Raw genomic sequence first — 55,524 nt, forward strand, 5'->3', positions numbered from 1 at the left:
TGGTCCAGGGAGGGAAAGGGCGAAAAGAAGAACCGGGGGGGGGGGGGGGGGGGTTAAGAACGAAAAAAAAAAAAAAGGGGGTGGTGTCGGGCGTCTCCCCCCCCCCCCGCTTCCGTTCTCCGATGAGTTCCGGCGCCCGCCCGGGTCTTCCCCCTGTGGATGCCACGATGCCGACCGTTCTCGTCGTCGCCGGCCGGGTGACCCCTGCCGACGTCCCCCTGCTGTGCTCCCGGCTGGACGACCTGCTGTGCGATGCGGTCGCCACCGAGGTGTTCTGCGACGTCGCCCGGCTGACGGAGCCGGACCTCACCGCCGTCGAGGCGCTGGCCCGCCTCCGGCTCACCGCCCGCCGGGCCGGCTGCCGCCTGCGGCTGCGGGGCGCCCGCCCGGACCTGCTGGCGCTGCTGCGCCTGGCCGGGCTCGGCGAGCCCGAGGAGCCCCACGCGCCTACCGGGCAGTAGTCCTTTTCGACGCGATCACCCGATGGGTGGTTTCCCTCGCGCTTCACAACGGCCTTTCGCAGCATGTGAAGGCTGCCGGAACGCCTTTCCCCCGCACGGCTCCAAATGGCCGAACAGGCGCGTTCATGCGTGATTTTCCCACTGTCTTTCTGACAAAGTTCACTTCTGCTTTTGACGCCTTGTTGGAAAGCCGAAATCCGCGGTTGCTTTCTCGGTCAGTTCTACGGTCCACGTATGAAGAGAGCCGCCCGTGCCGCAACAAAGTTGGATTGAGCACAACCAACTGACGGTATTTCATCTCGTTCAGCCGGTGGAAGGGGGAGTCGCGCGCGTTGTCACCGATCTCGTCAGAGCGCAGACGGCCGAAGGGCTGCGCGCCGTCGTGGCCTGTCCGCCGGACGGCGCCCTGGCCTCCGAGGCCGCCGCGGCAGGGGCGCGCGTACACGCCTGGCCCGCCGAACGCGCTCCCGGCGCACACCTGGCCGGCGAGGTCATGACCGCCGCCCGGCTCATCCGCCAGAGCCGCCCCCACGTGGTGCACGCCCACAGCGCCAAGGCCGGGCTCGCCGGCCGGCTGGCTCTGCGCGGCCGGGTGCCGACCGTCTTCCAGCCGCACGCCTGGTCCTTCGAGGCGGTACAGGGCCGGCAGGCCGCCCTCGCCCGCACATGGGAGCGGTACGGGGCCCGCTGGGCCGCGAGGACCCTGTGCGTGAGCGAGACCGAGCGCAGAACGGGCGAGGAGGCCGGCATCGCCGCCCGCTGGTCGGTGATCCGCAACGGCGTCGACCTGCGGCACTTCCGCCCCGACGAGGGGGCGAGCCGGGCTCCCGCCCGCGCCGCGCTGCCCCTCCTCTCCGGCCTCCCCGCCGGAGCCCCCCTGGCGGTCTGCGTCGGCCGCCTGTGCCGCCAGAAGGGCCAGGACATCCTGCTGGCGGCCTGGCGGCAGGTGACGGTGGCCGGCGCCCGGCTGGTCCTGGTGGGCGACGGGCCCGACCGCGAGCGGCTGGAGGCGGACGCCCCGCCGGGCGTGATCTTCGCGGGCGCATGCCGCGACACCCGGCCGTGGTTCCACGCCGCCGACGTCGTCGTCCTGCCGTCCCGCTGGGAAGGCATGGCGCTGGCCCCGCTCGAAGCCATGGCCTGCGGCAGGCCCGTCGTACTCACCGACGTGAGCGGCGCCCGGGAGAGCCTGCCGCCCGGCCAGGAGGCCCACTGCCTCGTGCCGCCCGAGGACCCGGCGGCCCTCGCGGCCGCCCTCAGCGCACTGCTCACCGACCCCGGGCTCCGCGCGTCCCTCGGCCGCGAGGCCCACACCCACACGCGGTCGGCCCGCGACGTGCGCACAACCGCCGCGGCCGTCTCCGACCTCTATCGGGAACTTCTCAGCCTGCACCGACCCATGACGAGGAAGCGCACCGAGCGATGACGACGGAGAGTGCATTCGCCCAGACCACGGCCGTGGCACCGGCCGCCCCGACGGTCCGACCGCCGCGGAGCGCCACCCGCCGGCGCCCCGTGCCCCTCGCCCCCCGGAGCATCCGCCGCAGCGGCCCCGTCGCGGGACCGCTCACGGCCGACGCGCTGGCGGTCGCCCTCACGCTGGCGCTGACGCCGTGGCCGGCGCCGGTGCTCGTCCCCCTCGCGGCGCTCATGCTGGCGCTGCACACCTACCGCGGCCTCTACCGCCCCCGCCTGTCCCCGTCGGCGCTCGCCGACCTCCCCCCGCTGCTCCTCGTCGCGCTGATCCAGTGGTACGCCACCGCCGAAGCCCTCGCGGCGTACGCCCCGCGGCACGCCCTGCCCTGGAGCACCCTCGCCCTCGCCGTCGCCGCCCAGACGCTGCTGAGCTGCACCGGCCGCGCCGCCGTCTACCGCATCCGCCGCCGGACGGCGGCCCGGCGCCCGCAGTCGGCCCTGATCGTGGGCCGTGGCCCGGTCGCGCAGCAGGTCGCGGCGGCCCTGCACACGAGAGCCGAGTACGGCCTGCGCCCGGTGGGCCGGGTCGACGAGACGCACACGGAAGCGACCACGGACCCGCTGCCGGTACTGACGACGCCGGAGGACGTGACCCGCGCGGTCATCCAGAACTCCGTACGCCACGCCGTCTTCACCCACGCGCCCGACCAGCTCCCCGACGCCCGGCTCGTCGCCCTCCTCGCCGAACACGACTGCCGCCTGTGGCAGGTGGAGGGCCGTACGCCCGTCAAGAACCCGGACCACCTGTGGGGCTTCGCCGTACGGCCCCTGCTCACCGGCAGACCCCTGTCCCGGGCGGCCAAACGGGCCATGGACGCCCTCGTGGCCGCGATGGCGCTGGTGGCCGCCGCGCCGGTGATGGCCGTGTGCGCCCTCGCCGTACGCCTCTCCGACGGCCCCGGCGTCATCTTCCGCCAGGAGCGCATCGGCCGCGACGGCCGCCCCTTCACGCTCCTGAAGTTCCGTACGCTCCGCCCGGCCGACGAGCACGAGTCCGCCACGCGCTGGAGCGTCGCCACGGACCACCGCATGAGCCCCACCGGCAACATCCTGCGGCGCACGTCCCTCGACGAGCTGCCCCAGCTGTGGAACGTCCTGCGCGGCGACATGAGCCTGGTGGGCCCCCGCCCCGAACGCCCGTACTTCGTCACGAAGTTCAGCCGCGCCTACCCCGGCTACCAGGCCCGCCACCGGATGCCCGTGGGCATCACCGGCCTGGCCCAGGTCAACGGTCTGCGCGGCGACACCTCGATCGAGGACCGCGCCCGATTCGACAACCACTACATCGAGACCTGGTCGCTCTGGCAGGACGTGTGCATCCTCACGCGCACCGCCGCTTCCCTGTTCCGGCTCGGAGGCAGCTGAGCATGACCCTCCTGTGGGCGACGGCGGCACCCCGCGTCCGCCTCCCCCTCCTCCCGCTGATCGCCACGGTGCTGCTGCTGGCGATGCCCGTGCAGGCAGCGGCAGCCGGCCCGTCGGCCAACATCACGCCGGCCGACATCGCGTCCTGCGCCCTGGTGGCCGCCGCCCTGGTCACGGCGCTCCGCCGCCGCCCCCTCACCCCCGCCGCTGCCCTCATCCTCGGCCTGCCCGCCGTCGGCATCGCCGTGGCCACGGCGACCGCCACGGACCCGACCGCCGCCCTCACCGGCTTCGTCCGCTACCTCCAGGTCTTCGTCCTGGTCCCAGCGGCGGTGGTCCTCCTCCTGCGCACCCCCCACCACTTCCGCGTCGTCACCGGCGCTCTGATCGTCCTGGCGCTCGCCCAGGGCGCGACCGGGGTCTACCAGTACGCGACCGGCACCGGCGCGTCGTACCGGGGCGAGGACATCAGAGCGGTGGGCACGTTCGGCCCCACCGACGTCATGGGCATGGCCACGGTCGTCTCGTACGGCCTGCTGGCGACCCTGGCCCTGGCGCTCCGCACGCCGAAGACCGCGCCGCCCTGGGTGCGCCCCTGCGCGATCGCGGCCTCGGCGGCACTGACCGTCCCGCTGGCCGTGTCCTTCAGCCGTGGGGCGTGGATCGCCACGGCGATCGCCGCCGTGGCCATGATCCTCCTCACCGGCCCGCGCCAGGCGGCCAAGGCCCTGGCCGCCGTGACGGCGGCCGGTGTCGTGCTGGTGGGCGGTTTCGGCGTCGGCTCACAGATGATCTCCGAACGCCTCACCAGCATCACCGAGGTGACGAAGGCCCCCGACCGCTCGGTCAACGACCGGTACACGATGTGGGCCGCCGCCGCGAGCATGTGGCAGGACAACCCCGCCACCGGAGTGGGCCTCAAGGGCTTCCCCGTCCACCGCGACGGCCACGCGTCGATCGGCCTCTCCTCGGGCAGCGACACGGCGGGAGCGGGCCAGACGTTCCACAAGCAGCCCCTCCTCTCGCCGCACAACATGTACCTCCTGGTCCTCAGCGAGCAGGGCCTGATCGGCCTCACGGCCTTCGTGGGCACCTGGGCGGCGGTCCTGACGGCATCCCTGCGCCGACTGCGGAAGGCCCACCCCGCGGCGGACTGCGGCCTGGCGGCCGTGGGCCTGGCGGTCTACCAGACGGTCGACTTCCTGTACGCCGACATCGGCGGCCCCTCGACGGTCCTCACCGGCATCGTCCTGGGCCTCGCGGCCTGGTGGGCCCTGGCCTCCGAGGCACCGCGATGACAGACACCCCCGTACAAAACGGCCCCCACCCAACCCCCACACAAGCACCCCCCGAGCCCCCCTCCCCGGCCCCTGGCGCTCCGACCTCCCCACCACCGAGGGTTTCGACGGCTCCCGCACCCCTGGCACCGAAGGCTTCCACCACTCCCGCACCCCCGGCGTCGCCCTCCACGGTGCCAGGAGGGGACGTGCCGGGGCGCTCCCCGCAGGGTGTCGAACGCAACCACCCCGAAGACCACACCTCCCCGAACGTTCGGCGCCCGAGGAGACGCCCCGGCGCGGCACCGACCCCGAAGCCCCCGAGCCGCAACCTCCCGCAACCGACCCCCCCGATCCCGAACCCCCCGGAGGGACCGAGCACCGCACCCCCCCGGCTGGGCCGCTTCCTGGCCAGAGCCGCCGCCGTCACCGCCGCCCTGACCGCAGCCGGGGCACTGCTGGGCCTCCTGAGGGACCAGACCATCGCCCACCTCTTCGGTGCGAGCGTGGAGAGCGACGCCTTCCTGATCGCGTGGACCGTGCCGGAAATGGCGTCCACCCTCCTGATCGAGGACGCCATGGCGCTCCTCCTGGTCCCTGCCTTCAGCCACGCCCTGGCCCGACGGGCCGCCCAGCGCACCCAGGACCCGACCCTCTCGCACGACGCCGTGCGCGCACTGGTCCTGGCCACGCTTCCCCGGCTCTGCGCAGGGCTGGCCTGCACGGCCGTGCTGCTGATCCTGGGCGCGCCCTGGCTGGTGGGACTGCTGGCGCCAGGTTTCAGCGACCCGGCGCTGGCGATCGAGTGCACCCGCCTGACGGCCGTCACCGTGCTCACCTTCGGCATCACCGGATACTTCAGCGCCGCCCTGCGCGCGCACGGACGGTTCCTGCTGCCGGCCGGCGTCTACGCGGCGTACAACGTGGGGATCATCGCCACGACGCTGACCCTGCACTCCCTCTGGGGCGTGAGGGCAGCCGCGGCCGGTGTAGCCGCAGGCAGCGTCCTGATGATCCTGACCCAGCTCCCCACCTTCCTGCACCTGACAAAAGCAACGCACTCACCCCCTCCCACCAGCACCAGCACCAACAGCACCACCTCCACCACCCGCACACTCCCCCCCACCAGCACACCCACAGCCCTGGCCCACCTCCTCCCCCCAGCGGTCCTGGCCCCCGTAGTGCTGTTCGCGGTGGGCCGCCAGGCCCAGGTCCTGGTCGAGCGCTTCCTTGCGTCACCGCTCCCCGGCGGAGCCATCTCGCACCTGAACTACGCGCAGAAGGTCGCGCAGATGCCGATGGTGCTGTCGCTCATGATCTGCACGGTGACGTACCCGGTCGTCGCCCGCGCGATGGCGGAGGGGGACGAGGAGGGAGCCCGCCGCAGGGTCGAAAGGGACCTGGCCCTGGCCGCGATGGTCGTCCTGCTCGGTACCGCGATGGTGCTCGGCTACGCGCCGCAGATCATCGAAGTCCTCTTCGAGCGCGGCGCGTTCGACGCGCGGGACACCGCCACCACGTCGACCGTCATGCGCGTGTACGCGGTCGGGCTCCTGGGCCACTGCCTGGTGGGCGCCCTGAGCCGCCCGTTCTTCTCCGCGGGCCGCCCCACCTGGTACCCGGCCGCCGCGATGGCCGCCGGACTGGTGGTCACCACCGCCGCCGGCGCCGCGGCGGTGGAGAGCTTCGGCGTGCACGGCATCGCGGCGGCGAACGCCGTCGGCATCAGTACGACGGCCCTGCTCCTCCTCGGCGGCCTCGGCTCGCGCGTGGTCCCCATCCGCGTACGGACGGTCGCCGCCGCCCTGGCCCGCCTGACGACCGCCGCCGCCGCGGCCGCCGCCGCGGGCTGGGCGGCGGCGCCGGTGACGCCGGGCGGCCCCCTGCTGAGCGTGGCCGCCGGCTGCGTCCTCGTGCCCGCCGTCTTCGTTCTCTCCGGGCTCGCGGTACGGGCCCCGGAGGTCGTTCACCTGCTGGCCCTCACCCGACAGAGGTTCCGTCATGGCCGCTGAAACGGCGACCCGCAACGCCGCACGCTCCAAGCACCCCTGCTCCGAGCAATCGAAGCACTGCGAGCACTCCGAGCACCCCCGCCCCGAGCACCTGCCCGGACGCCCCCCGTCCGGCCCGCACGCCCCGCCGTGGATCCTGATGTACCACTCGGTGGCCGACCCGGCGGACGACCCGTACGGCATCACCGTCGCCCCCGGCCGACTCGACCGGCACCTGACCTGGCTGAGCCGCCGGGGACTCAAAGGTGTGGACGCGGGCACGCTGCTGCGCGCCCACGCGGCGGGCCGCGCCGCCGGCCTGGTCGGCCTGACCTTCGACGACGGTTACGCCGACTTCCTGCACGAGGCCCTGCCGGTACTGCGCCGGCACGCCTGCACGGCCACCGTGTTCGTCCTGCCCGGCCGGTGCGGCGGCTCCAACGCGTGGGACCCGCTCGGCCCCCGCAAGCCCCTGCTCACCCGGGACGAGATCGCCGAAGTCGCACGGGCGGGCATGCACGTCGGCTCGCACGGCCTGTACCACCGGCGCCTGACGGACCTCTCCGACGCCGAGCTGCGCCGGGAGACGGCGGAGAGCCGGGAACTTATCCGCGAGATCACCGGAACCGCCCCGGACAGCTTCTGCTACCCGTACGGGAACGCCGACCCCAGAGCGGTCCGGTCGGTGCGGGACGCCGGCTACGCCCACGGCTTCGCCATCACCCCGGGCCCCCTGCTCGGCCCGTACGCCCTGCCGCGCACCCACGTCAGCCACGCCGACCGGGAGCTGCGCCTGTGGGCGAAGCGCGCACGGCACCGGTTCGCCCGTCACGGCGCCGCCCGATGAAGGCGCTGCACGTCATCACCGGCCTCGGCGTCGGGGGAGCCGAGCAGCAACTGCGCCTGTTGCTGCGGCACCTGCCGGTGTCCTGCGACGTGGTCACGCTGACGAACCCCGGTCCGGTGGCCCAGGGGCTGCGCGCGGACGGCGTCCGCGTCACCCACTTGGAGATGGGCGGCAACCGGGACCTCAGGGCGCTGCCCGCCCTGACCCGGCTCGTGCGCCGCGGCGGGTACGACCTCGTCCACACGCACCTGTACCGCGCCTGCGTCTACGGGCGGATCGCCGCCCGGCTGGCGGGAGTCGGGGCCACGGTCGCCACGGAGCACTCGCTGGGGAAGACGGAGATCGAAGGCCGCCCGCTGACCCGGGGGGCCCGCGCGCTGTACCTGGCGACCGAACGCCTCGGTTCGGCGACCGTGGCCGTCTCCACGACCGTGGCGGGGCGCCTGCGCGACTGGGGCGTACCGGCCGCGCGCATCCACGTCGTCCCCAACGGCATCGACGCCGCGCGGTTCCGCTTCGACGCCGTACTGCGCGCCGCCACCCGCGCGCGGCTCGGCGTCCCCGCCGACGCGTTCGTGGTCGGCGGCGTGGGCCGGATCGTGCCGGGCAAGCGGTTCGACGTCCTGGTCCGCGCGGTGGCGGCGCTGCCCGGCGCGTGGCTCCTGCTGGCGGGCGACGGCCCCGAGACGGACGCGCTGCGCACGCTGACGGCGCGTCTGGGCGCCACGGACCGCATCCGCTTCCTGGGCGAATGCGGCCCCGACACACCCGGCACACAGCTCACGCCGGGCACTGGGCCCACCCGGGGCACCGAGCCCACGCCGGGCACTGGGCCCACCCGGGGCACCGAGCCCACGCCGGGCACGGAGCCCACCCGGGGCGCCCAGCCCACTCGTCACACCCAGCCCACACCCGCCACTCTGACCACACTCGCCACTCCCACCACACCCCCCACCTTCGCCACCTCCGTCCCCGCCCTCCTCTCCGCCATGGACGTCTTCGTGTCGACGTCACGGGAGGAGGCCTTCGGCCTGGCCGTGGTCGAGGCGCTGGCCGCGGGGCTGCCCGTACTCCACCGCACCTGCCCCGCCGTCGACGACCTGCCCCCGGCCCACGCACCCGGCGCCCGCCGCATCAGCGGCAGCGTCGGTGAACTGACGGCGGCCCTGCGGCAGCGAATGGAGGGCGGAGCGCGCCGCCTGCCGCCCCCGCCCGCCGTCGGCCACTACGACATCGCACGCAGCAGCGCCCGCCTCATGGACGTGTACGAACGCGTCCTCGCCTCCGCTCCCCCGACCAGGAGAGAAGCCCACCGATGACCGATTCCCCCGACCAGCGGCAGGAACAGCAGACCCCCGCCGCCCCCGGCCGCCTCGCCCGACTCCTCGCGCAGACCGCGGAAAGGGCGAGGGCCACCCGCGTACCGGCCTGGTGGCCGGTGCCGGTGTGCGCCCTCCTCGGCACGCTGTGCGGAGTGTCGTACGGGGTCCTCAAGACGCCCGAGTACACCGCCACCAGTTACGTCGTGGCCGTCCCCGCCAAGGGCTCCGAGCCGAACGCGGCGCTCGGCTACGCCCAGGCGTACGGCCGGATCACCACCAGCGACTCCACCCTCGCGTACGCCCGCGTGGCCGCGGGGGTCTCGCCGAAGGCGCTCCGTACCCAGGTCAGCACCGAGACGTCGCCCGACTCGCCGATGATCGCGATCACCGGCACCGCCACGAAGCCGGCCGTCGCCGCGGACATCGCCAACGCGGTCGCCGAAGCGGTGTTCGTCAGCAGCAACCACGTCTCGAAGAACACCGGCGTCAAGCTGATCGTCTTCTCCCAGGCGATCGCCCCGGCCGAGCCGGCGTCCCCCTCCGCCGGCATCAGCGCCGCCGTGGGCGGCTGCACCGGTGGCCTCCTCGGCGGTCTGGCGCTTCTCGTACGCCCCAAGCGCCCCCGCCGGACCGCGTCGGCTCCGGTGCCCGCCCCGTCGACCGCACCCACCCAGGCGAACGCCGACGCGAAAACGAACGGCAGGACGGCCGCCGGCGGCGCCGCGAAGGCGACCACCAAGGCGAAGGCGAACGCCAAGACCAAGGCGAACGCCGGCGCCGCCAACGCCGAGCGGGAGCTGGTGTGATGGCCGGCCGGGGCCTCACCGTCACCCTGTGCCGGGACCCCGCCCGGTTCGCGCAGCTCCAGCCCGAGTGGGACGCGCTGCACCGCCGCTGCGCCGCGTCCACACCGTTCCAGAGCCACGCCTGGCTCCACTCCTGGTGGCTGTCGTACGGCCCGCGAGGCCGCCTGCGCGTCGTTCTGGCCCGACGCGACGGCCGGCTGATCGGCGCCGCGCCGCTGATGCTCGTCCACCGCCCGATGCCGCTGCTCGTGCCCCTCGGCGGCGCGATCTCCGACTTCGCCGACGTACTGGTCGACGACGACGACACGCAGGGCGCCCTCACCGCGCTCGAACGCGGCCTCGACCGTGCCGCCCGGCAGGCGGTGATCGACCTGCGCGAGGTGCGGCCCGGCGGGGCGGCCGAGCTGCTGTACGAGAGATGGACCGGCGCCCGGGGCCGCCTCGCGGACTCGACGTGCATGGAACTCCCGGCCGAGCCGATCGACGACCTGATCGGGCGGATGCCGAGCAGCCGGGCCCAGCGGGTGCGGGCCAAGCTGCGCAAGATCGACGCGCTGGGCGTCGAGGGACGCGTGGTGAGCGAGCACGAGGTGCCCGCGGCCGTCGGCCGCCTGCTGCGCCTGCACGAACTGCAGTGGCGCGGCCGGGGCGTCAACGTCGAGCACCTCAGACCGCGCTTCGCCGCACACCTGGTGCGAGCCGGGCGGCGGATGCTGCGGGACGGCGACGCCGCGCTCACCGAGTTCCGGCTGGGCGGCGAGGTGGTGGCGGTCAGCATGACGCTCCAGTCCGGCCTCCTGTCGGGCGGCTACCTGTACGGAGCCGACCCGGCGCTGCGGGACAGGAAGGTGGACGTGACGACGATGCTGCTGCGCCACGAGGCGCAGCTGGCGGCGAGCTCGGGCCGCGCCGTGCTGAGCCTGCTGCGCGGCTCGGAGGCGTACAAGAACCACTGGCGCCCGGCGGCGGTCACCAACCAGCGCCTGCTGCTGGCCCGGTCCGCGCTGGAGCCCCTGCTGCGCGTGCGCGAGTCGCAGGTGACCATGCGGGACCGGGCCGCCGGGACCGTCACCGCGCGCTTCCCGGCGGCGCGCGACTGGCGCGACCGGGTGAACAGCTGGCGCGCGGAGGGCGCGGTCAGGACGTCCGGTGCTTCGGGGGGCGGGGCTTCACGCAGACCCTGAAGTCGCGCAGCCACTGGTTGAGCCATTCGCCCATCTCCATCGGCACGCACCATGCGCCGGAGTTCGTCTCCTCCGGGTCGCCGGGCTTCTCCGGCGGCTCGGTCGGCGTCGGTCTGGCCGGCTTGCCCTCCCCGGGCTTCGTCGTCGACGGCGACGGCGCGGGCGCCTGGGGCGGGGCGGACGGGGGAGCGGAGGGCGGCGTCTGCGTGCCCGGCGGCGACTGCCACCCGGACAGCCGGGAGCGGAAGACCTCCGACGACTCGGGGTTCTCGTCGCACTGCCACACGCCGTGCGGGCAGTAGTCGGTGATGGTCTGGTACAGCGGCTTGTGCCGGGCCATCCAGTCGAGCATCCCCTCCATGTACGCGGGGTTGTCACCGTTGCGGAACAGGCCCCACTCCGGGTACGAGATCGCCTTTCCGTGCTCGGCGGCGAAGTCGACCTGCGCCTGGAGTCCGTACGGGTCCGACACCTGCTGCTCGAACGTGTCGCCGGGAGGCTGGTCGTACGAGTCCATGCCGATGATGTCGACGACGTCGTCGCCCGGGTAGCACTCGGTCCAGGGAATGGCGTCGATGCCGCGGTTGGGGGCGAAGTCGAAGCGCAGCCGCTGGCCGGGGACGGAGCGCATCGCCGCGACGACGCGGTTCCAGTACGCCTTCCAGGCATCGGGGTCGGGAGCGCAGCGGTGCGAGTACGTCGTCCCGTTCATCTCCCAGCCGAGGACGATCACGGTGTCCGGCACGCCCAGCTTCACCAGGTTGGCGGCCAGCTTCCGGTAATGGCGGTCGAAGCGCCCCCGCGCACCGTCCCGCAGCAGGTCGCGGACCTCGTCGTCGTCGAGGCGCTCCTCGTTCCGCTCCATCATGGGCACGTTGAGGACGAACATCCGGTCCCGCCCGCCGCGCCGCCAGTCGGCCCAGGGGCGCAGGAACTCGGGGCGGCCCTCGATGTTTCTCCACATGTCACCCGGCAGGTACGTGTGGCCGACCGAGATCTCCGCGCCGCCCAGCCACTCCGAAAGGCCGGCCATCCGCTTCACGCCGTCGGGCCCGTAGTCGAGGTAGGCGCCGATGGCGGGAGACGACCCCTCGGGCGGGTCCTCGGGCGGCCCCTCGGGGGGCCCTTCGTCGATGGCCGGAAGAGGCGACGGCTCCCCGTCCGCGGCAGGGGAAGGGCTGGCGACCGGGGGCGGATCCACGGCGGCCGACGCTCCCGCCGCACCTCCCGTGAGAGCACCACCGGCGACGACGAGACCCATGGCAACCGTCCCGACGCAGGTGCCTGTGAGACGGCGCCTCTTGGACATGACTCCTCCTACGATCGGTCGTACGTGCCGACGCGTCCGACAGTAGGCAGAAAGTCGTACTAATGGGCTGTCCGCATGCTCGTCATTGGGCCATTGGCGAAATGCCGCCGCGCGAAAACGGCCACGCGGGTGAATTAGCCGAGCGCGATACGGGAGTAACGCGCACCGCCCCCGCTCGTTGAGCGGGGGTCGCACGGGAGTGAGCCTTCCCGGCCGTGCAGCCCAAGGTCAGCCAGACCTTGGGCTGCGCGGTTTTCCCCGGCCCGTCCGGTCAGGACGGCTCGAAAGCGAAACGCAGCGCGCGGACCCGGTTGTCGAAGTTCGAGTCGACGAGTTCGGGAATTCCCACCGCCCGCAGATCCCGCGGCCTGGTGAGCAATTCGTGGAACAGTGCTTTCATCTCCTGCCGGGCCAGATGCGACCCCAGGCAGTAATGCGGACCGCCGCCGCCGTACCCCAGATGCGGATTCGGGTCCCGGGTGATGTCGAAGGCGTCGGGATTCTCGAACACCGCCTCGTCGCGATTGGCCGACGCGTAGAAGAGCACCACCTTCTCGCCGGGCCGGAACTCCCGTCCGCCCAGGGAGCATTCGGCCGTCACCGTCCGGCGGAACTGGATGATCGGCGTCGAGTGCCGGACGATCTCGTCCACGGCCCCGTCGGCGTACCGGTCGAAGTCGGCCACCAGCAGCTCCCGCTGCTCCGGGTGTTCGGTCAGCAGCGCCAGTCCGTGAGCGATGGCGTTGCGCGTCGTCTCCACCCCCGCCACCAGCAGCAGGGAGAAGAAGGCGCCGAGCTGCCGGGACGACAGCGACTGCCCGTCGATGTCCGCGCGCACCAGCGCCGAGATCAGGTCGTCGGTGGGACGGCGGCGCCGCTCACGCGCCAGCTTCGCCATGACCAACTGCATGTGCGCCAGGGCCCGCAGGCCGCGCCCCGGCACCCGCAGCCTGGCCCGCACGCCGCGTTTCACGCCGACGTTCTCCGACGCGTGGTTCACGCGGTCGGCGATCTCCGGCCGGTAGCGCTCCGGGATGCCCATCAGGTTGCAGATGATCTCGAACGGCATCCGGGAGGCGACCGACGGCACGAAGTCGTGCGGGCGCCCGGCGATCATCTCGTCGACCACGCGCCCGGCGACGTCGCGGATGTCCTCCTCGGCGGCGGCCAGCAGGCGCGGGGTGAAGGCCCGCGACACGATCCGGCGCATCGTGGCGTGCTCGGCGCCGTCCATGTTGACCATGGAGTTCCCGAACACGGCCTTCGCCCAGGCGGCCGGTTCCGGCGTGGTGACGCCCGGAGCGCTCGCGAACCGCCGCGGCTGCCGGCTCGCCTCCACCACGTCCGCGTGCTTCACCAGCGCGTAGAACCCCTTGCCCGGACGGCCGCGCCGCCCCGCCGCGCCGTCCCCGAACAGCACCGGGGCGTCGAGCCCGCGCAGCAGCGCGAACGCGTTCAGCCGCTCGGAGCGCGGCAGTTGCCAGAAGTCAGGATCGGCGAGATCGGCGTTGTGCGCCCGCAGCATCTGTTGCGTGGACGCCTGCGTCGGGATCTTCATACCCACACCTTCCAGGAGCTCGTACGACCGTTTTGTCCGAAGCCGGTTGCTGCGGACGGGGGAACTATGCACTGGTTCGGGCGTTTGGCTCGTTCTTGCAGAGCGACAGCGTGTCTGCGATTCAGAGGGGACGTACGTATCAATGAAGCTGACCACCCGAGGTTCTGTCGCGGCGGCACTCATGGCATGCATGGCGACCGCCGCGGCGGCGTCACCGGCCGCCGCCGGTACGTCGGCGCCGGTCGACCTGCCGCTGGAGAACCTGGAGAGGGTCTTGCCGGTCCAGGCCCCCGAGCTGCGCACCGGCGTCCCGATTCCCGTGGCCGGCGTGCCCGACGGACCGCGTTACGTCACCGGCCGGCTCCTGCCGGACCGGGCGCTGCCCGCCGTCCCGTTCACCGCCGAGCTCCCCGAGACGACGCTCGAACTCCCCGTCGACGAGCCGCTGAGCCAGACCGACCTCGGCGCGCTGCGCGCCGTCTCGGAGGCATCCAGCGTGGCGCTCTCGATGCCGGGGGCCTCCGCGGGCGCGCCGTTGTCCGCGCCGCGCGCCGACCGCGGAGGGCGGCCCGAGGCGGTCCTGCCCCAGCTCGCGCTGGTCACGCCGGTGCTGCAGGGCACGCCCGCCGCCGCCCTGCTCATGGACTGAGGTCCCGCACCGGTGGCCGGCGTCCCGGCACGGACGCCGGCCGATCCCGTACGAGAACTGTTTCGCCGACGGGTCGTTGGCAACAGCGAGGCACGCGCACATCGCGGAAGCGGACCGGAGCGAGGGGCAAAGGGGTGTTCGGCATGGGCCTGATCACGTGCAGGAGCGCAGCGACCGTGCGAGGAGGTTTCCTGACGCGCCGCATTCTGTTGCGCGGCGCCTTCGCGATGGGCGTGATCGCGGGCACCGCGGGGGCGCTCGCCCCGATCCTGGGCAAGCGGCCCGGAACCGGAACCCCGGCGGCCGACGGCCCGCGCGTGGCCGCGGCGCGGCAGGCCGGGACGGAGCCGGAGCGGTACGCCGAGCGGTTCGCCGAGACGTACCGGGGCCGGCACATCCAGGGCACCGCCAGGGGAGCCCGGCCCGCGAGGGCGCCCGGCGCCCGCCGCCCGGCGGCGCCGGGCGACGCCATGACCGTCGCCGCCGTACGGGACGTCGAGGTCCGCATCGACGGCCGCCCGCTGCATGTGATGCGGCGCGCCGACGGCAGTTACCTGAGCGTGGTGAACCACTATGAGTCGTTCCCGACGCTGCTCGACGCCGCGCGCGCCGCCGTCGACGAACTGGGCGACGCCCAGCTGTCGCCGTCCCCCCTGCACCGCCTCTGACAACGGGAGGGCCGACCGTGGTGTACACCCGAAAGAACCAGCGAGACCTCACCCGTACGGAGAAGAAGCGCCTCGTCGGCGCGCTCCTCCAGCTCAAGCGCTCGGGGCGCTACGACGAGTTCGTCACCCTGCACGGCGAGCTCTACGTCACGGACGACGAAGAGGAGCCGCGCGCCAGCCACATGACGCCCTCCTTCTTCCCGTGGCACCGCCGCTTCCTCCTGGAGTTCGAACGGGCCCTGCGGTCCGTCGACCCGGGGGTGTCGGTTCCGTACTGGGACTGGACGCGGGACAACTCCCCGGCCTCCTCGCTGTGGGCGGAGGACTTCCTCGGGGGCACCGGCCGGGCCGGTGACCGGAAGGTCATGACGGGCGCGTTCGCCCACGCCAACGGGAACTGGAACATCCGTGCCCGGGTCGGGGACGGCTCCTTCCTCACCCGTGACCTCGGCAGACCCTCCGACCCCGTCTCGCTGCCGACCCGGCAGGACGTGGCCAAGGCGCTGAGCGATCCGGTGTACGACACCGCGCCGTGGAACTCCACCGTCACCAAGGGGTTCCGGAACCGGATGGAGGGGTGGGGGCCCGCCAGGACTGTCACGACGTTCAACCACAACCGGGTCCACCGCTGGGTCGGCGGGGTGATGCTGGGCGCCACCTCACCCAACGACCCGGTGTTCTGGCTCCACCACGCCTTCATGGACCTGCTCTGGGACCGCTGGCAGAAGGCGCACCCGGACTCCGGCTACCTGCCGCGCCGCAAACTGCCCGCGTCCGACGCGCAGAGCGGGCGGGTCTTCAGCCTCCACGAGCCGATGCCGCCGTGGAACGTGACGCCCGCGCAGCTCCTCGACCACAGCCGGATCTACCGCTACGCCTAGCTCCGGCCGCTCGGCCGGCGGCCCGCCGGACCCGGCGGACACAACGACTGCGGCCTCCCCGAACGCGAAGGGGAGGCCGCAGCGGCGTGTGAAGCAGGGGGATCAGTGGCCGTAGGCGCCGTGCTCCGAGATGTTCGCGCACACGTTCCCGAAGGCCGGGTTGAGCAGGCCGACGATGTTCACGGTGTTGCCGCAGAGGTTGATCGGGATGTGGATCGGCACCTGAACCGCGTTGCCCGAGATGACGCCGGGGTTCTTGACGGTCTCACCGTGCGCTCCGGCATCGGCGGCGGCCAGACCGGCACCGCCGGCCACCATGGCACCGGCGCCGGCGATGACGGCAGCTGCCTTCGCGATATGCGACATCAGGTCTCCTTGCGAGATGAAGAGGTCGACCGCAGGGCTTGCGGCCTTCACGCACCTTCAACGCGACAATCGGAGGGCAGTAACGGATAGAAGGAAAAGTCCGTCGTATCGCCGGAATCCGGTCACGGGAGCGCGGACACGGCGAAACGGTCTCCTCCCGCTTCTCCTACTCCTTTTCGAGCCGCTCGGGCAGGTCGAAGAGCGGGAACCAGCGCTTCGTGTCCAGGAAGGACGTGATCCCGCTGACCTTCCCGTGCACGATCTCGACGACCATGAGCGCCCACGGCTCGAAGCCCCCGCCGCCCGACCGGCTCGGGTGGTAGTGGGCGAAGGCCGGCGTGCCGTTGGCCACGACCGGGACCAGCTTCGACCCCCGGCACACCTCGCCGACGCCCAGCATCCAGCCGACGATGTCGTCGTGGCCCCGGAGCCACAGGTCGTACGGCGGCATGGACAGCGTGGCGTCCTCGTGGAGCAGCGCGGTCAGCGCGGCCATGTCGTACCCCTCGAAGGCCGCGACGTACCGCTCCAGCAGTTTGCGCTGCTCCTCGTCCAGGGGGTCGGCGGTGTCCGTCTCCTTCGAGCCGTGCTCGGCGATCGTGGCGCGGGCCCGCTGGAGGGCGCTGTTCACCGAAGCGACCGTCGTCTCCAGGAGCTCCGCGACCTCGCTCGCCTTCCAGGCCAGTACCTCGCGCAGGATCAGCACCGCCCGCTGCTTGGGCGGCAGGTGCTGGAGCGCGGCGACGAACGCGAGGCGCACGCTCTCGCGGGAGACGGCGGTCTCCGCCGGGTCGGCCACCGAGGGGAGCACCCGCCCGTCCGGCACCGGCTCCAGCCAGGTGGCCTCGGGGCGCGAGTTGAGCGCCGCCTGTGCCACCGGGGTCGCGGCCGTCAGGTCCATCGGGCGGGCCCTGCGGTTGCCCGCGTTGAGCATGTCGAGACACACGTTGGTCGCGATGCGGTACAGCCAGGAGCGCAGCGACGACCGCCCCTCGAACTTGTCGAAGTTCCGCCAGGCCCGGACCATCGTGTCCTGCACGGCGTCCTCGGCCTCGAAGGCGGACCCCAGCATCCGGTAGCAGTACCCGGTCAGCTCGGTCCGGTGCTTCTCCAGCCGGGAATCCAGATCCTGCGTCGTCACGACATCACTCATCGGTCCACCCCACTCGCCGCCTTTGGCACCAGCTCTTGGGAAGCTACCGGACCCCACTGACAAGCATGACGCAGCTGTGAAAACCCGGCACGGGAGCCGGGCCGCGACGCTCCGGCCCCGCTTCCGCGGCGGCCGGCGGGGCTTTTCGACGCCCGCGCGCGCTCAGGCCCGCGCGGCGCCAGGCGCCCACGGCGCTCAGGCCCGCGCGGCGCTCCGCGTCCGCAGCGCCACCAGCTGGCGCTGCTCGACCCGGGCGACCCGGGTCCCGTACAGCGTGATCGACACGACGCCGAGCACCGCGACCAGCCCGAGGAGCACGGTCCCCGCCCAGCCCCCGGCGTGGAAGGCCACCGCGCCGAGCGTGCCGCCGACGCTGCTGCCCAGGTAGTACGCCGACTGGTAGAGCGCGGAAGCCTGCGCCCGCCCCGTCTTCGCCGTACGGCTGACCGAGGACGACGCCACCGCGTGCCCCGCGAAGAACCCGGCGGTGATCAGCACCAGACCGGCCAGCACCGCGGCGAGCGCGTCGGCCACCGAGAGCAGCAGGCCGGCCGCCGTGGTCGAGACCGCCAGGTACAGCGCGCCCCGGCGGCCCATGCGGGCGACCAGCTTGCCGGCCGCCGCGGAGGAGACCGTACCGACGAGGTAGACCAGGAAGACGGAGCCGACGACGCCCTGCGGGAGGCTGAAGGGGGCTTCCACGAGCCGGTAGCCGATCACCGTGTAGACCGCGCCGAACACGGTCATGAAGAGCGCCCCGATCGCGTACAGCCGCAGCAGCAGCGGATCGGCCAGGTGGTCGCGGACCGTCTTCGCCAGCGCCCCCGGGTTCAGCGAACCGGGCGTGAAGTGGCGGGCCTTCGGCAGCATCAGCCGGAACACCACCACGCACGCCACCGACATCACGCCGACGGCGGCGAGCGCCGCGCGCCAGTCCCACAGCTGGGCCGCCCAGCCGGTCACGATGCGCCCGCTCATCCCGCCGATGGAGTTGCCCGCCACGAACAGCCCGATCGCCGCGACCAGCGCCTTCGGCCGTACCTCCTCCGCGAGGAAGGCCATCGCCGAGGCCGGCACACCGGCCAGCGCGGCGCCCTGCACCGCGCGCAGGGCCACCAGCCACTCCAGCGAGGGCGCGAACGGAACCAGCAGGCCGACCGCGACGGCGACGATGAGCGAGACCGTCATCGTGCGGCTGCGTCCGAAGCGCTCCGAGAGGGCGCTCATCGGCAGGACGAACAGGGCCAGCGCGCCGGTGGCGGCCGAGACGGTCCAGCTGGCGGCGCTCGCGCTCGCGCCGAAGTCGGCGGAGATCAGCGGCAGCAGCGCCTGCGTGGAGTAGAGGAGGGCGAACGTCGCCACCCCGGCGGCGAAGAGCGCGAAGCTCATACGGCGGTAGCCGGGAGCGGAGGGAGCGAGACGGGAGTCGGCGTCGGGAACAACGGCGTCGGCGTCCACATGGGTGGTGGACGCCTTGGTACTGGCAGAAGGCATGCATCGAACGTAGACACGGCAGGTTCATGCGTCCAATGCACAAACCCGCGATAATCAATCCCATGGTGCATAACCCCAGCTCACGGCTTCGGCTGTCACCCAGCAGTTACGAAGAAGACATTCAGCAAGTCCTCGCGCCGCGCCTCGCGTACTTCGCGGCGGTCGCCCGTCACGAGCACGTCACCCGCGCCGCGCACGAGTTGGCCGTCCCGCAGTCGACGCTCTCGCGCGCCATGGTCAGGCTGGAGGAGGACCTGGGCGTCGCCCTCTTCGCCCGCAGGGGCCGTACCGTCGCCCTCACCCCGGCCGGCCGGACCTTCCTCACGACGGTCGACCGCGCCCTGGCCGAGGTCGAGCGGGCGGCGGACTCGGTACGTGCCGACGCCGACCCGGCCACCGGCAAGGTCGCCTTCGGGTTCCTGCACACGATGGGTTCGGAGACCGTCCCGGGCCTGCTCCGGGCCTTCCGCGCCGACCATCCGCGCGTACGCTTCCAGCTCGTCCAGAACTACGGCGAAGCCATGATCGAGCGGCTGCGCGCCGGCGACCTCGACCTGTGCCTGACCTCGCCCGTCCCCGACGCCCCCGACCTGGTCGCCCGCCGCCTCGACGAGCAGCGGCTGCGCCTGGTCGTCCCCGACGACCACCGCCTCGCCACCCGCAAGCGGGTGCGGCTCGCGGAGGCCGCCGACGAGGCGTTCGTGACCCTCGAACCGGGCTACGGGCTGCGGCGCATCACCGACGACCTGTGCGCCGAGGCGGGCTTCAAGCCGCGGGTCGCGTTCGAGGGCGAGGAGGCGGAGACCCTGCGCGGCCTGGTGGCCGCCGGCCTCGGCGTGGCTCTGCTGCCGCCCCCGGCGGTGGCCCGGCCCGGCGTGCGGGAGCTGACGGTGACGGCCCCCCGCGCCGTACGGGAGATCGGACTGGCGTGGCTCGACGGCCACCCCGACACCCCGCCGGTGGCGGCCTTCAAGCGCTTCCTGCTGTCGCGCCGGGGCCACCTCCTGCCGGAGTGAGGCGTCACGGACTGACGGCGAGCACCAGATACGCCGCGAGGAGTGCCAGGTGCACGCCACCCTGGAGGGGGGTCGCGCGTCCCGGCACGAAGGTCAGCGTCCCGACGGCCACGGTGAGCGCGAGCAGGACCATGTGCGAGGCGCCGAGCCCCAGCAGCAGCGGCCCGTCCATCCAGACGGAGGCGACGGCGACCGCCGGGATGGTGAGCCCGATGCTCGCCATGGCCGAGCCGAGGGCCAGGTTCAGGCTGGTCTGCACCCGGTCGCGCCGGGCGGCCCGTACGGCGGCGATCGACTCCGGCAGCAGGACGAGCAGCGCGATCACGACGCCCACCACCGACGCGGGCAGCCCGGCCGCCGCCACCCCCGACTCGATCGTCGGGGACACGCCCTTCGCCAGCCCGACGACCGCGATCAGCGAGACGGCGAGCAGGCCGAGACTGACCCGGGCGGTGCGCCGCGACGGCGGATCGGCGTGCTCCTCCCCGTCGACGACCTCGCCCCGCGTGGTGAGCGGAAGGAAGTAGTCCCGGTGCCGCCAGGTCTGCGTCATCACGAACAGCCCGTAGAGCACCAGGGCCGCGAACGCCGCGAAGACGAGCTGGGCGGGGCTGAACTCCGGCCCCGGAGCGCTGGTGGTGAACGTCGGCAGCGCCAGGCTCAGGCCCGCGAGCGTCGCGACCGTGGCGAACGCCGCGCCGGTGCCCTCGGCGTTGAAGACCGCCACTTTCCGCTTCAGCGAGCCGATGAGGAGGCAGAGCCCGACGATGCCGTTGCAGGTGATCATGACGGCGGCGAAGACGGTGTCCCTGGCCAGCGAGCTGTTCTTGTCGCCCGCGCCGGCCATGAGCGTGACGATCAGCGCCACCTCGATGACGGTGACCGCGACGGCGAGCACGAGTGAGCCGAACGGCTCGCCCACCCGGTGGGCGACCACCTCGGCGTGATGCACGGCGGCGAGCACCGCCCCGGCCAGGAAGCAGGCCAGCAGCGCGACCACCGCTCCCGGCAGGTCGCGTCCCCACGCGAGGACCAGCAGGACGACGGCCAGCACGGGCACGGTGGTCGGCCAGTGCGCGGCGGGGGCGCGGACCAGACGGATCACGCCCCCGACCCTGACAGAGGGCCGCACGGGGCGCGCGTCGTGCGGCGCGTACGGCGGCGGCGGCGCTAGCGTCGAAGCCATGCCTACGCCCACCACCCCGCCGCCCGCCCACTACACGGTGGAGATCAAGCCCCGGGCGGCCGACGCCGCCGGACACCCCGACCACGGGTCCACGCTGCGGACGGCCCTCGTGGAGGCCACCGGGGGAACGGGAGCCTCCGGCTACCCGCGCTACGAGGGCGACGGCGTGGCGGCCGACATCGATCCCCGCAGTGGCGCGGTGGAGGCGATCACCCTGGACGGCGCCGAACTCCCCATCGGCTGGATGGCCGAAGTCACCGCCCCACCACAGTGACCACGCCGGCCACCGGTCCGCGTGCGGGCGGGGTCGTCGCGCTGCCCCGCGCCTTCCGCGGCTAGCGGCCCGGGTGCCGCCCGAAGCCGGAGGCCAATGGCATGCGCAGCCCCAGGGGCGGCGGCGCCGCCAGCGCGTCGGCCACCGGACGGGCGTACCCGGTCCCGAAGAGCGCCCCCCGTACGAAATCGGCCGCCAGCGCCAGCACCTCCGGCCGGTGCTGCCGCATGGAGTGGCCGTCCGAGTGCACCTCGAAGCGGCACGTGTCGCGGTTGACCTTCTTGGCCCGCTCGGCCAGCCGGTACGACAGCTCGGGATCGGTGCGCTCGTCGTTCGTGCCGTGCACGATCAGCACGTGCCGCCCGGCGAGCTGCTTCACCGGCTCCTCCGCCGCCGCGACGTCGTCGTCCGGCAGCCACGGCGCGAGCGCGAGCACCGACGTGACGGCCGGGTGGTCCGCCGCGTGCAGCGCCGCCCGCCCGCCCATGTCGATCCCCGCCAGGCATATCGGTACGTCGCCGTAGCGCCGTACGGCCTCGTCCGCCGCCCACGTCGCGTCCGCCGCGAGCCGGGCGTCCGCACCGTTCCAGCCGCGGCCGCGGTAGCGCACGACGTGGGCGACGAGCCCCTCGTCGCGCCCCGCCGCCGCCAGCCGCCGCGCCAGCGGCCGTACGCCGGCGTGCGCCAGCGGCGACGGTCCGCGCGCCGACAGCGGTTCACCGGCGGGAAGCAGCAGGACCACGCCGCACACCGTGCGGTCACCGCCCCCGGCCGCCCCGACCGCCCGCCCCAACCGGGCCCCGGAAACCGGGGTCGCTTGCTGTGCCATGACAGAACAGTCTCAGAAGCGCAGGTGTACTCCACCCGTCCGCACGGTCACTGTTACGTATCGACAGAGGCGATCTACGCGCGTAGGCGCTAGAGTGCGCAGATGACGAGCGAGACCCCCAACACGCCCACCGCGGACCAGATCCGCCGCGCCCCGAAGGTGCTGCTCCACGACCACCTCGACGGTGGCCTGCGGCCCGGCACGATCATCGATCTCGCCCGCGAGGCGGGTTACGAGTCACTCCCCGAGACCGACGCCGACAAGCTCGGCATCTGGTTCCGCGAGGCCGCCGACTCCGGTTCGCTGGAGCGCTACCTGGAGACCTTCGCGCACACCTGCGCCGTCATGCAGACGCGTGACGCGCTGTTCCGCGTCGCCGCCGAGTGCGCCGAGGACCTCGCCGAGGACGGCGTCGTCTACGCCGAGATCCGGTACGCCCCCGAGCAGCACCTCGAGAACGGCCTGACCCTCGAAGAGGTCGTCGAGGCCGTCACCGACGGCTTCCGCGAGGGCGAGCGCCGCGCGAAGGCGAACGGGCACCGCATCCGCGTCGGCGCCCTGCTGACCGCGATGCGCCACGCCGCCCGCGCCCTGGAGATCGCCGAGCTGGCCAACCGCTACCGCGGGAACGGCGTCGTCGGCTTCGACATCGCCGGCGCCGAGGCGGGCTTCCCGCCCACCCGCCACCTCGACGCCTTCGAGTACCTCAAGCGCGAGAACAACCACTTCACGATCCACGCCGGTGAAGCCTTCGGGCTCCCCTCCATCTGGCAGGCGCTCCAGTGGTGCGGCGCCGACCGGCTCGGTCACGGCGTGCGCATCATCGACGACATCGAGGTCGCGGAGGACGGCAGCGTCACGCTGGGCCGCCTCGCCGCGTACGTGCGCGACAAGCGCATCCCGCTGGAGATGTGCCCGACGTCCAACCTGCAGACGGGCGCGGCCGACTCGTACGCCGCACACCCCATCGGGCTGCTGCGCAAGCTGCACTTCCGCACCACGGTCAACACCGACAACCGGCTGATGAGCGGTACCAGCATGAGCCGCGAGTTCGAGCACCTGGTCGAGGCATTCGGCTACACGCTCGACGACATGCAGTGGTTCACAGTCAATGCGATGAAATCAGCATTCATTCCTTTCGACGAACGCCTCGCCATGATCAATGACGTGATCAAGCCCGGTTACGCCGAGCTGAAATCCGAATGGCTGTTCCGTCAGACCGCCGTGACCAGCGGCTCTTCCTCCAGCTGAGGTCGAACACACCGCTGTGAAGGCGGCCGGGAACGTCAATTCCCGGCCGCCTTCGCGTGTTTGCGGCGGAGTCCGGGCGTGGCTAGCTTGCAGAGCCGCTCCCCATTCCCCGTTTGCGAGGACGTTCTCTTCATGAAGCAGTCTGCTGCCAAGACTCTCGGTGCCGCCGCGCTCGGCGCCGCCTTCGCCGCTGCCGCCGCGGGCAGCGCCTCCGCTGCGCCGGCCGCTCCGGCCGTGCCCGACCTGACGGGCGCGCTGAGCTCCGCCACCACGATCCTGCCGCTGCAGGACGTCGTCGGCAAGCTCCCCGGCGGCGCCCCCGAGGCTCTGAGCGGCGGCGTGAGCACCCTCACGGGCAGCGCCTCCACCCTCCCCGCGACCACGACCGACGCCCTCTCCAAGGCCCAGACGCCCGAAGGCAAGGGCGGGGCCCGCAGTGCCGACCCGCTGAAGGGCCTGCTCGGCGGCCTGCCGGCCGGCGGCGGCGCGCTGCCCGGCCTCGGCGGCTGACGCTCCGCACGGCGCGGCACACGCGCACGGGGCGCGCACCGGAACATCGGTTCCGGCGCGCGCCCCTTCGCGCGTCGTCCCGCGCGACTACCAGGCGGTCTTCGCGTTCTGCTCGCTGGGCAGGAAGACCCACAGCGCCAGGTACAGCAGGAACTGAGGCCCGGGCAGCAGACACGAGACCAGGAAGATCACTCGCATCGTGTTCGCCGAGGTGCCGAAGCGCCGTGCCAGCGCAGCGCAGACTCCGCCGATCACTCGGCCGTTACGGGGGCGGACAAGGGCGGTCATGGCGGGCTCCTCGTAGCTGGGCCGGGGGTCACTTCCGGTGTGCCTCCCGATGTCTCCATGCTGCGCGCCGAGAACGGTCAAAGCGTCGCTCTACGGGGCGATCCCGACCCTGGGAATCGTCGGGGTAGCGCCCTGAGGCATCTCGTCCCGGCGCGCCACCCGGGACCGCCCCGACTCCGTGCGGTGCCTGCGGCGCAGCCGCGCCCGCCCCATCGGTACGACCGCCAGGTGCGTCAGGGCCACCCCCGCCGTGTTCAGCAGCAGCGAGTCCACGTCGACGACACGCCCGGGCACCCCGGTCTGGAGCAGTTCGATGCCCAGCGAGAACAGGGCCCCCGCCAGGGCCGTACGCGCCAGCGAGGCGACCGGCGACACGTGGAGGCGGCCCCCCGCCATCGGCAGCAGCACGCCCAGCGGCGCCAGCAGCAGCAGCCCCTCGCCGATGCGCCGCGCGGCTCGCGCGGGACCGAGCGCCAGGTCGGCCTCGATGCCGGCCAGCGGCTGGAAGTTCGGCGCGGTCACCCACGGGACGTCCAGGGGGCGCAGCGTCAGCGACGCGACGACCAGCAGGTGCGCGACGAGGAGTAAGCCTCCCGCCGCGCGGAGGCGGTTGATGACGGCGCTGCCGTCCGAGCCATGACGCACGCCCCCCAAGACGCGGCCACCGGCAGGATCGGTTCCGCCCGTGACGACAGTGTGACGAGCCGGGCCTCCGGGCCCGGATCAGCGCGTGGGACGGATCTCGCCCAGCGTCGGCAGCACCGACTCGGGCCGGGCCCGGAGCGCCGCCGTGCACTGGTACCCGCGTACCGGGTCGTCGGAAGGACCGCCGAGCACCACCGACCGGTCGGGCCCGGCCGCCGCGCTGTCCGCGTACGTACAGACGATCTGGGCCAGCGCGTGCGTGGGAAGGTCCTCGGGCTGGCTGCTCAGCCGCAGCGCGTCCCGGGGGTCTCCCTTGCGTCCCCCGGAGACGGACAGCGACTCCCGCACGTCGGTGCTGAAACCCGCCTGCTTCTCCTCCGCCGACGGCTCCTTCTTGAGCTCGTCGAGCAGCGTCTGCGCGACGCGAACCCGGTCGGACAGCCGCTCCTCGGGAATCCGCACCGTCCGGTCCACCGAGACCAGCTGGGCCCCGCAGACCAGATGCACCTGGAGCGGTACGCCGGACCCCGCCTCTGCGGCCGGCTCCTGAGCCGACAGCTCGCAGGGCACCCGGGACGGCGCGGCGCCCGCGTCGACCGGCACCGAGGTGGTCCGGATCCCGCACCCGGCGAGCGCGGCACAGAGCGCGGCGAGGGCGGTGAGACGGGTCAGCCTGCGTTTCACTGGTCCTCGCACTCCTGTCCCTCCCTCACGCCGACGCCGCCGTCGTCGTCTCCGTCAGCCGTCCGCGACACGTCGAGCGGCAGCCGCAGGACGAAGACCGCGCCGCCCTCCGGCGAGTTGGAGGCGGTGATGTCCCCGCCGTGGATGTGCGCGTTCTCCATGGCGATGGACAGGCCGAGGCCGCTGCCCTCGGAGCGCGGGCGCGACGCGCTCGCCTTGTAGAAGCGGTCGAAGACGTGCGGCAGCACGGCCTCGGGGATGCCCGGGCCGTGGTCCCGTACCTCGATGAGCAGCTCGTGGTCGATGGGCCGCACCGACACCCGCACCGGCGAACCGCCGTGCTTGAGCGCGTTCCCGATCAGGTTCGCCAGGATCACGTCGAGCCGGCGCGGGTCGAGGCGCGCCATGATGCCGCGCTCGGCATCGAGATCGACCGCGTCGAGCCACGCGCGGGCGTCGATGCAGGCCGTCACCTGGTCGGCCACGTCGACGTCGTCGAGGACCAGACGGGCCGTGCCCGCGTCGAAGCGGGTCACCTCCATGAGGTTCTCCACCAGGTCGTTCAGCCGCCTCGTCTCGCTCACCACCAGGTGCACGGCGGGCGCGATCATCGGGTCGAGGTTGTCCGCCTCGTCCTCCAGGACCTCCGCCACCGCCGTGATCGCGGTCAGCGGGGTCCGCAGCTCGTGCGACATGTCGGCGACGAAGCGGCGGCTGGACTCCTCCCGCGCGCTCATGTCCGCGACCTTCTTCTCCAGCGACTCGGCGGTCCGGTTGAAGGTCCGTGACAGCTCTGCCAGTTCGTCCGTACCCGATACCCGCAGCCGGGTGTCGAGCTTGCCCTCGCCGAGCCGCCGGGCCGCGTCGCCGAGCCGCTGCACGGGCTTGAGCACGGTCGTCGCCGCCGCCTGCGCGAGCAGCGCGGAGCCCAGCAGGGCCAGCGCGGTGGCGATGGCCAGGGACCAGGCCAGCGAGTTGAGGTCGTCGCGCTCCTGCTCCAGCGAGGTCAGCATGTAGCCGGTCGGTCCGCCGCCGATGACCTTCGTGCCCGCCACCAGGGACGGCTTGTCCCTCGGGATTATGCGCACCCAGTACAGGTGGTACGGGAACTCGTTGGCCTCGGTGACCTTCTGCCGCCGGTTCACCGCGTCCTGGAGCTCCTTCGGCACGTCCTCGAGCGTCAGGGTGTCGACGTCCGAGGTGGCGGCTATCGGCTTGCCCGGCTCCCGCTCGTCCACCAGCAGCACGCTGTAGCCGGGGTTGCCGCCCGCCGCCATCTGCGTCGCCGCGGCCTGGAGTTCCGCCTGCGTCGGCCGCAGCGGCAGCGTGGCCGCGCGGTTCTGCATCTCCTGGCGGAAGCTGTTGAGCGCGGCGTCCTGCGTACGGGTCAGCACCGCCTCGCGGTTGAGCCAGTACGCGATGCCCGACGCGGACACGGCGGCGGTCAGCGCCACCAGCGCGAACACGACGACGAGCCGCAGCCGCAGACTGGTCCAGCGCGGTCCCGCCTGCGGGGACTTCTCCCGGGCAGCGCTCACGAAGGCGAGTCCAGCCGGTAGCCGACCCCGCGGACCGTACGGATGAGCGTGGGGGACGACGGTACGTCCTCGACCTTGGCCCGCAGCCGCTGCACGCACGCGTCGACGAGCCGCGAGTCGCCGAGGTAGTCGTGCTCCCACACCAGCCGCAGCAACTGCTGCCGCGACAGGGCCTGCCCGGGGCGGCGGCTCAGTTCCAGGAGCAGCCGCAGCTCGGTCGGCGTGAGCTGCAGGTCCTCGCCGTTCTTGGTGACCGTCATCGCGGACCGGTCGATGGTCACGTTGCCGAACACGGCGGCGTCATTGGCCTCCCGCTCGCCCCGGCGCAGCACCGCGCGGATACGGGCGTCGAGCACCCGGCCCTGCACCGGCTTGACAACGTAGTCGTCGGCTCCGGATTCGAGACCCACCACCACGTCGATGTCGTCGCTGCGCGCGGTCAGCAGGATGATCGGCAGCTGGTCGGTGCGCCTGATGCGCCGGCACACCTCGAATCCGTCGATGCCGGGCAGCATCACGTCCAGCACGATCAGGTCCGGCCGCTGCTCACGCAGCAGTTTCAGGCCGTCCTCTCCCGTCGCCGCGGTGGCCACACGGTGGCCCTGGCGTGACAGGGAGAGCTCGAGGGCCGTGCGGATGGCGTGGTCGTCCTCGATCAGCAACAGGAAAGGCACAGAGGTCATTCTGGCCCATGGGGGAGGGACGGATCGACAGTTGGAGCACCACCGGTCGCTGTGACACGGCTGTGACAGTCGGCGGACACCCCGATGAAACTGCCCCGGCAAGCTTTTGGGCACACGGACAGCACCGGACTCCATTGACGGGGGGCGCGAGATGAACGCACTGCACAGCACCACCTCCAGCGCAGTTGTCACGCGGCTCCACGACGTCACGCGGAGCACCGAGAAGTCCGGTGCCGAAGGGGGCACCTCCCTGCTCGAACGGAGCCGGGAGACCGGGGGAGTGCGGGGATGCGCTCGGGGGATCGTGCGTCAGCGCACCCAGTCCCTGCACGTGGCCTCGGTGCCGGGCGCTTCCGCTGGGGGCGACGGGGGGCACGGGGGAGCGGCGTACCGGGAGGCGACGGGGGAAGGCGCTTCGGTGTCGGAGGTGGAGTTCACCACCTACGTCCAGGAGCGCCGCGCCTCCCTGTACGCGACCGCCTACCACCTGACCGGCGACCGGTACGAGGCCGAGGACCTGCTGCAGAGCGCCCTCTTCTCCACGTACCGCGCCTGGGACAGGATCAGCGACAAGGCGGCGGTCGGCGGCTACCTGCGCCGCACGATGACGAACCTGCACATCAGCGCCTGGCGCAGGCGCAAGCTGAACGAGTACCCGACCGAGGAGCTGCCGGAGACGGCGACCGACACGGACGCGATGCGCGGCACCGAGCTGCGCGCCGTCCTGTGGCAGGCGCTGGCCCGGCTGCCCGAACTCCAGCGCACCATGCTGGTCCTGCGGTACTACGAGGGCCGCACGGACCCGGAGATCGCGGAAATCCTCGACATCAGTGTCGGCACGGTCAAGAGCAGCATCTGGCGCTCCCTGCGCCGGCTGCGCGAGGACGACGTCCTCAGCTTCGGCCGTGACGAGGAGGAGTCCTTCGGCGAGCTGGTGGCCTGAGGGGTACGGGGGGTACGGGGGCCGCCGTTTCGGGGGAGACGGCGGGAGTACCGGGGGGAACGCGGCGGGGTCGTACAGGCGGGGGAGCCTGTACGGCCCCGCCGCGCTGTGTCCCGCTGTGTCCCGCCGCCCCGCGCGGGGCTAGCGCGCGGCCGGAGTGCGGTGGCGGCCCGCCGCGGCGGCCGCGAGCCTGCCCAGTGCCTCGTCCTTCGCGCAGGGGTGCGCCCCCAGAGCGGTCTGACGCTCCACGATCGCCCGCTCCGCCCGCATCAACCGCCATCCCCTGCGCAGCAGGAACGGCACCGACTTCCGCCCCTCCCGCAGGTCCCGGAGCAGCCGCCGGCGGAAGGTCGTCCCCGGACGCCCGCGCAGGCACAGGGCGTCGGCGAGCACGCCCAGCTCCGCGCAGCGCGCCACGATGTCCGCCGCGAAGATGCCCTCCGCCACGAACAGCGGGGTGCGCTCGATGTCCAGCGCCTCCCGGTCCTCGATGGAGCTGGTGGCGATGGAGTACACGGGCACGGTCGTACGCCCCGTACGGCACAGCTCCTCGATCGCCGCGACGGCGGCGTCCGCGTCCCACGACAGCGGTGAGTCCCAGTCGATGTCCGTGCTCCCCACGACCAGCGGGAGGGTGGGGTCGTCGCCCTCCTTGTAGAAGTCGTCGAGGCGCAGCACGGGCAGGCCCGTACGGGCGGCGAGCGACGATTTGCCGGAACCGGAGGGGCCCGTCAGCAGGACGACGCGCGTGGCTATGGGAGATGAACTCACGGGGAACCATTGTGCGGCATTGACCCGGTCGGGGGATCCCACCGGGAAGGCGTTGGTATCGGGCATCACATCTCAACTACGCTGCGTGCGCTCATGATTACTCACGCAGGCGGGAATTCCATGGCACGTCACGCAGGTCCCAAGTCCCAGCTGAGCGCTCTCCTGCGCGCAGGTCTGGCCGTCACCGCCGCCGGTGCGGCCCTCGCCGCGGGCGGTGGTGCGGCGCAGGCGGCGCCGGTGCCGAAGGAGGCCGGGATCGACGTGCCGCTGGAGAGCCTCGACCCGGCGGCGACGGGCCTCGCCCTGACCGGCGGGCTCGGCGCCGCGACCGCCCCGGTCAAGGACTTCCGCCTGAACCCCCTGGCCGGGACGGGCGTCGACCCTCTGGACAACGGACTGGGCACTCAGGTCGCCGACTTCCAGCCGCTGAGCACGGCGGCGGTCACCGCCCCGCTCACCCAGGGCGACGCGCTGCGGGAACTGCCGCTGGTCGGCCCGGCGACGGGGCTGCTGCCGGGCTGACCCGGCGCGTCGCGCCCGTACGGGAACGGCGGAACGGACGCGGACGGGCCCCGTACCGGGTGAGTGGTACGGGGCCCGTCCGCGTGGGCCGGCCGGCGTGTCAGTACGCCGAGCCGGACGCGCCCAGCGTGCCCGTCGGGTGCCAGACCGTCTTCGTTTCGAGGAAGGCCGTCAGACGGCGGGTGCCGGGGTCGGCCGACCAGTCGCCGTCCACAGCCTGTGGACGCAGAACCCGCTTGAGGTTGTCGGCGGCGGCGATCTCCAGATCACGCGCCAGGCCGGCGTCCGCGCCCGTGAGGTCGATCGCGTTGACGTCCTGGTGGGAGGCGAGCGGGAGGGCGATCTCGCGGGTGCGCCCCGACAGGACGTTGACCACGCCGCCCGGCAGGTCGGACGTGGCCAGCACCTCACCGAGGGCCAGCGCGGGCAGCGGCGACTTCTCCGAGGCGACGACGACGGCCGTGTTGCCCGTCGCGATCACCGGGGCGATCACCGAGACCAGGCCCAGGAAGGACGACTCCTGGGGCGCCACCACCGTGACGACGCCGGTGGGCTCGGGGGTGGAGAGGTTGAAGAACGGGCCCGCGACCGGGTTCGCCCCGCCCACGATCTGCGCGATCTTGTCGGTCCAGCCCGCGTACCAGACCCAGCGGTCGACGGCCGCCTCGACGACCTCCGCCGCCTTGGACTTGGACAGGCCCTCCGCGTGCGCCACCTCGTGCACGAACTGGCTCCTGCGGCCTTCCAGCATCTCCGCGACGCGGTAGAGCACCTGGCCCCGGTTGTACGCCGTCGCGCCCGACCAGGCGCCGAACGCCTTGCGCGCTGCGACGACCGCGTCACGGGCGTCCTTGCGGGACGACAGGGGGGCGTTGGCCAGCCACTTGTCCTTCGAGTCGGTCACTTCGTACACCCGGCCGCTCTCGGAACGGGGGAACTTGCCCCCGACGTACAGCTTGTAGGTCTTGAGGACAGTCAAGCGGTCAGACATCGAGGTAGGCCTCCAGACCGTGGCGGCCGCCTTCGCGGCCGAAGCCCGACTCCTTGTAACCGCCGAAGGGCGAGGTCGGGTCGAACTTGTTGAACGTGTTGGCCCAGACGACGCCGGCGCGCAGCTTGTTCGCGACGGCGAGGATCCGCGAGCCCTTCTCGGTCCAGATGCCGGCGGACAGGCCGTACTGGCTGTTGTTGGCCTTGGCGACGGCCTCGTCGGGCGTACGGAACGACAGCACCGAGAGCACCGGGCCGAAGATCTCGTCGCGGGCGACGGTGTGCGCCTGCGTCACGCCGGTGAAGAGCGTCGGCGCGAACCAGTACCCGGAGGAGGGCAGGTCGCACGGCGCGGACCAGCGCTCGGCGCCCTCCGCCTCGCCGGTCTCGGCGAGCGCGGTGATACGGGCGAGCTGCTCGGCGGAGTTGATCGCGCCGATGTCGGTGTTCTTGTCCAGGGGATCGCCCAGGCGCAGCGTGGAGAGCCTGCGCTTGAGGGAGTCGAGCAGCTCGTCCTGGATCGACTCCTGGACCAGCAGGCGCGAGCCCGCGCAGCAGACCTGGCCCTGGTTGAAGAAGATGCCGGTGACGATGCCCTCGACGGCCTGGTCGATGGGGGCGTCGTCGAAGACGATGTTCGCGCCCTTGCCGCCCAGCTCCAGGGTGACCTTCTTGTCCGTACCCGCGACCTGGCGGGCGATGGCCTTGCCGACGGCCGTGGAGCCGGTGAAGGCGACCTTGTTCACGTCCGGGTGCTCGACGAGCGCGGCGCCGGCGTCCCCGTAACCGGGAAGGATGTTGACGACGCCCCTGGGCAGACCCGCCTGGCGGCAGATGTCGGCGAAGAAGAGCGCGGAGAGCGGCGTCGTCTCGGCCGGCTTCAGGACGACGGTGTTGCCCGTCGCGAGCGCCGGGGCGATCTTCCACGCCAGCATCAGGAGCGGGAAGTTCCACGGGATGACCTGACCGGCCACGCCCAGCGGGCGCGGGTCGGCGCCGTACCCGGCGTGGTCGAGCTTGTCGGCCCAGCCCGCGTAGTAGAAGAAGTGCGCGGCGACCAGGGGGAGGTCCGCGTCGCGGGTCTCCTTGATCGGCTTGCCGTTGTCGAGCGTCTCCAGGACGGCCAGCTCGCGCGAGCGCTCCTGGATGATCCGCGCGATGCGGAAGAGGTACTTGGCACGCTCGGCGCCGGGCAGCGCGGACCACTTCTCGAACGCCTTGCGGGCCGCCTTCACGGCGCGGTCGACGTCCTCGGCGCCCGCGCGGGCGACCTCGGAGAGGACTTCCTCGGTCGACGGCGAGACGGTCTTGAAGACCTTGCCGTCGGCCGCGTCGGTGAACTCGCCGTCGATGAACAGGCCGTACGACGGAGCGATGTCGACCACCGAGCGGGACTCGGGGGCGGGTGCGTATTCGAATGCGGATGCCATGGTGATCAGTCCACCGTCACGTAGTCGGGACCGGAGTAACGGCCGGTGCTCAGCTTCTGCCGCTGCATCAGCAGGTCATTCAGCAGCGAGGAGGCGCCGAAGCGGAACCATTCGTTGGTGAGCCAGTCCTCGCCGACCGTCTCGTTGACCAGGACCAGGAACTTGATCGCGTCCTTGGTCGTGCGGATGCCGCCGGCCGGCTTCACGCCGATCTGGATTCCAGTCTGCGCCTTGAAGTCGCGTACGGCCTCGAGCATGAGCAGGGTGTTCGGCGGGGTGGCGTTCACGCCGACCTTGCCGGTGGAGGTCTTGATGAAGTCGGCGCCCGCGAGCATCCCGAGCCAGGACGCGCGGCGGATGTTGTCGTACGTCGACAGCTCGCCGGTCTCGAAGATGACCTTGAGGCGGGCCGTGTCGCCGCACTCGGCCTTCACGGCCGCGATCTCCTCGTAGACCTTCAGGTAGTGGCCGGACAGGAACGCGCCCCGGTCGATCACCATGTCGATCTCGTCGGCGCCCGCGGATACGGCGTCGCGCACGTCCGCCAGCTTCACGGGCAGGGCGGCGCGGCCGGCCGGGAAGGCGGTGGCGACCGAGGCGACCTTGATGCCCGTTCCGGCCAGGGCCTCCTTGGCGGTCTGCGCCATGTCCGGATAGACGCAGATCGCGGCGACGCGCGGCGTCGTGCGGTCGGTCGGATCGGGGTTGGCGCCCTTGGCGCAGAGCGCCCGGACCTTGCCCGGGGTGTCCGCGCCTTCGAGCGTGGTCAGGTCGATCATCGAGATGGCCAGGTCGATGGCGTACGCCTTCGACGTGGTCTTGACCGAACGGGTGCCGAGGGACGCGGCGCGCGCTTCGAGGCCGACGGTGTCTACGCCGGGGAGCCCGTGCAGGAAGCGGCGCAGCGCACCGTCGGACGCGGTCACGTCGGCGAATGCGGGTGCAGTGGTGGGCATGGTCACCAGATGAGCATATCTACGCGCGTAGCTGCCTGTACACCCCCGTACCCGCCGAGCCGGTGTGACGTGAGGCAGAATCGGCCGCATGACCACCAACCCCGGCGGACCGAACGAGCCGCCCGCCGAGCCGACGTACGCCGACCGGGTCTTCCGGTCCTCCTCCGCCCTCGCGGGAGGGGTCCTGGTGCTCGCGCTGGCCGCGTGGGTCGGCGGCGACGCGCTGGTGCGCGGCGAGGGCCGTACGCCGTGGGCCGCCGTGGCGGGCCTGCTGTTCGCGGTGCCGCTGGTGGTCGCCTTCACCCTGCGGCCCGCCGTCTTCGCCAATGACGACCGGCTGCGGATCCGCAATCCCTTCCGTACGATCACGCTGCCCTGGGCGTCGGTCGAGGGCGTACGGGCCGGGTACTCCAGCGAGGTGTTCGCGGGCGGCGGGAAGTACCAGCTGTGGGCGATCCCCGTGTCGCTGCGCCAGCGCAAGCAGGTCGCCCGCCGGCAGGCCAAGCAGGCGTCGGACGACCCGTACGGCAGGACCTCGGCGACCGCCGACGTCACCGACGCGCGGGCGCGCCGGGCGCCGGCCGACCAGCACATCGACGACCTGCGCGAGCAGGCCGAGCGCTGCGCGTCGCGCCCGACCGCGCAGGGCAGCCCCTCGGTCCGCTGGGCGTACGAGATCATCGCGCCCTGCGTGGCGGGCGCGATCGCGCTCGCCGTCCTGTTCGCCACCCGCTGAGCTACGGCGGGCCCGCCCAGACCAGCTGCATGTACGCCCCGAACCACAGCGAGGCCAGCGCCGTCCCGCCCAGCACCAGCGCCCCGGTGACCCGCCGCGCCCGCGCCACCGCCAGCGCGACCGGCAGCAGCAGCGGGAAGCCGGGGACCAGGAAGCGGGCGCGCGGGAAGTAGACGCCGCCGCTGCCCAGGACGACCAGGAGCAGTACGCCGGTGAACACCAGCAGCGGCAGCGGCTGGCGGTCGGCGGCGCAGAGCACGAACAGGGCCGCCGACAGGATGAGCACCAGCGTCACCACCACGAGGTAGAGCTGCGGCTTCGACTGGTACACCAGCCACCGCCGCATCTCGCGCAGCGTGTCGGCGCCGCCGTCCCACTCGTTCAGCCACAGCTTCTGCACGGCGAGGTAGCCGTCCCAGCGGCCCAGCCGCAGCCCCACCCAGGCGACGTAACCCGACCACCCCAGCGGCGCGATCAGCCCGGCGGCGAGCACGGCCGGGCGCAGCGCCCGGCCCCCGCGCCACGCCTGCCACAGGGCCACCGCCGCCGCCGCCGAAACGGCCGCGGCGACCGCGACGCCGGTCGGACGGGTGAGGCCGGCGAGCGCCGCGAGCGAGCCGGCCCACAGCCACCGGCCGGTGAGGACGGCGTACAGGGACCAGGCGGTGAGCGCGGTGAACAGCGACTCCGTGTAGCCCATCCACTGCACGACCGCGACGGGCACGCAGCCCCACAGGACGGCCAGCAGGGTGCCGGCACGGCGCCCGTGCAGCCGCTCGCCGACGGCGAAGATCCCCCAGGCCGCGACGAGCGAGCAGGCCACCGCGAGCAGCACGCCCACGCTCGCGCGCGAGCCCGGCGTGACGGCCGCGATCGCCTTGACGAGCATCGGGTAGAGCGGGAAGAAGGCCAGGTTGTTGCTGTTGCGGGCGGTGCCGAGGGCGGAGTCGTACCCGCTGTCGGCGATCTCCAGATACCAGCGGGAGTCCCACGAGGTGGCGAGGGCGGGCCACAGGCCGTGCCCCTTGAGATGGGCCCAGTGCGCCAGCACCAGCACCCCCAGGACGCGTACGGCGACGTAACCGGCCAGGGCCGGGGCGGCCCGCCGCAGGGACCGGGCGAGCCGGCCCCCCGCCGCCCCGTACGGACGCCTGGCGGCGGGGACGGCCGTGCGGGACGGGGCGGTCGCCGGGGGTGCGGTCGGGGGCACGCGGCAGCTCCTGGGACTCGGCGGCGGATACCGGGTCACCCTTCCTCGCACGCGCGGCCGGGGGCACGGACCGCTGCGTCACCTGCCGTACCCAAACCACTCGTCCGGGCGGTCGGTCCCGGGCGGGGGACCGGCCGCCCGGACGCGGCGGTCAGATGCCGGCGGCCGCCGACAGGTCGCGCTTGATCGCGGCGAGGATGCCCTCGGCCCGCTCCTTCGCCGCCGTCAGCCCGTCCGCGGCCGAGACGGGGACGACGGCCTCCAGATAGCACTTCAGCTTGGGCTCCGTGCCGCTCGGCCGGACGATCACGCGCGCCTTCACCTCACCGTCGAGGTAGTAGCGCAGCCCGTCGGTCGGCGGCAGCGCGTCCGTGCCGCGCGTCAGGTCCTCGGCGGAGGTGACGGTCAGACCGGCCAGCGCGGTGGGCGGCTGCGCGCGCAGCCGGCTCATCGCGTCGGCGATCACCGTGAGGTCCTCGACGCGGACCGACAGCTGGTCGGTGGCGTGCAGGCCGTGCTCCACGGCGAGGTCGTCGAGGAGGTCCAGGAGGGTGCGGCCCTCGGACTTCAGCACGGACGCCAGCTCGGTGACGAGCAGGGCCGCCGTGATGCCGTCCTTGTCGCGCACGCCCTCGGGGTCGACGCAGTAGCCGAGCGCCTCCTCGTAGCCGTAGCGCAGACCGTCGACGCGCGCGATCCACTTGAAGCCCGTCAGGGTCTCCTCGTACGGCAGACCCGCGGCGGCGGCGATCCGGCCGAGGAGGGACGACGAGACGATCGACTCGGCGAAGGTCCCGGTCGCGCCCTTGCGCACCAGGTGCGCCGCGAGCAGCGCGCCGACCTCGTCGCCGCGCAGCATCCGCCACTCGTCCGTGCCGGGCAGGGGCACGGCGACGGCGCAGCGGTCGGCGTCCGGGTCGTTCGCGACGATCAGGTCGGGCTTCGCGCGCCGGGCGGTGGCGAAGGCCAAGTCCATGGCCCCCGGCTCCTCCGGGTTGGGGAAGGCGACCGTGGGGAAGTCGGGGTCCGGCTCGGCCTGCTCGGCCACGAGCACGGGCTCGGGGAACCCGGCGCGGGCGAAGGCGGCCGTCAGGACGTCCTTGCCGACGCCGTGCATGGCCGTGTAGACGACGCGGGCCGTACGCGGCGAGTCCGGGTCGAGGACCGCGTCCGTACGGGCGAGATACGCCTCCAGGACCTCTTCGTCGAGCGTGAACCAGCCGCTCTCGGGACGCGGTACGCCGGCGAGGGACGCCACGGCGGCGATCTCGGCGGCGATCTCCGCGTCGGCGGGCGGCACGATCTGCGAGCCGTCGCCGAGGTAGACCTTGTAGCCGTTGTCCCGGGGCGGGTTGTGGCTGGCGGTGACCTCGACGCCGGCCACGGCGCCCAGGTGCCGTATGGCGAAGGCCAGGACCGGGGTGGGCAGCGGGCGCGGCAGGAGGGCTGCGCGCAGGCCGGCGCCGGTCATCACGGCGGCGGTGTCGCGGGCGAAGTCGGCGCTCTTGTAACGGGCGTCGTAACCGATGACGACGAGGCCGTCGGTCTGCCCCTTCGCCTTCAGGTACGCGGCGAGGCCGGCGGCGGCGCGGACGACCACGGCCCGGTTCATGCGCATCGGGCCCGCGCCCAGCTCGCCGCGGAGGCCCGCCGTTCCGAACTGGAGCGTGCCGGCGAAGCGGGCGGAGATCTCGTTCAGATCCCCGGCGTCGATGAGCTTGGCCAGCTCGTCGCGGGTCTCGCTGTCCGGGTCCTCGGCCAGCCAGGTCCGTGCCCGCGCGATGAGCTCCTGCTCCTGCTGCACGATGTGGTCCACCTCTCGTGTGTGGTGCGTGGTCGTTGAGCCGCGAACGCCGGACGGCCGGATCCGCCCGCGGGGCGGGCGCATGCGGTCCGTCCGGCGAGGAGGATCAGATGCGTTCGAGGACCTGCGCCAGGAGCGCGCCCATGCGGGTGGCCGAGTCGCGGCCGGCCTGGAGGACTTCCTCGTGGTTCAGCGGTTCGCCCGTCAGGCCCGCGGCCAGATTGGTGACCAGCGAGATGCCGAGCACCTCGGCGCCGGCCTCCCGGGCGGCGATGGCCTCCAGGACCGTGGACATGCCGACCAGGTCGCCGCCCATGACGCGGACCATGTTGATCTCGGCGGGCGTCTCGTAGTGCGGGCCGGGGAACTGGACGTACACGCCCTCCTCCAGGGTGGCGTCCACCTCCTTGCACAGCGCGCGCAGGCGCGGCGAGTACAGGTCCGTCAGGTCCACGAAGTTCGCCCCGATGATCGGCGAGGTGGCCGTCAGGTTGATGTGGTCGCTGATGAGGACCGGCTGGCCGGGGCGCATGCCCGGGCGCAGGCCGCCGCAGCCGTTGGTGAGGACGATGGTCTTGCAGCCGGCGGCGACGGCGGTGCGGACGCCGTGCGAGACGGCGGCGACACCGCGGCCCTCGTAGTAGTGCGTACGGCCGAGGAAGACCAGCGCCCGCTTGTCCCCGATCTTGTACGAGCGGACCGTGCCCGCGTGTCCGGCGACGGCCGGCGGCGGGAAGCCGGGCAGCTCGGTGACCGGGAACTCGTGCTCGGGCGCGCCCAGCGCCTCGGCGGCGGGCACCCAGCCCGACCCCATCACGAGGGCGACGTCGTGGGTCTCGGCGCCGGTCAGCTCGCGCAGGCGGGCGGCGGCGGCGTCGGCGGCCGCGTGGGGGTCGGCGAAGCCGTCGGCGGGGGCAGGGGTTACAGATGCGTTCACGCCGACGAGGGTAACCGGTGAATCCCTACGCGCGTAGATGTCACTGCCGACGGTGTTGCGATCGTTGCCTTGTCGGATCGGACAAGGGGGAGGCCGGCACCCTCAGCAGGGGCGCTTGCGCAGCTCCATGACGTAGTCGTGCGGCGCGCCGGCCGACTCCGCCGCGTCGGCGAGTTCTCCCAGGTAGCGGGCGGAGGGGAGTCCGCCCTCGTACCCGTTCAGGACGTACACCCAGGCGGGTTCCTCGCCGTCCAGCGTGTGCACGCGCACCCGCATCCGGCGGTAGATGTCGAGTCCGACACCCTCCCAGCGGTCCATGGAGTCCTCGTCCATGGGGGCGATGTCGTAGAGCGCGACGAAGACCTGCGAACGGGGGGCCTCCACGATGGTGGCGAGCGCGCCCTCCCAGCCCATCGCCTCCCCGCCGAAGGTCAGCCGCCAGCCGTTGAGCCAGCCGGTTCCGCGCAGCGGTGAGTGCGGTGCGCGGCGCGTCATCAGCCGCGCGTCGAGGTTGCCGGCGTACGCGGCGTAGAGCGACATGTGGTCGAGGGTACGGGAGGGGGTGGCGCGGCGGGGGCCGTGCGGCGGTGCGGCCGGACGGGAGGGGGTGGCGGCGGGGCCGTGAAGCGGTGCGGCCGGATGGAGGCCCCGGGGCGAAGCACCTTGAAGCGTGCGGGACAATGGAGTACGTACTGCATTCCCCCCGGGCGATCCCCGGATCCCCGGCCGAGCGGGCAGGCGGGCCGGGATTGACAATGCGAGGCGGACTTTTTCGTGACCCGGATCGTGATCATCGGTGGCGGACCCGGCGGATACGAGGCGGCCCTGGTGGGCGCCCAGCTCGGCGCGGAGGTGACGGTCGTCGACAGCGACGGTCTCGGCGGGGCGTCGGTGCTGACCGACTGCGTACCGTCCAAGACTCTGATCGCGACGGCCGAGGTGATGACGACCTTCGACTCTTCGTACGAGGAGTTGGGCATCATCGTCGCCGACGACACGCCGCACATCGAGCAGGCGGCCCGCGTGGTCGGCGTGGACCTGGGCAAGGTCAACCGCCGCGTGAAGCGCCTCGCGCTCGCGCAGTCCCACGACATCACCGCGTCCGTCACGCGGGCCGGCGCGCGCGTGCTGCGCGGCCGGGGCCGCCTGGAGGGCCAGCAGGACGCCGACGGCTCGCGCACGGTCGTCGTCACGTACGGCGACGGCAACGAGGAGCGCCTCACCGCCGACGCGGTGCTGATCGCCACCGGCGGCCACCCGCGCGAGATCCCCGACGCGCTGCCGGACGGCGAGCGGATCCTGAACTGGACGCAGGTGTACGACCTGGACGAGCTCCCCGAGGAGCTCATCGTGGTCGGCTCCGGTGTCACCGGCGCCGAGTTCGCCGGCGCGTACCAGGCGCTCGGCTCGCGCGTCACCCTCGTCTCCTCGCGCGACCGCGTGCTGCCGGGCGAGGACCCGGACGCCGCGGCGGTCCTGGAGGACGTCTTCCGGCGGCGGGGCATGAACGTCATGGCGCGCTCGCGCGCCGAGTCCGCCAAGCGGGTCGGCGACCGGGTGGAGGTCACCCTCTCCGACGGGCGCGTCATCAGCGGCACGCACTGCCTGATGGCCGTCGGCGCCATCCCGAACACCGCGGACATGGGCCTGGAGGAGTCCGGGGTCCGGCTGAAGGACTCGGGCCACATCTGGACCGACAAGGTCTCCCGTACGACCGCTCCCGGCGTGTACGCGGCGGGCGACGTGACCGGCGTCTTCGCGCTGGCGTCGGTCGCGGCCATGCAGGGCCGGATCGCCATGTACCACTTCCTCGGCGACGCGGTGACACCGCTCAACCTCAAGACCGTCTCGTCGAACGTCTTCACCGACCCCGAGATCGCGACGGTCGGCTACACCCAGGCGGACGTGGACGCCGGGAAGATCGACGCGCGCTCGGTGAAGCTGCCGCTCTTGCGCAACCCGCGCGCGAAGATGCAGGGCATCCGCGACGGCTTCGTCAAGATCTTCTGCCGCCCGGGTACGGGCATTGTGGTCGGCGGCTGCGTCGTCGCGCCGCGCGCGAGCGAGCTCATCCACCCGATTTCGATCGCGGTCGACAACAACCTGACCGTGGAACAGATCGCGAACGCCTTCACGGTCTACCCGTCCCTGTCGGGATCGATCGCCGAGGTCGCGCGGCAGCTGCACACCCGCAAGACGTCCGCCGAGGCGTAGTCCACCAGGTCACCGGCGTGGTCACGCGGCATACGCCACCGGCGTACGCCGCGTATACCACTCCGCGCCCCAGTTTGGGCACAACTTCTGTTATTCGGTGCAAACTGCTGAAAACTATCGGCTGCCCAGGTTACTGTCAGTTTCGTGTTCGCTGCAGAACGTCGCCAATTGATCCTCGAAATGGTGCGCGCCAACGGGGCTGTATCGCTCCGTGAGCTCGCCCGCGTCGTCCAGACCTCCGAAGTGACCGTACGGCGGGACGTGCGGGCACTGGAGGCAGAAGGACTCCTCGACCGCCGGCACGGCGGTGCGGTACTGCCGGGCGGTTTCACGCGGGAGTCCGGCTTTCCGCAGAAATCCCATCTCGCGACCGCGGAGAAGACGGCCATCGCCGACCTCGCCGCGGGACTCGTCGAAGAGGGCGAAGCCATCGTCGTCGGCGCCGGGACGACCACACAGGAGCTGGCCAGACGGCTCGCCCGGGTGCCCGGGCTCACCGTCGTCACCAACTCCCTGCTGGTGGCCCAGGCGTTGGCGCACGCCAACCGCGTCGAGGTCGTCATGACCGGCGGGACGCTGCGCGGGTCGAATTACGCGCTGGTCGGCAGCGGGGCCGAGCAGTCCCTCCAGGGGCTGCGCGTCTCCCGGGCCTTCCTCTCCGGCAGCGGACTGACCGCCGAGCGCGGTCTGTCCACGTCCAACATGCTCTCGGCCAGCGTCGACAGGGCGCTGGTGCAGGCCGCCGCGGAGGTGGTGGTCCTCGCGGACCACACCAAGCTCGGCACCGACACGATGTTCCAGACGGTGCCGACGGACGTGATCACGCGCCTGGTCACCGACGAGCCGCCGCAGCACGACGACCGCGCCGCGACCGAGTTGCAGGCCCTGGCGGACCAGGGCGTGCAGATCGCCGTCGCGGGGCAGGGAACGGCGGGCTCAGGGGCAGAGGGCGTCCAGACCGGACGCCAGCCCCGCCGGGACATGCCCCTGCCCGGTCAGCGGCGTACGCACCCGGGCGGCCCCGGGGCGCTGCGCGGCGCCGGAGCGCTGGCGGACCAGCAGTCCGGGCCCGCCGAGCGGGAGCGGGCCCGCGTCGCGGACATGCGCCGCCGCTGAACCGGAGGTCCGGTCACCCCGGACCCGGCTCGGCCCGCAGTCCCTTCAGCGTCAGTGTCAGCAGCCGGTCGGCCAACTCCGGATCGTCCGGCGCCTGTTCGGCGGCCAGCGCGATGGCGTTCGTCAGCTGCATCAGGTCGCCGATCGACACGTCGGGCCGCACGGCGCCGCTCTCCTGAGCCCGTACGAGCAGCCGCTCGCCCGCCGCGTTCATCGGCGTACTGCACCGCGCGAGGGCCGAACTCTTGTCGCGGGAAGCCGACATGAGCGCCCGGGCGAGCCCTCGGTACTCACCGGCGTGCCTGACGATGTCGCGCAGCCAGGCGACGAGCGCGGAGCAGGGGGCGTCACTGCCGGCGAGTTCCCGCGACCGTGCGAGGAGTTCGTCCACGGCGCCCTGGAAGACCGCGCTCATCAGGGCGTGCCGGGTGGGGAAGTGCCGGTAGAGCGTGCCGATGCCCACCCCGGCGCGGCGCGCGACGTCTTCGAGTGAGGCGTCGGTGCCGTGCTCGGCGAAGGCGGTACGGGCCTCGGCCAGCACGCGTTCGTAGTTCCGCCGGGCATCGGCGCGCATGGGCCGCACCGCCCCCGTGGCCGAGGCCGGGGCGCGCCCGTGCCCGGGGACCGGCTGCGTCCGGGACTCCGACGGGGGCCGCGACACCGGCTGGGTCGGCGCTCCCGGCGGCCGTGGTCTGCTCGTCGCCATGGCGTTGCCCTTCTCCTGCTCCGGTCTCCAGGATGCCATTGCGAGCCGAGGGCCCCGCCGGTGTCGGCGGGGCCCTCGGCTCACTCACGGCTCATGGCCGCCGGACGTCAGTCCTTGATCTCGCAGATGACGGCGCCGGAGGTGACCGACGCGCCGACCTCGGCGGCCAGGCCCTTGACGGTGCCGGAACGGTGCGCGTTCAGCGGCTGCTCCATCTTCATGGCCTCCAGGACGACGACGAGGTCGCCCTCCTTGACCTCCTGGCCCTCCTCGACCGCGACCTTGACGATCGTGCCCTGCATGGGCGAGGCGAGGGTGTCGCCGGAGGCTGCGGGGCCGGACTTCTTCGCGGCGCGGCGCTTCGGCTTGGCGCCGGCGGCCAGGCCGGTCCGGGCCAGCGTCATGCCCAGCGAGGACGGCAGCGAGACCTCGAGCCGCTTGCCGCCGACCTCGACGACGATGGTCTCGCGACCGGACTCGTCCTCGTCCGCGTCGGCGCCCGGCACGGTGAAGGGCGGGATCTCGTTGACGAACTCGGTCTCGATCCACCGGGTGTGGACCGTGAACGGGTCGGAGGTGAACGCCGGGTCCGCGACGACCGCGCGGTGGAAGGGGATGGCCGTGGCCATGCCCTCGACGTTGAACTCCGCCAGGGCGCGCGCGGCGCGCTGGAGGGCCTGCTCACGGGTGGCGCCGGTGACGATCAGCTTGGCCAGGAGCGAGTCCCACGCCGGGCCGATGACGCTGCCCGACTCGACGCCCGCGTCCAGGCGGACACCGGGGCCGGACGGCGGCGCGAAGGCGGTCACCGTGCCGGGGGCGGGCAGGAAGCCGCGGCCCGGGTCCTCGCCGTTGATGCGGAACTCGATGGAGTGCCCGCGCACGGCCGGGTCGTCGTACCCCAGCTCCTCGCCGTCGGCGATCCGGAACATCTCGCGGACCAGGTCGATGCCGGTGACCTCTTCGGAGACCGGGTGCTCGACCTGGAGGCGGGTGTTGACCTCCAGGAAGGAGATGGTGCCGTCGACGCCGACGAGGAACTCGACGGTGCCGGCGCCGACGTAACCGGCCTCCCTGAGGATGGCCTTGGACGCGCGGTACAGCTCGGCGTTCTGGGCTTCGCTCAGGAACGGCGCGGGGGCCTCCTCCACCAGCTTCTGGTGGCGGCGCTGGAGCGAGCAGTCACGGGTGGAGACGACGACGACGTTGCCGTGGCTGTCGGCCAGGCACTGCGTCTCCACGTGGCGCGGCTTGTCGAGGTAGCGCTCGACGAAGCACTCGCCGCGGCCGAAGGCGGCGACGGCCTCGCGGACGGCCGAGTCGTACAGCTCCGGGACCTCTTCGAGCGTGCGAGCGACCTTCAGGCCGCGGCCGCCGCCGCCGAACGCCGCCTTGATGGCGATCGGCAGACCGTTCTGCTCGGCGAACGCGACGACCTCGTCGGCCCCGGAGACCGGGTCCGGCGTACCGGCGACGAGCGGGGCGCCCGCACGCTGCGCGATGTGCCGGGCCGCCACCTTGTCGCCGAGGTCGCGGATGGCCTGCGGCGGCGGGCCGATCCAGGTCAGGCCCGCGTCGAGCACGGCCTGCGCGAACTCGGCGTTCTCGGAAAGGAAGCCGTAGCCGGGGTGAACGGCATCCGCCCCCGAATCCTTGGCGGCCTGGAGCACCTTGGCCATGTCCAGGTAGCTGGCGGCCGGGGTGTCACCGCCCAGAGCGAACGCCTCGTCGGCCGCGCGGACGTGCAGAGCGTCCCGGTCCGGGTCGGCGTAGACGGCTACGCTCGCGATCCCGGCATCCCGGCAGGCCCGAGCAACGCGGACAGCGATTTCGCCTCGGTTGGCGATGAGCACCTTGCGCACGATTGGCTCCCTCCTTGAAACAAGCTGAGTTTAGGGACTGCCGACACCGACCTACGACCCATCCCCAATAGTGAGCTTGCCCACACGGAGCGTGATGCGAGTCCCGCTCGAGTCGCGAATTCCCTTGTCGCACCACGGTACGACGGGTTCCTCCACCGCACAGTAGCCCTCAGGTGTGGCGCAGGTCTCTGTCTGGGCGTCCAGCGGCGCGCCAGCTTTCTTTGTGGAGTCCCTACGAAGCGCCGGGCGATTCTTTGCCGTCGGCACCGGCCGTGTCGGACCCCTTGTACGGAGCATTACCGGTTAGTAGCGTTTGGGTGTCGCTACGTACTAGGGGTAACAGCCGGAAGAGGGTGGGCGCCGTGGCGCGCAGGCCGATAGCTGCCGCTGCCGCGGCAGTGCTGTTCGTGGAAGCCGTCGGGATCGTGTTCGTCCACTGGATCCTCGGCAAGGTCGTCAGCGGCCAGTCGATGTCCCTCGCCGGGCTCGACCCGGACGTGATGTCCACCTCGACGTACGTGATGGGCGGCGGCTTCGGCCTCTACCTGGTGGCGTGCGGGGTGCTCCTGCTGCGCGCCGCGCTGACGGACCGTGCGCCGGGCCGCCTCGGCCGCATCCTGCTGATCGCCTGCGCGGTGGTGCACGGGGTGCTCGGGGCGCTGTGCGTCGGACTGGTCGGCTGGGCCGCGTTCGCGGTGCTCATGGCCGAGTTCGGCCTGGTCGTGCTGTCGGTCATCGCGTACGGGAAGCGGGACGCCGACGGCGCCTCCGGAGCGGCGGCCACCCGGGACGTTCCGCCCGCCGGGCCCGGGAACGGGGCTCCGGCGCCCGCCTGACGGGCCCTCGCCGTCTCACCACGCGAACCGCGGCGCCGCCCGGTCGAGGATCGCGGAACCTGGCGGCTGCGGCGCTCGCGCGCGGCGTCAAGGTGCAGCCGCTGTCGTGGCACAGGCGGCGTGCGGGCAGTCCCGGTCTGGTGCTCGGTTACGCCGCGACGCCGCCGGGCGGGATCACCGAGGGCGTCGCGGCGCTGGGCGAGGCTCTGGCGGGGGTGGCGCCGGCGGTCAGGCCCAGAGCGCGGTGATCGGGGTGCCCAGCTCGCCGAGCAGGCGGCGCAGCAGCGGCAGGGACAGGCCGATGACGTTGCCGGGGTCGCCGTCGATGCCGTCGACGAACGGGGCCGAGCGGCCGTCGAGCGTGAAGGCGCCGGCGACGTGGAGGGGTTCGCCGGTGGCCACGTACGCGGCGATCTCGGCATCCGTCGGTTCGCCGAAGCGGACCGTGGTGGACGCGGTGGCGGAGGCGCGGGCGCCGGTCGCGGTGTCGATCACGCAGTGGCCGGTCTGCAGGATGCCGGAGCGGCCCCGCATGGCCTTCCAGCGGGCGGTGGCGTCCTCGGCGTCGGCGGGCTTGCCCAGCGCGGCGCCGTCGAGTTCGAGCACGGAGTCGCAGCCGATGACCAGGGCGCCGGCGGCCTCGGGGCGCGCGGCGACGGACGCGGCCTTGGCCTCGGCGAGTACGAGCGCCAGCTCGCCCGGAGTGGGCGCGGTGACGGCGTCCTCGTCGACGCCGCTGACGACGACCTCGGGAGTGAGCCCGGCCTGGCGCAGGAGGCCGAGGCGGGCAGGGGAGGCGGAGGCGAGGACGAGGCGGCGGCGCGGATCAGTCATGCGCTTCATCGTACGAGGCGCGGGGGAGGCGGCCGGGCGCCCCGGGGCCCGCGACCCCGCGGACGGAAGGTCAGCGGATGCCGGCCGCCAGCATCGCCAGCACCATCGCGAGCGCGAGCAGCACGCCCGCGCGCCGGAGCATCGCCTGCGTCTCGCGCAGTTCTTTCGGAGGCTCGTTCTCCGGGTCGGACCACAGCATGCCTTCGATCCTGCGACCGAAATTGCTCCGGCGCCTGAGTACGTGTACTCAGGGCGTCCAGTACCAGGGGACTAATTCCTGGTGAACGCTCCTGCCTTCGCCGCCGTCACGGCCACCGCCGCCGCCCGCACCGCGTGCGCCTCGGACAGGGGTTCGCGGCTCACGACGAAGCGGTAGTAGAGCGGGGCCGAGACCGCGCGCACCACCTCGCCCGCGTCCGTGCCGGCCGGCACCTCGCCCCGGTCCGCCGCCCGCTCCACGCACGGTGCCCATGCGTCGATTCGCGTGGCGTAGAAGCCGTTCAGCGCCGTCGCGCAGTCCTCGTCGCACGCCGCCGCCGCGACGACCGCCTGGAACACCGGGCCCATGCGGGAGTCGGTGAGGGTCCGGTGCACCAGGCGGGCGTTGGCCAGCAGGTCGCCCTCCAGCGAGCCGGTGTCGGCCGCGGGGACCGACTGCTCGGCCATGTCGCGCAGCAGGTCGGCGACGAGTCCGGCCGCCGAGCCCCAGCGGCGGTAGACCGTCGTCCTGCCGACGGCGGCGCGGGCCGCGACCCGGTCCGGGTTCACCCCGTGGAAGCCGCCCTCCACCAGCGCGTCCCGCGTCGCCTCGAGCACGGCGGCGCGCACCTTGGCGGTCCGGCCGCCGGGGCGCACGGTCCCCGGCGTGAGCGAAGCGGACGGCCGCAAACGGGAATTCTGTTCCATTAGACGCTCCGATGCTGATACGGTCCTCGCATCTTAACGGAACTCAGTTCCCATTAGGGAAGGGCTGTGCCTTGAACGCCAACCGTGTCCGCCGTATCGCCGCCCCCGTCGCCGCCTCCGCCCTCGCGCTCGGCCTCCTCGGCGCCGCCCAGCCGGCATCCTCCGCCCGGCCGGACCTCGCGCCGAAGCCGGTTGCCCGGTGGACCGCCGCCTGGGGAGCCTCCCCGCAGCTCCCCAGCACCGGCTTCACCCCCAACTGGTCCCAGGAGGGCTTCTCGCACCAGACCGTCCGCCAGGTGGTCCGCGTCACGGCCGCCGGCGAGCGGGCCCGTATCCGCCTCTCCAACGCGTACGGGACCTCACCGCTCAGCGTCACCGGCGCCACGATCGCCCGTACGGCGAAGGGCGGGGGCGCCGCGGTCGAGGCCGGGAGCGTCCGCCACCTCACCTTCTCCGGCAAGCGGTCCGCGGAGATACCCGCGCGCGGCGAGCTGCGCAGCGACGCCGCCCCCCTGCCCCTGGACCGGCTGGAGTCCGTCACCGTCACCCTCTACCTCGCCGGCACCACCGGACCCGCCACGTTCCACGCCCAGGCATGGACCGACGCGCACCGCGCCGACGGGGACCACCGCGCCGACGCGTCCGGCGCGGCCTTCACCGACACCACCCAGTCCTGGTACTACCTCTCCGGCGTCGAGGTCGGCGGAGCCCCGCCCCGCGAGAAGGACGGCATCGTCCTGTTCGGCGACTCCATCACCGACGGTTTCGGCTCGACCCCCGGCGCCGACCGCCGCTGGTCCGACGCTCTCGCCGAGCGCACGGGCCGGCCGGTCGTCAACCAGGGCATCGGAGGCAATCTCGTCCTCAACGACTCCGCCTGGTACGGCGAGCGCGCCACGGCCCGCTTCGGCCGCGACGCCCTCGGCCGGCCCGGTGTGTCCACCGTCGTCGTACTCGAAGGACTCAACGACATCGGCTTCAGCGAGGCGAAGGACCAGCCGACCTACAAGCCCTCGCCCGTGGTCTCCGCCGCCGAGCTGATCGCCGGCTACCGCGAGCTGATCCGCGCCGCCCACGCCGAGGGCCTGCGGATCGTCGGCGCGACCCTGCTGCCGTTCAAGGGCTCGGACCACTGGGGCGAGCACGCGGCGCGGGTGAGCGACGAGGTCAACCACTGGATCCGCACCTCGGGCGAGTTCGACGCGTACGCCGACTTCGACCGGGCGCTCGCGGACCCGGCCGACGCCGACCGCCTCCACCCGGCGTACGACCACGGGGACGCGCTGCACCCCAACGACGCGGGCTACCGGCTGATGGCGAAGACCGTCGCCGAAGTCCTCTGAGGCGGCAGCGGAGAAGGCCGGACCCGCAGGGGCCCGGCCTTCTCCGGTTCGTCTAGCCCGGCCAGTACGTCCGGCCCCAGGCCGTCGGCCCCGGCTGCGGCAGCCGGTGCCGCGCCACCCTGGCCGGGTCCGACCAGGCGGCCGCCGGTTCCTCGGCGCCGGACGGCGCGCCGGCCGCCGCCGCGGCGCGTGCCTGGACCACCGCCAGTGCGGCGGCCAGCTCCTCAGGGGTCGGGTTGCCCCGTACGACCTTGATCATCGTCAGGCGCCTTCCTAGAGGGGGATGTTGCCGTGCTTCTTCGGAGGGAGGGATTCCCGCTTCGTCCGCAGCTGACGCAGCCCGCGCACGATGTGGCGGCGCGTCTCCGACGGCAGGATCACCGCGTCGACGTAGCCCCGCTCGGCGGCGACGTACGGGTTCAGCAGTGTGTCCTCGTAGTCGGCGATCAGCTCCGCCCGGGTCGCCTCGGGGTCCTCGGCGGCCGCGATCGTACGGCGGTGCAGGATGTTCACCGCGCCCTGCGCGCCCATCACCGCGATCTGCGCGGTCGGCCACGCCAGGTTCAGGTCCGCGCCCAGGTGCTTGGAGCCCATGACGTCGTACGCGCCGCCGAACGCCTTGCGGGTGATGACCGTGATGAGCGGCACCGTCGCCTCCGCGTACGCGTAGATCAGCTTCGCGCCGCGCCGGATGATGCCGCCGTACTCCTGGTCCACGCCCGGCAGGAAGCCGGGCACGTCCACGAACGTCAGCACCGGCACGTTGAACGCGTCGCAGGTGCGCACGAAGCGCGCGGCCTTCTCGGAGGCGTTGATGTCCAGGCAGCCGGCGAACTGCATCGGCTGGTTGGCGACGATGCCCACCGGGTGGCCCTCGACCCGGCCGAAGCCCGTGACGATGTTCGGCGCGAAGAGCGCCTGCGTCTCCAGGAACTCGCCGTCGTCCAGCACGTGCTCGATGGCCGTGTGCATGTCGTACGGCTGGTTCGCGCTGTCCGGGATCAGCGTGTCCAGCTCGCGGTCCTCGTCGGACGTCTCCAGGTCCGCCTCCTCGGGGAAGGCGGGCGGCTCGCTGAGGTTGTTCGAAGGCAGGTACGAGAGCAGCGACTTGACGTACTCGATCGCGTCCTTCTCGTCACCCGCCATGTGGTGCGCGACACCCGACGTGGTGTTGTGCGTGCGCGCGCCGCCGAGCTCCTCGAAGCCGACGTCCTCGCCCGTGACGGTCTTGATGACGTCCGGACCGGTGATGAACATGTGCGAGGTCTGGTCGACCATCACCGTGAAGTCGGTGATCGCGGGCGAGTACACCGCGCCGCCCGCGCACGGGCCGACGATCAGTGAGATCTGCGGGACGACGCCCGACGCGTGCACGTTGCGGCGGAAGATCTCGGCGAACAGGCCCAGCGCGACGACGCCCTCCTGGATGCGCGCGCCGCCGCCGTCGTTGATGCCGACGACCGGGCAGCCGGTCTTCAGCGCGAAGTCCATCACCTTGACGATCTTCTCGCCGTAGACCTCGCCGAGCGACCCGCCGAAGATGGTGAAGTCCTGCGAGTACACGCAGACCGGGCGGCCGTCGACCGTGCCGTAGCCGGTCACCACGCCGTCGCCGTACGGACGGTTCTTCTCGATGCCGAAGTTCGTCGAGCGGTGCCGGGCGAACTCGTCGAGCTCCACGAACGACCCCTCGTCCATGAGGAGGTCGATCCGCTCACGGGCCGTCAACTTGCCCTTGGCGTGCTGCTTTTCGACCGCGCGCGCGGAGCCCGCATGCGTCGCCTCGTCGATACGGCGCTGCAGATCCGCGATTTTGCCCGCGGTGGTGTGAATGTCTGTCTCGGGCTCGGACATCGGGATGCGGCTCCCTGCCTGGTCAGCGGACGGCTACTGGCACGTAGCGTAGCGGCGCGTGTGCCGCTCGGCAGTGCGTCGTTTGCCACACCTACGCTGGGTTGCATGACGCCTCCCGATGCTTCAGACCACCGCTGGTCCGACCTCGACCGGCCGCCGCTCAGCGCCGTCGCGCTGCGCCGCGCACTGGTGCGGGAGGGCAGCCTGTGGACGTCCCTGGACGTCGTTCCCTCCGTCGGATCGACCAATACCGACCTGTCCGCGCGGGCCGCCGGGCTGCCCGAAGGGGCGGTCCTCGTCGCCGAGGAGCAGACCGAGGGCCGGGGCCGCCTCGACCGGCGCTGGTCGGCGCCCGCCCGCTCCGGGCTCTTCTTCTCCGTACTGCTGAAGCCCACCGGGGTCCCCGTCGAGAAGTGGGGCTGGCTGCCGCTGCTCGCCGGTGTCGCGGTGGCGAGCGGCCTGTCGCGGTCGGCCGGCGTCGACACCGCGCTCAAGTGGCCCAACGACCTCCTGGTGACCGTCGGGGGCGAAGAACGCAAGGCGGGCGGCATCCTCGCCGAGCGGGCCGCGGACGGCGTCGTCGTGGGCATCGGCGTCAACGTCACGCTGACCGAGAAGGAGCTGCCGGTCCCCGGCGCCGGGTCGCTGGCACTCGCGGGAGCGGTCTCGACGGACCGCGATCCGCTGCTCCGGTCCGTCCTGCGTTCGCTCGACCGGTGGTACGGCGAGTGGCGGGCGTCCGGCGGCGACCCGGCCGCCTGCCGCCTCCAGGAGGCGTACGCGGCGGGCTGCGCCACCCTCGGCCGGACCGTACGGGCGGAACTGCCCGGCGGCCGGTCGCTGACCGGCGAGGCGGTGGCGGTCGACGGCCACGGGCGGCTGGTCCTGGCGACGGCCGAAGGGGTTCAGCAGCCGGTGGGAGCGGGTGACGTCGTACACCTCAGGCCGGGGGCGAGTACAGAGGAGACGCACGGGACGGGGGAGTGAGCTACGGCACACCTGCCGTATCGTTGAGGCGATCCGCGACGGATCGGTGCGACAGACGATCGGCAGGACACAGGGCAGTGCGCAGGGAACGGGCAGGAGGCGGTAGGTGACCGTCGACGACGCGGGGTCCTCCGCGGGTGCGCGGCGGGACCGGGGCGCGACGCCGGACCAGGGCGCGGCCGTGCCGTCCGGGGCCGGTGCGGGTGAGGAGTCCTCTGTGGGTGCGGCATCCTCCTCCGGCCCCGGCGCGGGTGTTTCCGCCGCCGGGCAGGGCTCCCCGGCGAACCGGGACCCCGACGAGAGCGCAGCCGGCGGGACCGGCGGCGGGAACGCGCCGGACGCGTCCGCCGCTGGCGGTCCGCCGCACGGAATCGTCCGTGCCGACGGGACCGACGGCGAAGTCCCCGCCGCCGTGGACCCCTCGCCGTACCCCACTCCGCACCACGCCGTCGATCACACCGCCGAGCCGACCGACGATCCGCTCGCCATCCGGCTGGAGCAGCTGATCCTCGGCGCCGAGCGCCGGTACACCCCTTTTCAGGCCGCCCGTACGGCAGGCGTCTCGATGGACCTGGCCTCCCGGTTCTGGCGGGCCATGGGCTTCGCCGACATCGGGCAGGCCAAGGCGCTGACCGAGGCGGACGTCCTGGCCCTGCGGCGGCTCGCCGGCCTCGTCGAGGCGGGACTGCTCAGCGAGCCGATGGCCGTGCAGGTCGCCCGGTCCACGGGGCAGACCACCGCCCGGCTGGCGGAATGGCAGATCGATTCCTTCCTGGAGGGTCTGACCGAGCCGCCGGAGCCCGGCATGACCCGGACCGAGGTCACGTACCCCCTGGTCGAGCTGCTCCTGCCCGAGCTGGAGGAGTTCCTGCGCTACGTCTGGCGGCGTCAGCTCGCCGCCGCGACCGGCCGGGTCGTCCAGGCCGCCGACGACGAGGAGATGGTCGACCGGAGGCTGGCCGTCGGCTTCGCGGACCTCGTCGGGTTCACGCGGCTGACGCGCCGGCTGGAGGAGGAGGAGCTGGGCGAGCTGGTCGAGGCGTTCGAGACCACCTGCGCCGACCTCGTCGCGGCGCACGGCGGCCGGCTCATCAAGACGCTCGGCGACGAGGTCCTGTACGCGGCGGACGACGCGGGCACGGCGGCGGAGATCGCGCTGCGGCTCATCGAGACGATGGCCGCGAACCAGACGATGCCGGCCCTGCGCGTCGGCATCGCGTTCGGCACGGTCACCACCCGCATGGGCGACGTGTTCGGCACGACCGTGAACCTGGCCAGCAGGCTCACCTCGATAGCGCCGAAGGACGCGCTCCTGGTGGACGGGGCGTTCGCCGAGGAGCTGTCGCGCACGGGCGACGCGCCGGTCTCCGAGGCGGAGGCCGCCGCCGAGGCGGAGAAGGCGGAGAAGGAGGGCGTCGCACCGCCCTCGTACCGCTTCGCGCTCCAGCCGATGTGGCAGCGGCCCGTGCGCGGGCTCGGCACCGTCGAACCATGGCTTCTGACCAGGCGCGCCACCTAGGATCCTCCCGGTAACGATCGTTAACCGGGAGGGTGCGGCATGACTGCGGAACAGGAACGCTTCGGGGAGTTCGTCGGCGTACGGCGGCACGGGCACGTCGCCGAGCTGGTCCTCGACCGGCCCAAGGCGATGAACGCGGTGTCGACGGACATGGCCCGCTCCGTCGCCGCGGCCTGCGACGCGCTGGGCGCCGACCCGGGGGTGCGGGTGACGGTGGTGACCTCCAGCCACGAGCGCGCGTTCTGCGTCGGCGCGGACCTCAAGGAGCGCAACTCCTTCACGGACGCCGAGCTGGTGCGCCAGCGGCCGGTCGCCCGGGGCGCGTACACCGGCGTGCTGGAGCTGCCCATGCCGACGATCGCCGCCGTGCACGGCTTCGCGCTGGGCGGCGGTTTCGAGCTGGCGCTGGCCTGCGACCTGATCGTGGCGGACCGCACGGCGGTGGTGGGACTGCCCGAGGTGTCGGTGGGCGTCATCCCCGGCGGCGGCGGTACGCAGCTGCTGCCCCGGCGGGTCGGGGCGGCGCGGGCGGCGGAGCTGGTGTTCACGGCGCGGCGCGTGGAGGCTGCAGAGGCGGCCTCCCTCGGCCTGGTGGACCGGCTGGTGGACGAGGGCCGGGACCGCGAGGAGGCGCTGGAGCTGGCGGCGCGGATCGCCGGAAACTCGCCGGTCGGGCTGCGGGCGGCGAAGCGGGCCATGCGGCTCGGGCACGGCCTCGACCTGCGGGCCGGCCTGGAGGTCGAGGACGCGGCGTGGCGGTCGGTGGCCTTCTCGGGCGACCGCGCGGAGGGTGTGGCGGCGTTCAACGAGAAGCGCGCACCCCAGTGGCCGGGCGAATAGGGATCAAACGATACAAATCTTCGCGGACTCCCTAAGCTGGGGAGATGGGTGAGGATGTGCGGCTGCGGGCCGTCGTGACGCTGGCGCAGGCGATGGCGGCGGCGCACACCCCGCGCGAGTCCTGGCGGGCGGCCGCACTGGGCGCGAAGGAGGCCCTGGGGGGCAGCTTCGCGGCGGTCTCGGTGTGGGAGCGCGAGCTGGGCCGGCTGCGGGTGCTCGTCAACGCGGGGGCGCGGGCCGAGGGCGAGGAGGAGTTTCCCGAGGGGGAGACCTATCCCGTGCACCAGTTCCCGGAGATCACGGAGTTCCTGCACGAGAAGTGGGCGGGCGGCGGCGAGCCCAACGCCTGGGTCGAGACGGCGCAGGGCCCGGGTCCGGCCGCCCGCCCCGCCGGTTACTGCCACCAGCGTGTGGCGGCGCTGCGGCGGCGCGGGCGCGGGTCCTGCGTGGTCGCGCCGATCGTGCTGCGCGGGCAGGCGTGGGGGGAGCTGTACGTGGCCCGGCCCGCCGGGGCCCCGGTCTTCGGCCGGGCCGACGCCGACTTCGCGACGGTGCTCGCCTCGGTCGTGGCGGCCGGCATCGCCCAGACGGAGCTGCTGGAGGAGGTCCGCAAGCTCGCGTTCACGGACCCGCTGACAGGGCTGGCGAACCGGCGCGCCGTCGACATGGGGCTCGACGAGGCCGTGGAGCGGCACCGGGGGTCCGGGACGGTCGTCAGCCTCGTCGTCTGCGACCTGAACGGCCTCAAGCGGGTCAACGACTCGCTCGGCCATGCGGTGGGCGACCGTCTGCTTGAACGTTTCGGCTCGGTCCTGTCCCTGTGCGGCGCGATGCTGCCGGGGGCGCTGGCGGCGCGGCTCGGCGGCGACGAGTTCTGCCTGCTGGCGGTGGGGCCGTCTTCGGACGCGGTGGTGAAGGTGGCCGAGGATCTGTGCGTACGGGCCACCGAGATGGACCTGGGCGAGGGGGTCGCCTGCGGCGTCGCCTCGACCGGTGACCCGATCGGGCCGGTGCGCACGGCCCGCCGGCTGTTCCGGCTGGCGGACGCGGCGCAGTACCGCGCGAAGGCGGCGCGGTCGGCGCAGCCGGTGGTCGCGGGACGTGACGGCGCGGTGGTCCGCCTCGCCGACGCCCCGCCCGCCGCGCCGCACGAGCGCAGGGCGTTCCGGGGGCTGCGGCCGGGGGAGGAGCGGCCGCCGGGCGCTTGAGCGACCGCCCGCCGCAGCCCGGGGGAGCACCCGGCCCCGGGCCGGTCCGGCGCGGAAACCGGGTCGTGGGCTCCCCGTGTTGCGGTAAGGGGTCAACCCGCCGTCGGGTAGTGACAGATTGGGATTCAGTCCGTAGGCTTCTGAATATGGATATGCACACAGTCGTGCTGGGGACGTCCGGGACGACCGCAGCGGACGTCATCGCCGTCGCCCGGGACAACGCCAGGGTCGAGCTCTCCCCGGAGGCCGTCGCCGCCCTCGCCGCCTCGCGCGAGATCGTCGACGCGCTGGCCGCCAAGCCGGAGCCCGTCTACGGCGTCTCGACCGGCTTCGGCGCCCTCGCCTCCCGGCACATCAGCCAGGACCTGCGCGCCCAGTTGCAGCGCAACATCGTCCGGTCGCACGCCGCCGGCATGGGCCCGCACGTCGAGCGCGAGGTCGTACGCGCCCTGATGTTCCTGCGGCTCAAGACCGTCGCCTCCGGGCACACGGGCGTCCGCCCGCACGTCGCCCGGACGATGGCGGACCTCCTCAACGCAGGCATCACGCCCGTCGTCCACGAGTACGGTTCGCTCGGCTGCTCCGGCGACCTGGCCCCCCTCAGCCACTGCGCCCTCGCGCTGATGGGCGAGGGCGACGCCGCAGGGCCCGACGGCGTCGTCCGGCCCGCCGGCGAGCTGCTCGCCGCGCACGGTATCGCCCCGGTCGAGCTGCGCGAGAAGGAGGGCCTGGCCCTCCTCAACGGCACCGACGGCATGCTCGGCATGCTGATCATGGCCATCGCGGACCTGAAGCGGCTCTACACCTCCGCCGACATCACCGCGGCCCTCAGCCTCGAAGCGCTCCTCGGCACCGACAAGGTCCTCGCGCCCGAACTGCACGCCATACGTCCGCACCCCGGCCAGGGCGAGTCCGCCGACAACATGCTCCGGGTCCTCGCCGGATCGGGCCTCACCGGGCACCACCAGGACGACGCCCCGCGCGTCCAGGACGCCTACTCCGTGCGCTGCGCCCCCCAGGTCGCCGGCGCCGGACGCGACACCGTCGCGTACGCGCTGACCGTCGCCGAGCGGGAGCTCGCCGCCGCCGTCGACAACCCCGTGGTGCTGCCCGACGGCCGCGTCGAGTCCAACGGAAACTTCCACGGCGCGCCCGTCGCGTACGTACTGGACTTCCTCGCCATCGCCGCCGCCGACCTCGGCTCCATCTGCGAGCGCCGTACCGACCGGCTGCTCGACAAGAACCGGTCGCACGGGCTGCCGCCCTTCCTCGCCGACGACGCCGGTGTG

The 55,524-nt window shown here is 73.0% G+C and carries 55 protein-coding genes (1 of these 55 running past the window's edge); 28 read left to right on the forward strand and 27 right to left on the reverse strand.

The genetic code is table 11. The annotated features are described in order from the left end of the window. Positions 1–167: 167 nt before the first annotated feature. The 9 genes from AC07FK_RS14075 (at position 168) to AC07FK_RS14115 (ending at position 10,729) form a co-directional block, all read left to right on the forward strand. Positions 168–461: an STAS domain-containing protein gene (locus AC07FK_RS14075; RefSeq protein WP_479105129.1), complete on the forward strand. Its 294-nt coding sequence runs from the start codon at positions 168–170 to the stop codon at positions 459–461. Between the two features lie 310 nt (positions 462–771). Further along, positions 772–1,887 (forward strand): glycosyltransferase, encoded by a 1,116-nt coding sequence (locus AC07FK_RS14080; RefSeq protein ID WP_479105130.1) that lies wholly within the window; start codon positions 772–774, stop codon positions 1,885–1,887. Beyond that, positions 1,884–3,302: an exopolysaccharide biosynthesis polyprenyl glycosylphosphotransferase gene (locus tag AC07FK_RS14085; protein ID WP_479105131.1), complete on the forward strand. Its 1,419-nt coding sequence runs from the start codon at positions 1,884–1,886 to the stop codon at positions 3,300–3,302. The genes AC07FK_RS14080 and AC07FK_RS14085 overlap by 4 nt, the downstream gene beginning before the upstream one ends. A 2-nt stretch (positions 3,303–3,304) precedes the next feature. Beyond that, positions 3,305–4,600 (forward strand): O-antigen ligase family protein, encoded by a 1,296-nt coding sequence (locus AC07FK_RS14090; protein WP_479105132.1) that lies wholly within the window; start codon positions 3,305–3,307, stop codon positions 4,598–4,600. Next, positions 4,597–6,591: a lipid II flippase MurJ gene (locus tag AC07FK_RS14095; RefSeq protein WP_479105133.1), complete on the forward strand. Its 1,995-nt coding sequence runs from the start codon at positions 4,597–4,599 to the stop codon at positions 6,589–6,591. The genes AC07FK_RS14090 and AC07FK_RS14095 overlap by 4 nt, the downstream gene beginning before the upstream one ends. A 139-nt stretch (positions 6,592–6,730) precedes the next feature. Then, positions 6,731–7,417 (forward strand): polysaccharide deacetylase family protein, encoded by a 687-nt coding sequence (locus AC07FK_RS14100; protein WP_479105459.1) that lies wholly within the window; start codon positions 6,731–6,733, stop codon positions 7,415–7,417. Beyond that, a complete protein-coding gene (locus tag AC07FK_RS14105) occupies positions 7,414–8,736 on the forward strand; it encodes a glycosyltransferase (RefSeq protein WP_479105134.1) in 1,323 nt (440 codons plus the stop codon). Before AC07FK_RS14100 ends, AC07FK_RS14105 begins: the two co-directional genes overlap by 4 nt. Further along, positions 8,733–9,545 carry a YveK family protein gene (locus AC07FK_RS14110; protein ID WP_479105135.1) on the forward strand — a complete coding sequence of 271 codons (813 nt, stop codon included), beginning with the start codon at positions 8,733–8,735 and terminating at the stop codon, positions 9,543–9,545. The genes AC07FK_RS14105 and AC07FK_RS14110 overlap by 4 nt, the downstream gene beginning before the upstream one ends. Next, positions 9,545–10,729 carry a GNAT family N-acetyltransferase gene (locus AC07FK_RS14115; protein WP_479105136.1) on the forward strand — a complete coding sequence of 395 codons (1,185 nt, stop codon included), beginning with the start codon at positions 9,545–9,547 and terminating at the stop codon, positions 10,727–10,729. Before AC07FK_RS14110 ends, AC07FK_RS14115 begins: the two co-directional genes overlap by 1 nt. Here AC07FK_RS14115 and AC07FK_RS14120 read toward each other — a convergent pair. Both AC07FK_RS14120 and AC07FK_RS14125 read right to left on the reverse strand, forming a co-directional pair. Further along, positions 10,683–12,038, reverse strand: coding sequence for a glycoside hydrolase family 26 protein (locus AC07FK_RS14120; RefSeq protein ID WP_479105137.1), 1,356 nt, complete (start codon positions 12,036–12,038; stop codon positions 10,683–10,685). The two genes, AC07FK_RS14115 and AC07FK_RS14120, sit on opposite strands and share 47 nt — an antisense overlap. Before the next feature lie 271 nt (positions 12,039–12,309). Further along, on the reverse strand, positions 12,310–13,596 hold the full coding sequence (locus AC07FK_RS14125; RefSeq protein ID WP_479105138.1) for a cytochrome P450: 1,287 nt from the start codon (positions 13,594–13,596) through the stop codon (positions 12,310–12,312). Between the two features lie 190 nt (positions 13,597–13,786). Here AC07FK_RS14125 and AC07FK_RS14130 point away from each other — a divergent pair, with 190 nt between their 5' ends. From AC07FK_RS14130 to AC07FK_RS14140, 3 genes are all read left to right on the forward strand, one after another. After that, a complete protein-coding gene (locus AC07FK_RS14130) occupies positions 13,787–14,245 on the forward strand; it encodes a hypothetical protein (protein ID WP_479105139.1) in 459 nt (152 codons plus the stop codon). 143 nt (positions 14,246–14,388) lie between these two features. Beyond that, entirely contained in the window at positions 14,389–14,913 is a 525-nt protein-coding gene (locus AC07FK_RS14135) for a tyrosinase family oxidase copper chaperone (RefSeq protein ID WP_479105140.1), read from the forward strand. Positions 14,914–14,933: 20 nt separating this feature from the next. After that, positions 14,934–15,794 (forward strand): tyrosinase family protein, encoded by an 861-nt coding sequence (locus AC07FK_RS14140; protein ID WP_479105460.1) that lies wholly within the window; start codon positions 14,934–14,936, stop codon positions 15,792–15,794. Positions 15,795–15,896: 102 nt separating this feature from the next. On the opposite strand, the gene AC07FK_RS14145 is transcribed toward AC07FK_RS14140, so the two are convergent. The 3 genes from AC07FK_RS14145 to AC07FK_RS14155 all read right to left on the reverse strand — a co-directional run bounded on the left by AC07FK_RS14145 (position 15,897) and on the right by AC07FK_RS14155 (position 18,807). After that, positions 15,897–16,160, reverse strand: coding sequence for a chaplin (locus AC07FK_RS14145; protein WP_479105461.1), 264 nt, complete (start codon positions 16,158–16,160; stop codon positions 15,897–15,899). A gap of 166 nt (positions 16,161–16,326) precedes the next feature. Continuing rightward, positions 16,327–17,313: a sigma-70 family RNA polymerase sigma factor gene (locus AC07FK_RS14150; protein WP_479105141.1), complete on the reverse strand. Its 987-nt coding sequence runs from the start codon at positions 17,311–17,313 to the stop codon at positions 16,327–16,329. 195 nt (positions 17,314–17,508) lie between these two features. Then, positions 17,509–18,807, reverse strand: coding sequence for an MFS transporter (locus AC07FK_RS14155; protein ID WP_479105142.1), 1,299 nt, complete (start codon positions 18,805–18,807; stop codon positions 17,509–17,511). A gap of 62 nt (positions 18,808–18,869) precedes the next feature. Between AC07FK_RS14155 and AC07FK_RS14160 the strand changes: the two genes are divergently transcribed. Beyond that, on the forward strand, positions 18,870–19,823 hold the full coding sequence (locus tag AC07FK_RS14160; RefSeq protein WP_479105143.1) for a LysR family transcriptional regulator: 954 nt from the start codon (positions 18,870–18,872) through the stop codon (positions 19,821–19,823). Between the two features lie 4 nt (positions 19,824–19,827). On the opposite strand, the gene AC07FK_RS14165 is transcribed toward AC07FK_RS14160, so the two are convergent. After that, positions 19,828–20,928 carry a calcium:cation antiporter gene (locus tag AC07FK_RS14165; protein ID WP_479105144.1) on the reverse strand — a complete coding sequence of 367 codons (1,101 nt, stop codon included), beginning with the start codon at positions 20,926–20,928 and terminating at the stop codon, positions 19,828–19,830. A gap of 79 nt (positions 20,929–21,007) precedes the next feature. Between AC07FK_RS14165 and AC07FK_RS14170 the strand changes: the two genes are divergently transcribed. After that, positions 21,008–21,283: a hypothetical protein gene (locus AC07FK_RS14170; protein WP_479105145.1), complete on the forward strand. Its 276-nt coding sequence runs from the start codon at positions 21,008–21,010 to the stop codon at positions 21,281–21,283. 61 nt (positions 21,284–21,344) lie between these two features. Here AC07FK_RS14170 and AC07FK_RS14175 read toward each other — a convergent pair whose 3' ends face one another. Further along, on the reverse strand, positions 21,345–22,112 hold the full coding sequence (locus AC07FK_RS14175) for an alpha/beta hydrolase (protein ID WP_479105146.1): 768 nt from the start codon (positions 22,110–22,112) through the stop codon (positions 21,345–21,347). Between the two features lie 102 nt (positions 22,113–22,214). Between AC07FK_RS14175 and AC07FK_RS14180 the strand changes: the two genes are divergently transcribed. Both AC07FK_RS14180 and AC07FK_RS14185 read left to right on the forward strand, forming a co-directional pair. Then, positions 22,215–23,363: an adenosine deaminase gene (locus AC07FK_RS14180; RefSeq protein ID WP_479105147.1), complete on the forward strand. Its 1,149-nt coding sequence runs from the start codon at positions 22,215–22,217 to the stop codon at positions 23,361–23,363. 132 nt (positions 23,364–23,495) lie between these two features. Beyond that, entirely contained in the window at positions 23,496–23,873 is a 378-nt protein-coding gene (locus AC07FK_RS14185) for an ATP-binding protein (protein WP_479105148.1), read from the forward strand. Between the two features lie 87 nt (positions 23,874–23,960). Here AC07FK_RS14185 and AC07FK_RS14190 read toward each other — a convergent pair whose 3' ends face one another. The 5 genes from AC07FK_RS14190 to afsQ1 form a co-directional block, all read right to left on the reverse strand. Beyond that, positions 23,961–24,161 (reverse strand): PspC domain-containing protein, encoded by a 201-nt coding sequence (locus AC07FK_RS14190; protein ID WP_479105149.1) that lies wholly within the window; start codon positions 24,159–24,161, stop codon positions 23,961–23,963. Between the two features lie 90 nt (positions 24,162–24,251). Beyond that, the gene (locus tag AC07FK_RS14195; protein ID WP_479105150.1) at positions 24,252–24,806 is read right to left on the reverse strand and encodes a VanZ family protein; all 555 of its coding nucleotides are present in this window, start codon (positions 24,804–24,806) and stop codon (positions 24,252–24,254) included. A 78-nt stretch (positions 24,807–24,884) separates the two neighbouring features. Beyond that, entirely contained in the window at positions 24,885–25,490 is a 606-nt protein-coding gene (locus AC07FK_RS14200; RefSeq protein WP_479105151.1) for a hypothetical protein, read from the reverse strand. Continuing rightward, the gene (locus tag AC07FK_RS14205; protein WP_479105152.1) at positions 25,487–27,028 is read right to left on the reverse strand and encodes an ATP-binding protein; all 1,542 of its coding nucleotides are present in this window, start codon (positions 27,026–27,028) and stop codon (positions 25,487–25,489) included. Before AC07FK_RS14205 ends, AC07FK_RS14200 begins: the two co-directional genes overlap by 4 nt. Continuing rightward, positions 27,025–27,702 (reverse strand): two-component system response regulator AfsQ1, encoded by a 678-nt coding sequence (gene afsQ1, locus AC07FK_RS14210; RefSeq protein WP_479105462.1) that lies wholly within the window; start codon positions 27,700–27,702, stop codon positions 27,025–27,027. The genes AC07FK_RS14205 and afsQ1 overlap by 4 nt, the downstream gene beginning before the upstream one ends. 160 nt (positions 27,703–27,862) lie before the next feature. Between afsQ1 and AC07FK_RS14215 the strand changes: the two genes are divergently transcribed. Further along, positions 27,863–28,654, forward strand: a complete 792-nt coding sequence (locus AC07FK_RS14215; protein WP_479105153.1) for a SigE family RNA polymerase sigma factor — start codon at positions 27,863–27,865, stop codon at positions 28,652–28,654. Between the two features lie 141 nt (positions 28,655–28,795). On the opposite strand, the gene AC07FK_RS14220 is transcribed toward AC07FK_RS14215, so the two are convergent. Then, positions 28,796–29,491 (reverse strand): uridine kinase, encoded by a 696-nt coding sequence (locus AC07FK_RS14220; protein WP_479105154.1) that lies wholly within the window; start codon positions 29,489–29,491, stop codon positions 28,796–28,798. A 54-nt stretch (positions 29,492–29,545) separates the two neighbouring features. Here AC07FK_RS14220 and AC07FK_RS14225 point away from each other — a divergent pair, with 54 nt between their 5' ends. Further along, positions 29,546–29,947, forward strand: coding sequence for a hypothetical protein (locus AC07FK_RS14225; protein WP_479105155.1), 402 nt, complete (start codon positions 29,546–29,548; stop codon positions 29,945–29,947). A gap of 100 nt (positions 29,948–30,047) precedes the next feature. Here AC07FK_RS14225 and AC07FK_RS14230 read toward each other — a convergent pair whose 3' ends face one another. From AC07FK_RS14230 to deoC, 3 genes are read right to left on the reverse strand one after another with little or no spacing between them, the layout of a single operon-like run. Continuing rightward, positions 30,048–30,938, reverse strand: a complete 891-nt coding sequence (locus AC07FK_RS14230) for an aldehyde dehydrogenase family protein (protein ID WP_479105156.1) — start codon at positions 30,936–30,938, stop codon at positions 30,048–30,050. Beyond that, positions 30,931–32,367 carry an aldehyde dehydrogenase family protein gene (locus AC07FK_RS14235; protein ID WP_479105157.1) on the reverse strand — a complete coding sequence of 479 codons (1,437 nt, stop codon included), beginning with the start codon at positions 32,365–32,367 and terminating at the stop codon, positions 30,931–30,933. The genes AC07FK_RS14230 and AC07FK_RS14235 overlap by 8 nt, the downstream gene beginning before the upstream one ends. A gap of 5 nt (positions 32,368–32,372) precedes the next feature. Beyond that, on the reverse strand, positions 32,373–33,323 hold the full coding sequence (gene deoC / locus AC07FK_RS14240) for a deoxyribose-phosphate aldolase (RefSeq protein WP_479105463.1): 951 nt from the start codon (positions 33,321–33,323) through the stop codon (positions 32,373–32,375). An 88-nt stretch (positions 33,324–33,411) separates the two neighbouring features. On the opposite strand from deoC, the gene AC07FK_RS14245 reads away from it, so the two are divergent. Next, a complete protein-coding gene (locus AC07FK_RS14245; protein WP_479105158.1) occupies positions 33,412–34,059 on the forward strand; it encodes a PH domain-containing protein in 648 nt (215 codons plus the stop codon). A 1-nt stretch (position 34,060) separates the two neighbouring features. Here the strand turns inward: AC07FK_RS14245 and AC07FK_RS14250 are convergent, their stop codons facing one another. From AC07FK_RS14250 to AC07FK_RS14265, 4 genes are all read right to left on the reverse strand, one after another. Then, complete coding sequence (locus AC07FK_RS14250; protein WP_479105159.1) at positions 34,061–35,269, reverse strand: hypothetical protein; 1,209 nt, start codon at positions 35,267–35,269, stop codon at positions 34,061–34,063. 151 nt (positions 35,270–35,420) lie between these two features. After that, on the reverse strand, positions 35,421–37,073 hold the full coding sequence (locus tag AC07FK_RS14255; protein ID WP_479105464.1) for a phospho-sugar mutase: 1,653 nt from the start codon (positions 37,071–37,073) through the stop codon (positions 35,421–35,423). 106 nt (positions 37,074–37,179) lie between these two features. Further along, a complete protein-coding gene (locus AC07FK_RS14260) occupies positions 37,180–38,010 on the reverse strand; it encodes a purine-nucleoside phosphorylase (protein ID WP_452803858.1) in 831 nt (276 codons plus the stop codon). Positions 38,011–38,112: 102 nt separating this feature from the next. Then, positions 38,113–38,550: a gamma-glutamylcyclotransferase family protein gene (locus AC07FK_RS14265; protein ID WP_479105160.1), complete on the reverse strand. Its 438-nt coding sequence runs from the start codon at positions 38,548–38,550 to the stop codon at positions 38,113–38,115. Positions 38,551–38,784: 234 nt separating this feature from the next. Between AC07FK_RS14265 and AC07FK_RS14270 the strand changes: the two genes are divergently transcribed. Next, a complete protein-coding gene (locus tag AC07FK_RS14270) occupies positions 38,785–40,224 on the forward strand; it encodes an NAD(P)H-quinone dehydrogenase (protein ID WP_479105161.1) in 1,440 nt (479 codons plus the stop codon). A 144-nt stretch (positions 40,225–40,368) separates the two neighbouring features. Beyond that, the gene (locus AC07FK_RS14275) at positions 40,369–41,340 is read left to right on the forward strand and encodes a DeoR/GlpR family DNA-binding transcription regulator (RefSeq protein WP_479105162.1); all 972 of its coding nucleotides are present in this window, start codon (positions 40,369–40,371) and stop codon (positions 41,338–41,340) included. Between the two features lie 13 nt (positions 41,341–41,353). Here AC07FK_RS14275 and AC07FK_RS14280 read toward each other — a convergent pair whose 3' ends face one another. After that, positions 41,354–41,914: a TetR/AcrR family transcriptional regulator gene (locus AC07FK_RS14280; protein WP_479105163.1), complete on the reverse strand. Its 561-nt coding sequence runs from the start codon at positions 41,912–41,914 to the stop codon at positions 41,354–41,356. Between the two features lie 239 nt (positions 41,915–42,153). Beyond that, on the reverse strand, positions 42,154–43,908 hold the full coding sequence (locus AC07FK_RS14285) for an acetyl/propionyl/methylcrotonyl-CoA carboxylase subunit alpha (RefSeq protein ID WP_479105164.1): 1,755 nt from the start codon (positions 43,906–43,908) through the stop codon (positions 42,154–42,156). A 353-nt stretch (positions 43,909–44,261) separates the two neighbouring features. On the opposite strand from AC07FK_RS14285, the gene AC07FK_RS14290 reads away from it, so the two are divergent. After that, positions 44,262–44,744: a hypothetical protein gene (locus AC07FK_RS14290; protein WP_479105165.1), complete on the forward strand. Its 483-nt coding sequence runs from the start codon at positions 44,262–44,264 to the stop codon at positions 44,742–44,744. 228 nt (positions 44,745–44,972) lie between these two features. On the opposite strand, the gene AC07FK_RS14295 is transcribed toward AC07FK_RS14290, so the two are convergent. From AC07FK_RS14295 to AC07FK_RS14305, 3 genes are all read right to left on the reverse strand, one after another. After that, positions 44,973–45,587, reverse strand: coding sequence for a Maf family protein (locus tag AC07FK_RS14295; protein ID WP_479105166.1), 615 nt, complete (start codon positions 45,585–45,587; stop codon positions 44,973–44,975). Positions 45,588–45,648: 61 nt separating this feature from the next. Further along, the gene (gene mmpB / locus AC07FK_RS14300) at positions 45,649–45,777 is read right to left on the reverse strand and encodes a morphogenic membrane protein MmpB (protein WP_453403816.1); all 129 of its coding nucleotides are present in this window, start codon (positions 45,775–45,777) and stop codon (positions 45,649–45,651) included. A gap of 71 nt (positions 45,778–45,848) precedes the next feature. Next, positions 45,849–46,484, reverse strand: coding sequence for a TetR/AcrR family transcriptional regulator (locus tag AC07FK_RS14305; RefSeq protein WP_479105167.1), 636 nt, complete (start codon positions 46,482–46,484; stop codon positions 45,849–45,851). Between the two features lie 71 nt (positions 46,485–46,555). Between AC07FK_RS14305 and AC07FK_RS14310 the strand changes: the two genes are divergently transcribed. Next, positions 46,556–47,827 carry an SGNH/GDSL hydrolase family protein gene (locus AC07FK_RS14310; protein ID WP_479105168.1) on the forward strand — a complete coding sequence of 424 codons (1,272 nt, stop codon included), beginning with the start codon at positions 46,556–46,558 and terminating at the stop codon, positions 47,825–47,827. A gap of 52 nt (positions 47,828–47,879) precedes the next feature. Here AC07FK_RS14310 and AC07FK_RS14315 read toward each other — a convergent pair whose 3' ends face one another. Beyond that, entirely contained in the window at positions 47,880–48,086 is a 207-nt protein-coding gene (locus AC07FK_RS14315) for an acyl-CoA carboxylase epsilon subunit (protein WP_479105169.1), read from the reverse strand. Positions 48,087–48,100: 14 nt separating this feature from the next. Continuing rightward, on the reverse strand, positions 48,101–49,681 hold the full coding sequence (locus AC07FK_RS14320) for an acyl-CoA carboxylase subunit beta (protein WP_479105170.1): 1,581 nt from the start codon (positions 49,679–49,681) through the stop codon (positions 48,101–48,103). 105 nt (positions 49,682–49,786) lie between these two features. Between AC07FK_RS14320 and AC07FK_RS14325 the strand changes: the two genes are divergently transcribed. The 5 genes from AC07FK_RS14325 to hutH form a co-directional block, all read left to right on the forward strand. Continuing rightward, positions 49,787–50,668: a biotin--[acetyl-CoA-carboxylase] ligase gene (locus tag AC07FK_RS14325; protein ID WP_479105171.1), complete on the forward strand. Its 882-nt coding sequence runs from the start codon at positions 49,787–49,789 to the stop codon at positions 50,666–50,668. A 370-nt stretch (positions 50,669–51,038) separates the two neighbouring features. Continuing rightward, positions 51,039–52,187, forward strand: coding sequence for an adenylate/guanylate cyclase domain-containing protein (locus AC07FK_RS14330; RefSeq protein WP_479105465.1), 1,149 nt, complete (start codon positions 51,039–51,041; stop codon positions 52,185–52,187). A gap of 39 nt (positions 52,188–52,226) precedes the next feature. After that, positions 52,227–53,027 (forward strand): enoyl-CoA hydratase/isomerase family protein, encoded by an 801-nt coding sequence (locus AC07FK_RS14335; RefSeq protein ID WP_479105172.1) that lies wholly within the window; start codon positions 52,227–52,229, stop codon positions 53,025–53,027. A 44-nt stretch (positions 53,028–53,071) separates the two neighbouring features. Then, the gene (locus AC07FK_RS14340; RefSeq protein ID WP_479105173.1) at positions 53,072–54,235 is read left to right on the forward strand and encodes a GGDEF domain-containing protein; all 1,164 of its coding nucleotides are present in this window, start codon (positions 53,072–53,074) and stop codon (positions 54,233–54,235) included. A 146-nt stretch (positions 54,236–54,381) separates the two neighbouring features. Beyond that, on the forward strand, positions 54,382–55,524 hold the 5' portion of the coding sequence (gene hutH, locus AC07FK_RS14345) for a histidine ammonia-lyase (protein ID WP_479105174.1). It continues 402 nt past the right edge of the window; only the first 1,143 of its 1,545 coding nucleotides appear in the window; it begins with the start codon at positions 54,382–54,384; its stop codon lies off the right edge, out of view.

The organism is Streptomyces sp. NPDC046122, from assembly GCF_056429965.1.

Coding starts and splice junctions, on each gene's coding strand:
- AC07FK_RS14075 (WP_479105129.1), top strand. CDS start 168: ATGCCGACCGTTCTCGTCGTCGCCGGCCGGGTGACCCCTGCCGACGTC.
- AC07FK_RS14085 (WP_479105131.1), top strand. CDS start 1,884: ATGACGACGGAGAGTGCATTCGCCCAGACCACGGCCGTGGCACCGGCC.
- AC07FK_RS14090 (WP_479105132.1), top strand. CDS start 3,305: ATGACCCTCCTGTGGGCGACGGCGGCACCCCGCGTCCGCCTCCCCCTC.
- AC07FK_RS14095 (WP_479105133.1), top strand. CDS start 4,597: ATGACAGACACCCCCGTACAAAACGGCCCCCACCCAACCCCCACACAA.
- AC07FK_RS14100 (WP_479105459.1), top strand. CDS start 6,731: ATGTACCACTCGGTGGCCGACCCGGCGGACGACCCGTACGGCATCACC.
- AC07FK_RS14105 (WP_479105134.1), top strand. CDS start 7,414: ATGAAGGCGCTGCACGTCATCACCGGCCTCGGCGTCGGGGGAGCCGAG.
- AC07FK_RS14110 (WP_479105135.1), top strand. CDS start 8,733: ATGACCGATTCCCCCGACCAGCGGCAGGAACAGCAGACCCCCGCCGCC.
- AC07FK_RS14115 (WP_479105136.1), top strand. CDS start 9,545: ATGGCCGGCCGGGGCCTCACCGTCACCCTGTGCCGGGACCCCGCCCGG.
- AC07FK_RS14120 (WP_479105137.1), bottom strand. CDS start 12,038: ATGTCCAAGAGGCGCCGTCTCACAGGCACCTGCGTCGGGACGGTTGCC.
- AC07FK_RS14125 (WP_479105138.1), bottom strand. CDS start 13,596: ATGAAGATCCCGACGCAGGCGTCCACGCAACAGATGCTGCGGGCGCAC.
- AC07FK_RS14130 (WP_479105139.1), top strand. CDS start 13,787: ATGGCGACCGCCGCGGCGGCGTCACCGGCCGCCGCCGGTACGTCGGCG.
- AC07FK_RS14135 (WP_479105140.1), top strand. CDS start 14,389: ATGGGCCTGATCACGTGCAGGAGCGCAGCGACCGTGCGAGGAGGTTTC.
- AC07FK_RS14145 (WP_479105461.1), bottom strand. CDS start 16,160: ATGTCGCATATCGCGAAGGCAGCTGCCGTCATCGCCGGCGCCGGTGCC.
- AC07FK_RS14150 (WP_479105141.1), bottom strand. CDS start 17,313: ATGAGTGATGTCGTGACGACGCAGGATCTGGATTCCCGGCTGGAGAAG.
- AC07FK_RS14155 (WP_479105142.1), bottom strand. CDS start 18,807: ATGCCTTCTGCCAGTACCAAGGCGTCCACCACCCATGTGGACGCCGAC.
- AC07FK_RS14160 (WP_479105143.1), top strand. CDS start 18,870: ATGGTGCATAACCCCAGCTCACGGCTTCGGCTGTCACCCAGCAGTTAC.
- AC07FK_RS14170 (WP_479105145.1), top strand. CDS start 21,008: ATGCCTACGCCCACCACCCCGCCGCCCGCCCACTACACGGTGGAGATC.
- AC07FK_RS14175 (WP_479105146.1), bottom strand. CDS start 22,112: ATGGCACAGCAAGCGACCCCGGTTTCCGGGGCCCGGTTGGGGCGGGCG.
- AC07FK_RS14180 (WP_479105147.1), top strand. CDS start 22,215: ATGACGAGCGAGACCCCCAACACGCCCACCGCGGACCAGATCCGCCGC.
- AC07FK_RS14185 (WP_479105148.1), top strand. CDS start 23,496: ATGAAGCAGTCTGCTGCCAAGACTCTCGGTGCCGCCGCGCTCGGCGCC.
- AC07FK_RS14190 (WP_479105149.1), bottom strand. CDS start 24,161: ATGACCGCCCTTGTCCGCCCCCGTAACGGCCGAGTGATCGGCGGAGTC.
- AC07FK_RS14215 (WP_479105153.1), top strand. CDS start 27,863: ATGAACGCACTGCACAGCACCACCTCCAGCGCAGTTGTCACGCGGCTC.
- AC07FK_RS14220 (WP_479105154.1), bottom strand. CDS start 29,491: ATGCCCGATACCAACGCCTTCCCGGTGGGATCCCCCGACCGGGTCAAT.
- AC07FK_RS14225 (WP_479105155.1), top strand. CDS start 29,546: ATGGCACGTCACGCAGGTCCCAAGTCCCAGCTGAGCGCTCTCCTGCGC.
- AC07FK_RS14230 (WP_479105156.1), bottom strand. CDS start 30,938: ATGTCTGACCGCTTGACTGTCCTCAAGACCTACAAGCTGTACGTCGGG.
- AC07FK_RS14235 (WP_479105157.1), bottom strand. CDS start 32,367: ATGGCATCCGCATTCGAATACGCACCCGCCCCCGAGTCCCGCTCGGTG.
- deoC (WP_479105463.1), bottom strand. CDS start 33,323: ATGCCCACCACTGCACCCGCATTCGCCGACGTGACCGCGTCCGACGGT.
- AC07FK_RS14245 (WP_479105158.1), top strand. CDS start 33,412: ATGACCACCAACCCCGGCGGACCGAACGAGCCGCCCGCCGAGCCGACG.
- AC07FK_RS14265 (WP_479105160.1), bottom strand. CDS start 38,550: ATGTCGCTCTACGCCGCGTACGCCGGCAACCTCGACGCGCGGCTGATG.
- AC07FK_RS14280 (WP_479105163.1), bottom strand. CDS start 41,914: ATGCGCGCCGATGCCCGGCGGAACTACGAACGCGTGCTGGCCGAGGCC.
- AC07FK_RS14295 (WP_479105166.1), bottom strand. CDS start 45,587: ATGAAGCGCATGACTGATCCGCGCCGCCGCCTCGTCCTCGCCTCCGCC.
- mmpB (WP_453403816.1), bottom strand. CDS start 45,777: ATGCTGTGGTCCGACCCGGAGAACGAGCCTCCGAAAGAACTGCGCGAG.
- AC07FK_RS14305 (WP_479105167.1), bottom strand. CDS start 46,484: ATGGAACAGAATTCCCGTTTGCGGCCGTCCGCTTCGCTCACGCCGGGG.
- AC07FK_RS14315 (WP_479105169.1), bottom strand. CDS start 48,086: ATGATCAAGGTCGTACGGGGCAACCCGACCCCTGAGGAGCTGGCCGCC.
- AC07FK_RS14320 (WP_479105170.1), bottom strand. CDS start 49,681: ATGTCCGAGCCCGAGACAGACATTCACACCACCGCGGGCAAAATCGCG.
- AC07FK_RS14325 (WP_479105171.1), top strand. CDS start 49,787: ATGACGCCTCCCGATGCTTCAGACCACCGCTGGTCCGACCTCGACCGG.
- AC07FK_RS14335 (WP_479105172.1), top strand. CDS start 52,227: ATGACTGCGGAACAGGAACGCTTCGGGGAGTTCGTCGGCGTACGGCGG.
- AC07FK_RS14340 (WP_479105173.1), top strand. CDS start 53,072: ATGGGTGAGGATGTGCGGCTGCGGGCCGTCGTGACGCTGGCGCAGGCG.